Below are 57,671 nucleotides of genomic sequence, written 5' to 3'. Positions count from 1 at the left end.
CTCTGCATAGTGCTGCACGCTCTCCCATCCCGGAGAGCCGGTGGTGGTCGCCGAGTCGTTGTTGCCGACGATCAGGTGCTTGCGGCCATTCAGCCTGGTCAGCAGCTCCGTGCAATCGCCGGCTCTTGCCGACATGAAGTCTCCCAGATGCCAGACCTCATCTTCAGGACGCACGGTCTCGTTCCAGTTCCGGACGAGCGCGACATCATGTTCGAGCGTGTTGGGGAATGGTCTTCGATCGAGGCGGAGGACGCGCGGATCGCCGAAATGGGTATCGCCGGTGAAATAGATCATCTGCGGTATTTGGCGCTTTGCGCTCGAACGTCCACGGCAGGCCGCTCCCCGAAGCCGAGTTGCTATACGACTTCGAGAGGAAGCAGGGGTGGTGCGGGGAGGTCGACGGTTATCAAATCGCCGGGTGCGACGACGCCGCCCCTGATCACGACGATCATCACGCCGGTTTTCCTAACGGTTTCCCCCGTCGGAGTCTTGTCTAGAACCGCCTTCAGGAGGCCCGATTGAAACTTTTCGATCTAGGAGCAGGGATTGCGAAGTCCGGTGACTTGCAGTTCGACGTCGGCTTCCAACCTCAGGACGGTGCCACGAGGAAGCGCCAGAAGATCGACGCCGCGCGTCGTCACGTTCTCGCCGAGGTCGGCCGGGGCGACATCGAAACCCTTGTCGGCAAGCTCGTCCAGCAGCTCCGGTTGGATCAGATGGACCTGTCTGAGATTTGGCTGGCTCGGGTCGGCTCGTACTCGAGAACGGTGCTTGACCGTCACGCCCAGATGCGCGTCGCCCTCGACGCCGACCCGTCAGGATTCGGATTTTCCTTCACTGACCTCTTCGAGAACCGGTGCCGGTCGTCGGTTGCGACTGCGATAACTGTCCGCCTTCCGTAGGAGCCTCCGCGCGTATCATCGACGCGTCTCCATAGCGTCAAGCGCTCGCAAGAAGATATGAAAACCAGTTGCGGGCGACGAACGAGCGCCCAAACCTCGCCAGACGGAGCGATAGCCTGATCGGAAAGAATGACGGCTCTATCGGAACGAGACGGCCGGGCCGCCACTGGAAGAGAAGGGCGTCCGCCCTTAGGTCAGGGTGAAACCTTTTGCCGAACCACTGCAGGTTTTCGAGCACGCCGTCGAGCGGATGTCCGGACGGTATGCCTTCGCCGCGCCAGAGGCCGACCATTTCGGCTGGGAGCACGGGCGGCAGACCGTCGAACCAGGCGATCCTCGTCGATTGCTGATCGTCGGTCATCCTTACTCCAGATGAAAAAGGGGTTGAGGCGATACCGGACAGGTGGGGCGCTCGACTGCCGTTTCGTTGGCCGCAGGGAGAAACCGGAAAAATCGCGGCGTTCACCATCCCTGTCGCGTCCGGTTGACACGGCCCGCGTTCGGAAAAAGGAATGCCGATCAAACGAGATGGTTCCGATTGTCTCTTCCACTAACGAGGAACAAGCAGGGAGTTGCCGAGGTTACCTGTTATCCAACAGGGAGATTTAACGATGGGAATTGACAAACCACAGGACGGTGCTCCGGGCACCACCGACCAGTCGCCACGCTGGGAAGGTCCGCAGGAGAACACGCCGCGCGGCTACATGCCTGCAAAAGATGATCCCGACAGAACGAAGGACGCCAACGGCGAAACCAACGCCGACCCGCAGGTCAAGAAGATCTCAGACGGCCTGAAGCAGAAGGGCGAATGACATGTCAGACGTCGAAAAAGATGCCAAGGGCCAGTATGCCAGGTCGGTCGGGAACCGCAAATCAACGGGCGTCCATAGTGCGAAGCCGACCGTGATCACCGGCTCGGAGGACGCAACCGAACATAAGACGCCTCCGGGGAAGAAGCCCGTCAAGGACTGGGATATCAACTTCGATCCCACCGATGAGAACGAAGGCCGGATGCGGTAGTTGCGTCAGTGTCGAAGCCGCGTTTCAGCGCGCGGCTTCGACAGTAGTTGTTCGCCTAGCGGTTGCCCGGCAACACCTGGCTCTGCCGTACGTCGTCGATCGACTGGCTCTGCGACAGCCGATCATCGGCAGTGCGACCGCCTTCCGACACGTCCCGTTGATGACCCGTCGGAATCACGTCGTCTACGACGTCGTTCGGCAGATCTTCGGCGAGATCATATCCCCGCACGCGCGGAGACGTCGCCTGCGTGCTTCTGGTGTAGCGACCGACGCCCGCGGCGCTGCCGGCAGCCGCGTCCGCCTGGAAGACGTCTTCCTTCGACGCCGCGGACTGCTGCCCGCCGGCGGTCCAGCCTTCTTCCCGCCAAAGATCCGCCCGTTCGTCGAGGTCGATCGATCCTTCGTCGTCGAGGATGTCGTGCGCAGTGTCGTAGTTGCTCTCGTTAACGGAAACCGAGATGAGGAAGCCGCCGCGGCGAAGGCCCTCGGCATAGACGTCTCGATCCTCGTCAGGGAAGAACCAGTCTCCCAGTCGCGACCAGAATCCCGAGCCTTCTGCTGCGACTGCGGAACCTTCGCCATCGGCTTCATAGCCGGGCATGAGGCGAACGTCGGCGACGCCTGCCGACTTCAGCTTGTCGATGGCCGTCTCGGCGTCGCTTCTGCTGTCGAAGAATGCGGTCAACGTGCTCTTGGCGGGTCCGCCCGCAAAGTGGGGCGCGCCGTCGTTGTACAGGCTTGTCATTGAGTGCTCCTCCATCGTTGGTGGGGAGCGAACGAGTGTAACAGCCGAATGTTCCGTCAACGCCCCACGGTCGAGACACGGAAAGCGCGTCCAGCACAGATCGCCATCCGGATGGCACATTCAAGTCGCGATTCGAAGGTTGTCCTTGTTTCGCCGGGACTGAAGGAGGTCAAGCGTAGCCTCACGACGCGCGCGCTAAACGGTGCGGGAACACCAAGCCGACGGGTTTCATTCCAGACCATTTGCGTTCGAGGAGGTAGATATCGCCCGGCAACTCGATCCCCATACTAATAGGTGGCGGGTGTGCGACCGTCTGGGTTGTAATGAATCAGCATGAGGCCTCCTTTTGTGGAGAAAGGCCGTCCTACACGGCCTTTCGATAGTGAATGGATGTGAAGTCGTCATTGGCTCTGGATTGTGGCCACAGCCTTGCGGATCACGTCGATGACTACTTCGGGCTGGGAGAGCATAGGCACGTGGCTGCTTTCCACTTCGGTGATTGTCGCGTTCATGCGCTTGGAAACCCAGCGCTGGAGATCTGGATGCACTGTGTGATCCTGTGTGGCGAGCACGTACCAGCTCGGCTTAGACCTCCACGCAACTTGACCCGCGCTGAGCTTCTGCTGATGAAAGAGATCGGCGACAGGAGCATAGTGTGTCGCCCATACAAGCTTCTGATCGGCTTCAGAGAGATCTCCGGCAAAGAACTCGGTACTTTGCCCGGAGTCTCTCTGGCCGACGAACTTGCGTGTTGATCCTACTGCCGGGACAGGAGAAGTTTTGTGCCGAAGCCGATGAACACGGTCGCTACACCGACATCAATCTTTCGTTTTGCCCTGAGATAGCCGGCGGCCACCGCAGGATGAGTAATCAGGCTGATCAGGCAGGTGTAGTAGATGGCCGAGATCATCATCATCTCGGTAATTGCCGCCGCGCCGTAATAGAACGGCGTGCCCGCTGGCATTGTCGCGGCGAAAAGCGACGCGACGAAAAGCGCTGTTTTCGGATTGGCAAGGTTGGTCGCGAGACCCATGCGATAAGCTGTGGCTAATGATATTTCGACGCGCGTCGACGAAATGTCCGCATCGACGCCGTGTGTTTTCCGTAGGTCGAGGAAGAGTTTCAGCCCGAGCCAAACAAGATAGAGCCCGCCTGCGATTTTCAGGGCCAGATAGGCGAACGGGGCGGCCTGAAATAGCACGTTGATGCCCAACCATCCGGCCAGGCCCCAAATGAACGTCCCGGTGACCGTGCCGAAAGCCGCGGTGACCGCAACCTTGCGCGTTGATGTCAGGCAATAGCGGATGGACAGCAGCGTGTTTGGTCCAGGCGTCATGGAGGCAATGGCCCAGATTGCCGCAACTGAAAGGAAAAACATGCGGTCCTCGAGTTCGCTTGTGGCAGTGTGCGCCTTGGTTGAGTCACAGGTAAGACAATTTAATGCGGCAGCTTCTGTTTTTGATTAATCCTACCTGCCCGGTCCCGCGAGCATCAGACGAGCCAAGTCACAAAATTGTCCTTGGGGATATTTGGCAAGGTAGGCTTCGATCATCGCGGCGTTCCCATCACTACGTACCGTTTCCCAGAAGGCAACTTCGACCGCCAGCTCTTCCGTCGAAGGCTTGCCGTTTTCAAGGCGAGCCTGCGCCAGATCGACAAACTTTCCGTTCGGATATCGCGTCAAATACTGTCGGTACTCATTGGGGTCATTGCTTTCCCGTACAGAGTCCCAGTAAGCGATCTCGACCTGCTGCATATCGTCCGGGGTTCGATAATCGGTTGATATCGGTTCGGCATGCTCTGCCCAAGTGCCTTTGTCGTTCCCCTCATCGAGATGCGGGAGGCGGGGCTCGGGTCCATCGATGAGCGGGTCTGCCTCTTGGTCGAACTGCACCCGGAACACCCTCAGCGGTCTTGCGATGTTTTTGAATGTCTGCTCACCAAGATCTTCGAACGTCGCATCGACCCGGTCCAGGAGATGATCTCTGACACCGCGGGTGACGCAGATGCCGCCGACATCCGCCATGCCTTCCAACCGAGCCGCGATATTGACGCCATCGCCAAAGATATCCCCGTTTTTGACTAGAACGTCGCCGACGTTGATGCCAATACGAAAATTCATCCGCTCTTCGTCAGGTAGAGCCTGGTTGGCGCGCCAGATGGATTGCTGCATCGCAACGGCGGCATTGAACGCGAGCAAGATCGACGGGAATTCAGCAAGAACGCTGTCACCAGCCGTCCCGAAAATTTCCCCTTTTGCCCGTTCGATGATGCCGTCGACGATCGTGCGATGCGATGTCAGAGTTGCCAGAGTCCGCTCCTCGTTTACATGCATGAGCCGGGAATAGCCCTCCACGTCGGCAGCAAGGATGGCGGCAAGCTTTCGATCAAGAGGAGGAGCTTCCATGCGCATGTCCAAAGTGGCCTCTGCGCAGAGAAAGGCCGGCGAGAGCTTTTGTTCCCTTCGCCTCAGCGATACTGATACCATACCTTCGATGCCTAGCCGAAAACACCATCGGCCAGGGTCGTCGTCGTTACGGGCGCCGCGACCGGATAAGGATACGCGCTGGCGAAGCAATTCTTGCGCGGCAGGCAAAGGTCGTCCTCGCGGCCTCGTCCGTGGTGTCGAAGAAATCGCTAGGTTGGAAGATCCCAGCATTGTTGATGAGGATGTCTACATGAGGCAACTTCGCCACGAGCGTTGCGCATCCATCGGCGGTGGCGAGGGCGGCGCCACTGCCGTGACGCCGCCCCCGGCGCCATCGCTTTCAGTCGTTCGACAGCCTTAGCGGTCTGTTCTTCGGATCTGCCGCTGACGACGACTTCCGCGCCTGGGCGCGCGTGGGACGGCCGCGCTCCTTTATCGGCAAGGACGGCTGCGGCATCTGCGAGGAGTATCTCGCGCCGCAGCTCATGGAACTTCTTGATTCGATGCCCGTTTTTCGTGGACCGAAACCCATCAGGAGGCAGACATGGCAACCACATCGAGAGGCCGCGCTCAGGATCGTGCGAAAGTCGCTGGCCGACAGGATCACGAAGTCCGTTACGAGGCGAAGAAGGAAAGCGTGTCGAAGGACACGGTGAAGAAGGCCGTGAAGAGCGCCGGAAACTCACGCAAGAAGGTCGAAACGGAAATCAGCCGGCACTAGGCGTGAAGCTGGCGACGTACAACGTAAACGGCGTGAACGGCCGGCTCGAAATCCTCCTCCGATGGCTGGAGGAGAGCGGGCCGGACGTCGTTTGCCTGCAGGAACTCAAGGCGCCGCAGGACAGGTTTCCGGTGAAGGCCGTCGAGGCTGCGGGCTTTGGTGCCGTGTGGTAGGGTCAGAAGTCCTGGAATGGCGTCGCCATCCTGGCGAAAGGGCAGGAGCCTCAACTTACGAGGAAGGGGCTGCCCGGCGAGCCGGAGGACGAGCACAGTCGATACATCGAGGCCATCGTCGACGGCGTCGTTATCGGCGGCCTGTATCTTCCGAACGGCAATCCGTATCCGGGCCCAAAGTTCGACTACAAGCTCCGCTGGTTCAAGCGGCTTCACGACTATGCGGGAGAACTGCTTAAGCTTGATCGGCCAGTCGTGCTTGCGGGCGACTTCAACGTCATGCCGACCGAGATGGACGTCTACAAGCCCGAGCGCTGGACGAACGACGCGCTGTTCCGCGTCGAGGTTCGGGAAGCGTTCAAGAACCTCGTGGATCAAGGCTGGACCGACGCGTTGCGCACGCTTCATCCCGATAAGCGGATCTACACCTTCTGGGACTACTTCCGAAATGCATACGCTCGCGACGCCGGCCTGAGGATCGACCACTTCCTTCTGAGCTCTGACGCGGCCAAGCGTCTGTCGAAGGCGGAAGTCGACAAGCATGTCCGGGGGTGGGAACACACGAGCGACCACGCACCCGTCTGGATCGAGTTGAAGGAGGGGACGATAGGCAAGAGACAAAGTGATGAGTGAAGACGCGTGGAAAACACAGCTCCGTCTAATGCTGGAAGACTTAATCGACACCTTCGTCGTCATCGGCGTGAAAGCAGTCGGAGTTCTTCGGCCCAATCGTCGAATAACTCGGCATGGTTCGGGCCGCGTTCGACGTCGATATTCCGTTCCGGCTGACCAGAACACTGTGCGCGTGATCGATGAGCCAGCGAACGACTGGCGGTCCCAATAGTTCACGACGATGTCCTGGAAGCGCGATCTTACCCTAGACAATATGAGACAGTCCACCTATTGGTCTGATCAGTCCAATTTCTGGCGCGGTATGTCGATGATCGACTGGATGCTCTCGGAGCGACAGCAAAGGATTCTCGCCGCGCTTTTTCTACATCCCGACCGCTTGTACGGGACAAACGAACTAGTATCGGGAACCGGTACCGGTCATCGGGACATCGCAGCGTTCGAGCGATCAGGGGCCGTGGTGAAGAGCACCCGCGGCAATCAGGTTCTCTATTCAATCAACCCCGGCAATCCTATCTACGGCGAGGCGACGTCGTCGCCCGCGAGCTTGAACCATTTCGCGACCGGATTGAGATGGCCTTCGTCTTCGGGTCGGTTGCGGTCGGCAACGATCGGCCGGACAGCGACGTCGATCTGATGATCGTCGCGGATATCGACGTGTTCGATCTCGGCGAGGCAGTGCAGCGTCTCGAGAAGGCTCTGGGCAGGACGATCGACCTGAACATTCATACTCCAGAGGAATGGGCGCGCCTGGCGGATGATCGCGTCGTCAGGTCCCGTCGCAAAAGGCCCGAAGATCATTCTGATGGGCCGTTGTCCATAAGGCGTCCGTCTGAAAGGCCCCCTACGAAGGTTCCTCGGCGGCTGATGATTTTTAATCTGCCCGTTGACTCTTCAAATTTTGTTCGTATTTTGTTCACCATGATCGGGTTCCTTCGAATATCGCGAATACGTTGAACGGCAGGCCGCTCCGAGGCGGCCCAGGCATCGTTTTGGTATTCGAGGATGTTCATGATGAGCCATTCGCACATCGAAATGCCCGCGGCGTTGTATGCCGCCTATACAGAAGCCTCCACCCAACATTTCTACCCCAAGGGAACGGTCCGTTGCTCTGGCGATCCCATGTTCCGCTCGCAGCTCGCCCGTAACCTGGCCTGCCTCCTCGACGTCGATCGGCAGGTCGTCGCGTGGCTCTGCCTCCCCGTCGAACTAAAGGCCGAAATCGGTCCGCATGTTCCCGACTTCATGATCGACTACGAAGACGGCACCAGGGTGTTCATGGACGCCGTCGAGGAGGGGGGTAGCCCGGATGTCACAGAGGCTGCTGCGATCGCCGGCATCCGTCACCGTTACATGTCCCGCCAACAAATTGAAGCAGGCTTCCGTCTCCAAAACGCTCGCGATCTTCTTCGCTACGCGAGCTACCGTACTCCACTCAACGACAGGATCAGGCTCCTAACCGCCCTGGACGAGGGCGGTTCGCTGACTATCGGCGAATGCCTGCATGTCTTCAGGGAAGCTCAGCCGATGACCGCGATCGCTTGGATGATCCTGAACAGGATGATCGATGCCGACCTCGACCAGACGATGCTCGGGCCAGAGACGGTCCTGCGCCGCTACCAGCGCTGAGGGCGATCCATCATGAACACGCTGAAGAGATATCGCGCTCCCGTCGAGGAGACCGTGGAACGCGTCGCCTATGCCCAGGCCATCCACCTCACGTTGGAGCGCATCCTGCCGCTACCGAGCCTCCGGCCGCCCGTATTCATCTTTCGCCTTCCGAAGGGGGCGAAGGAGGATGAGTACATCTCGGCCGCGGCATTGCTCATGCTCGGTCTTGCCGAGGACGAGCGATTGAACGTCTATGGGCCGTTCCGGAATCGCCGGGGCCGGGTCGACTTCGACAGCGTCGTCGACGCCATTGCAGATAAGGCCAGTCTAGTCCTTGTCGGACGTGACGCCCCGCTGCCGCCGACCTTGGTGGTCGCGAGCGACGGGGTGTTCGATCTGCCTTCGCTCGGCGCCGAGCACCTGCAGGTCGCAGCGCAGGACGTGCTGGGTCTCACGCTTTCGCTCGAAGAAGCTGAGAGGCTCCTGGCTCTTCCACGCGATCTCGTCTTCGCCGCAATGAGACCTGGTCGATCGTTCGAAGAAATCGTTCAGCGGGTTGGGGCGGCGACGACGCGGCCGAGTCGGAAGGAACCCGTTCTGGAAGACCTGGGTGGATATGGTGATGCGAAGCGTTGGGGCCTCGAGCTTGTCGAGGACATCCGCGCCTGGGGAGCAGGACACCTGCCATGGGATGATTTGGAAACTGGTCTGCTATTGAGCGGACCACCCGGAACCGGCAAGACGCTATATGCCGCCGCGCTTGCGCGTTCGTGTGGAATGCACTTCGTGGCAACGTCCGTCGCCAAGTGGCAGTCCACCGGACATCTCGGAGATCTCCTAGGGGCCATGCGGAACTCGTTCAAGGAAGCGGTTGATCAGTCTCCCTCCCTTCTGTTCATCGATGAGTTCGACAGTATCGGCGATAGGTCACGGTTCGCTCATCGTGACACCAATTACAGCACGCAAGTGGTGAACGGCTTGCTTGAAGCGATCGACGGCAGCGAGAGCAGGGAAGGCGTCGTCATCGTGGCGGCCACAAACTTCCCCGACACTGTCGATCCCGCATTCAAGAGGCCGGGTAGACTCGGGCGACACATCCGCATCCCACCCCCAGATTTTGAGGGGCGAAAGGACATCGCGAAGACGTATTTCGGCACCCTGTCGGAGGTCGACGCGGTAGCCATCGCCGGGGCGACGACGGGAATGACCGGAGCTGATTTCTTTGGAATTGCGAAAGACGTCCGCCGCAAGGCGAGGAAGGCCGGAAGCCCGATCGACGCCAAAGTGGTCCTTTCGTGTCTTCCTCCGGCCGTTCCATTGGTCGGTCCCGAGCGTCGCGTAGTCTGCGTTCACGAGGCGGGGCATGCCATCGTCGGCCTCGCCGTCGGATATGGTTCCTTGCAAACTGTCGTTGTTGCCGACGAGATGCGAGATCAAACTGGGGCGGCCGGGGGCGCAATCTTTGAAACAAGGAGGAGGCTGGTCAGGTCCCGACAGTTCTACCTCGATGAAATCTGCCTGCGCCTCGCAGGAATCGCCGCGGAACGTGTTCTCCTCCATACGACAACAGACGGCGCGGGAGGAAGCGATGAAGCTGATCTCGCGGCGGCGTCCGATACCGCCACGTTGATGGTCGTTCAATACGGCATGGGCGAGACTCTCTGCTATTTGCGCGCGTCGACCGCCCTCGAACGGGATCGCCTGCGGCGGTCACGGCCGGAGGTCGCCAACGAGGTCAGTAGCATCCTTGCCCAGCAGCACGCTCGAGCCTGCGCGATCGTTCGGGAGAACGCCGCCCTCATCGAGGAGCTGGCTGCAAGGCTCGACCAGCATGGAATCGTCGAAGGCATCGAGGTCGAGGAGATCATGAAGCCGTCGGACGATCGGCGGAGGGGCGACGCACATGAAGGGTAACTGGAAGCTCGTCGTGCGAACCCACAAGGCATCCCGATTTCCTGAGGGCCGCGTCCTGGTAGAGAAAGCGATACTCGAAGCTGCCCACCTCCCGTGGAAGCTACGTGAGGCTCGTCGACGTCTTTTCATCCTGACGAATGGCGCCTCACAGGGGCAGCCTGCTCTCATCGAGACGGAAGGCGGATTCGTGTGTTTGATTTCTCTGGACGACCTCATCGACATCGTCATGGATCCCCCGCCAACCCTATCTGAAATCATGCTGGAGGCTCGAGCTCATGGCAAGGAGTAGGCATCGCTCGAGGTCGAATTCGCCGTCGCGGAATGCCGACCTAGAAGTTGTATTTGGAAAAAATGGCTGCGCGGGTTGTACGCTCGAATCCCACCTCGATGCCTTATAGCATAGCCGTTTCGAGTGATTTCAATTTCTACCAGAACGCGATATCGTCGTCGGCATCTTTTACTCTGGCAACCTTCAGGTGGGTACCATGTCCGCCCAGCAAACGGCAGTAAGTGCTAGCGCATGTGTTGCACTAACTACACAATTCTCCGAAAACGAGCGTGAATCTGAAAAAAGCAAACACTACCTATCGATGTATCGCGCCGAGATCTGCTATCAAGCGCTCGAGCCGATGATTGGCCTCGCTCTCTGAGCTTTCTCGATGACGTCGGTAATTTGCCCGTGTGCGACAAGCACAGGCGAAATCAATTATAGCGATATGGCTTTCCACCTGATTGAAACCTTTGCATTTTCAATGAGACGCTTTTTGAAAAGCGGCATGAAACGGAGCGGCCGGACTGCCGTCGCCGTTCTGATGGCTATTGCTTGTGCCAATCCGTCTCTTTCGCAATCTCCTGTCCCGGCCGATAAGACACCGGAGCAGGTGCAGGAAGCGGTTCAACCGGCGACAGCCATCAAGTCTCAGAAATTCGACGACTGGTATTATCGCTGCACTGGCGCTGCAGGCGCCGAGGCGTGCGAAGTCGCGCAGGTTGCGCAAGTCGCCAAAGACGGTAAGAGCGTCAATGTGCTGACGCTGGCGATATCAACTGCGCCGACCAATTCTCAGAGCAAGGGCAAGTCGCGGCTGATGCTGACCGCCCTTCTGCCGCTCAACGTCTTCCTGCCTTCCGGCCTGTCGATCAAGGCCGACGGCAAGCCGGTAGCCAAGCTCGATTACCGCAACTGCAACGAGGCCGGATGCTGGGCGCAGCAGGCACTGGATACGAAGACGGCCGCGGCGCTGAAGAAAGGCACGGCCGCCGAAGGGCTGGTGCGGCTGATGAACGGCCAGGACGTCAATATCCGCTTTTCGCTGAAAGGGCTGAAGCCGGCCCTCGATGAACTTCAGTCCACTACGAAGTAGCCGAATTTCACATGACGTTAGAAATTCGACACTTCCTGGCCGCTGGCATCCTGATGATGGGTGTCGCCTCCGCCTACGCGCAGTCACCCACGGATGATTTCACTCGTCGCCAGGAGGCGCAGTCGCAGGCCCAGCGGCTGGATGCCCTTCGCCGCGCGACGCCGGGTGGCGGCGCGGATGCGCAAAACGGGCCTCTGGCCGCAAGCGAGGGGAATGGGGCCTGTTTCGACATCACGCACGTCGAGATCGACGGTGCAACCCTGCTGTCGCCCGAGGAGCTCGGCAAGGTGACGACGCCTTACGGCAACCGCTGCGTCGGCCTTGCCGAGATCAACGCGGTCCTCAAGGATATCACGCACCTCTATATCGATCATGGTTATGTGACCTCGCGGGTCTACGTGCCGCAGCAGGATATCCGCGAGACAAGGGTCCTCCGTCTGCTCGTCGTCGAAGGCACGCTTTCGGACATCTATCTCAACGGGCAAAAAGTTGCCGGCAGCGCTTCGCTGGCGACAGCCTTTCCCGGCCTGATCGGCCGCGTCGTCAATATCCGCGACATCGAGCAGGGGCTCGACCAGATGAACCGGCTGCAGGCCAACGACGCCAAATCGTCCATGCTGCCGGGTCCAAAGGATGGAACGTCCATCCTGAACATCGAAAACCGTCAGGGCAGGCCCTGGCATGTGTCCCTCGGCAATAACAATCTGGGGCAGGAGAGCACCGGCTTTTCCAGATCTTCGGCTTCGCTCGGTTTCGATGATCTGCTCGATATCAACGATCAGTGGAATTTCTCCTACGAACATAGCGGTCCCGATTATCCCTGGAGCAATGATGGCAGGGGATTTGGCAACGGCTATTCCGGTAGCGTCAGCGTCCCCTACGGTTATTCCACCGTTTCGCTGAACGGCTCCTGGTACCAGTATGAAAGTGCCGTCGAAGGAAACTTCAGCACGCTCGAAACCTCCGGCAATTCGGGGCAGGCGGGTCTCGGCATCGATCGCGTCGTCTTCCGCGACAAGGATTCGATCACCACCGTCCGCAGCGGCCTGACCTACAAGCAGACCAACAACTTCCTGCTCGGCAATCTGATCGAGGTCGGCAGCCGCCGCTATACGGTCGGCGACATCGGCATTTCCCATTCCCGCAGCATGTTCGGCGGCGTCTGGATGTTCGACGCCAGCTACGACAAGGGGCTGGGCCTGTTCGATGCGGTGGAACCGGGGGAACCCGGCGCAGGCAACGCCGACCCGCGATTTTCGAAGTTCAATGCCACGATCAGCGTGACGCAGCCATTTCAGGCAGCCGGCCGGCAGTTCGAGCTGACCTCGCTCATCAGCGGTCAATATTCCCCCGACAATCTTCTCGGGGCCGAGCAGATCTCGCTCGGCAGCTACAGCAATGTCCGCGGCACGCGCGAAAGCGTGCTCTTCGGCAATAACGGCATGTTCAGCCACAACGAGATCGTCTGGAGAACCGGCTCCAACCAAAGCGGCGGCGCGGCGGCGAAGGCGTTCGGCGAACTGCGCCCCTATCTCGGCTTCGATTACGGCCATGTCTATGCGCAAAAACGCTTCGACATGACAGGCGGTGATCTCGCCAGTTGGACGGTCGGCACTCGAATCGTTGGCGGCAATCTCAGCGCCGATCTCGGCTACTCCGACATCATTACAAGCAGCGTCGACGGTGTCGACGGCGGGCTCTTTTATTTCAGTGCATCCGCCCATTGGTAGTGAAGCAAGAAGTGAAGATGCCCCTCTCCATCAGGATGGTTGGGAGTAATGGCTAGCATGATTGCTGCACCGCGATAAATGACGATGTTTTCTTCGGATTGCATTTACCTCAAGTGCAGGCGGAAGTTGACCGCGACCAATGGCTGTGGTCTCGGTCCTGCTGAAAAATTACAACTGAGGCGGGATTTATCCGCCGTGCAGACTTTAGGGCGCGGAAGACAGTGATGAACGAAGAGCGGTTTGGGCGGACGGCGGCAATAAGGGGAGTCGCCGGCGCAAATGGAAGAGCTGGTCTCAAGCCGGCACGGCTTTTCAGGCAATCGCTGGCGCTCCTGCTCAGCAGTTTGCTCGTGCTGCAGCCGATGCTTGCCAATGCCCAGTCGGTCTCGGCAAGCACCACTGCGCCCGCAGCCAACCAGCCGGGCGTCGGCACCGCGCCGAACGGCGTGCCGCTCATCGACATCGTCACGCCGAACAGCAAGGGACTGTCGCATAACAAATACGACAGTTTCAACGTCGGCACGCCGGGCCTCATCCTCAACAACTTCAAGGGCGAGATCGGCACCTCCAATCTTGGCGGCGTCACGCCGGGCAATCCCAATCTCAACACGTCGGGGCCGGCATCGGTCATCCTCAACGAAGTCACCAGCGCCAACCGCTCGGCATTGAACGGCGCGATCGAGGTGTTCGGCGGGAAAGCCGACGTCATCATCGCCAACCCGAACGGCATCACCTGCGACGGCTGCGGCTTCATCAACACGCCGCATGCGACGCTGACGACAGGCGTTCCCGATATCGGCGTGGACGGCGCGCTGAAGGGGTTCACGGTCAACGGCGGCGATGTCACGATCGGACCGAATGGCGGCAACTTCGCTGCCGGACCTGGTGCGGTGGACCTTTTCGATATCGTTTCGCGCGCAGTCACCGTCAACGGCCCGGTTTACGGCAAGGACCTTCGCGTCACGGCCGGCCGCAATCAGTTCGATTATGCGACCGGCAACGCCACGCCGCTTGCCGCGACGTCCGGCACGCCGGAATATGCGATCGACGGTTCCGCACTCGGCGCCATGCAGGCCGACCGTATCAAGGTGGTCGTGACCGAAAAGGGCGCCGGCGTGCGCATGCGCGGCGACATGGCCGCGAATGCTGGCGAGCTGTCTCTGTCTGCCGACGGCAAGATCTCGCTCGGCAACGTCTCCGGCCAGCAGGGCGTTTCGATCTCCTCGAAGGCGAAGGTGACGGCCGCCAAAGTCACGTCGAAGGCAAAGGCCGCCATTACCGCAGATCAAGGCATCACCCTCGATACGGTCGCCGCCGATGGCGACATCGTGCTGTCGAGCGGCAGCGGCCTGTTGAGTGTCGGCGGCGAGGTCAACAGCGCCGCCAGCGTGCTGATGTCGTCTTCGGCCGGCATTGCTGCCGGCAGCGTCATGGCCGGGGATACGCTCGCCCTGTACGCCACCTCGGGCGACATCCAGATTGCCAGTGCGGCAAAGAGCAGCGATGCGCTGGCGATCACCGCGACATCAGGCTCGATCGCCGCGGCCTCGCTTGTCAGCGGCAACAATCTTACTCTATCCGCCGGCGCCGACATCGCTATATCGGGTGATGTCCTGGCTGAGGGCAACGTCACGGCTTCAGGCGGTTCGATCGCGGCCGGTAGCGTTGTCTCCGGCCTCGATGCGGCTGCGACGAATGCTGCGGCAAACGGCAGCACCGTTCTCGGCAGCGTTGGCGACATCCGGCTCGTTGCCGGCAGCGGCGCGATCGCTGTCGACGGGCTCCTGTCGGCCGGCGACACGTCGGTCACGGCGGCCGCCCTGACGGCCGACTCGGTCACCGCGCACGGCACCGTTGCCATCGACGCCGCCACGGATGTCAGCGGCCAGATTCTCAGCGCCGGCAACGTGTCGATCACCGGTGGCGCGATTTCGGCCGAGGCGATCGTTTCAGGTCTCGACTTTGCCGCTACCGCCGTTTCGCCGGGCGGCGCTGCCGTCGTCGGCCCGTCGGGGGATCTCACGCTGGATGCGGGCAACAGCGGCAGCGTCGATGTCGACACGCTCATTGCCGCAGGCGCTCTTCTCGTCGATGCCGGCCGCTTCCAGGCGGACAATGTCAGCGGCCATGGAAGCGTTTCCATCAACGCGGAGACGTCGATTGCCGGCCAGCTCCTTGCCGCCGGCGACGTTTCGATCACGGGTCCGGCGATACGAGCTGGAGGCATCGCCTCAGGCGTCGATTTCGCCGCCACCCAATCGGCCAATGGCACGTTGGTGCTGCAGCAGGCGGGGGGCATGATCCTTACCGCGACCAGTGGTTCGATCACCGTCGACGCCGCGCTGATGAGCAGTGGCAACCTTTCGGCCGATGCGAGCCAGAATATCGCCTATAACAAGCTTCAGACCCTCAGCAGCGCCAATCTCGCCGCCTCCGGCCAGATCAGCTACGGCAATCCCACCCGCGCCGCCGGGGACCTGACGCTCACCACCACCAACATCGACCTCTCCAACGGCGGGGCCAGCAACATCGCCGCGGGCGGCACACTGACCCTCAATGCCGATAGCGCCAACCTTAGCAACAACAGCATCACCCTCGGGGGCCTCGCCCTCAATCTGACCGGCGCGGCCGATCTCAGCGGCACTCGGATCAACGCCGTCACCAATGCCGGCGGTTCGGGCGATATTGCCATCGATGCCACCGGTCTTGCCACGACGGCCGGCACCGCGCTGCTCGCCGCCAACGACTTGACACTGACGCTGCCGTCGCTGACCAATGCCGGGCTATTGGCGGCCGGCAACGACCTGACGCTCAATGTTTCCGGCAATCTTACCAACAGCGCCACGGGCCTCGCCTATGCCGGCCACGACGCCAGCCTCTTCGTCGGCGGCGTGCTCACCAACAACCAGGGCGGCATCATAGCTGGCCACGATCTTGAGATTGCCGGGACGCCATCAGGGCAGAGAAACGGGGCGGTCACCAATGTTTCCGGGCTGATCCAGGCTGGAAACGACATGTCCATCCTGACCAGCAATCTGACCAACCAGCGCGCCGCCACGCCGCAATGGACGACCGGGACGCTGGTTTCGTCAGGTGTCGTCAGCGGCTTCACGCTGAATCCCGTCGCCGCCGGCCTGCCGTTCGGTTATCTCGAGACCGCAGACCAGAACATGTTCCAGCTCTATGCCGGCGTCGATCCGGGGTTGTGGCAGGACTATCAGCCGCTGCTCTGGTCGAAGGCGACGCTTGCCGACGGCACCACCTACCGCGCGTGGACCTGGATCTCGGCCGATGGACCGGAGAAGGTCACGCCGATCATCGACTGGATCAGGGATCGAGTCACCAAGGACGCAAACGGCAACCCCATCTACGACGCCAACAATCCGTCGCGGTATTTCATCGTCGATGAGGTGAATTTCAGCGGCTCGGACGAAAGCACCACCTACACTTGGGATTGGTCGTCCCACCTCAGCCAGTCAGTCTACGAAGACCGGTTGGTCGGCACGCTCAGCCCCGAAGCGACGATCCGGGCGAGCCGCAACCTCAACATCGACGCCACGAATCTGACCAATGCCTACAGCTCGATCGAGGCCGGCGGCAACGCGACGCTGAAGGGCTCGACGCTGACCAACACCGGCGTCACGCTGTTCCGGACGACGACGACGACCTGCCAGGCGCAGGGCACTTGCACAGCCTATGACGCCAATGGCAATGCCACTCCCTCGAAGAACATCGCCAACGGCACGACGATCGTCAGCTCCGTCCAGGCGATCGGCGGCGTATCGGCCAACATCAAGGCGGGTGGTGCCCTCTCGGTCGATTTCGGCAGCGTCGCCAACACCTCCGCGGCCGGTTCGATGGCCGGCGGCGCCAGCGTGGCGGCAGCAGGCAATCCCGGCGACCCGCTTTCGGCGCTCTCCGGCCTGACCGCCGGCGGCGCGCTGTTCACCGTCAACGCCGGGCTCGGCGGCGGCAACCCGCTTTCCGGCCTCGGCGACATTGCCGAACGTATTCGCCTCGACGGCAAAGCCCTTGAGGCCGCCGCCAAACCGCAATCGGGCGGCGTCGACGGGAACATACCCCACCAGATATTCCTGTTCGAAACCCGCGGCGACTTCCTCGACGTCAGCAAGTTCTACGGCTCCGGCTATTTCATGAACCGCATCGGCTACGTGCCGGAGACGACGGTTCCGTTCCTGGGAGACGCCTATTTCGAGAACCAGCTAATCGACACGCAGTTGCGGCAGCTTGTCGGCGAGGGATTGGGACGCAGCACCTTCATCGCCGGCAGTGATGCGATCGCGCAGATGAAGACGCTGCTCGACGACGGTGTCGCTTATGCCAAGAAACACGGTCTGGCTGTCGGCCAAGGTCTCACGCCTGAGCAGGCGGCGGCGCTGACCACGTCGATTGTCCTCTATCAGTGGCAGACCGTCAACGGCGTCCAGGTGTTGGCACCCGTCGTTTATGTCGCCGCTGCCGACCGGCAGAAGCTTTCCGGCGCCGGCGCGGCCATGGCGGGCGGCTCGGTCAATATGAATGTCGGCAATCTCGACAATGCCGGCCTGATCGCATCCGCCGGCGGCCTTACCGTCTCCGGCAGCTCCATCCAGGGTAGCGGCACGTTCCTGTCGCGCGGCGACACGACGCTCAATGCCACCAACGGCATCACGCTGGCGGCTCAGACGATGACGATCGGCGGCCAGAACGTCGTCAACACCAATGCAGGCGTGGCGGCAGGCGGCGCTCTACAACTTGCCGGCGGCAGTGGCGATCTGGCGCTCATGGGCGTCAAGGTCAATGCCACAGGCGACGCCACGCTCTCCGGCAAAAACGTGACGTTGGCTGCCGCCAAGGTCGAAAACGCAGGCCAGCAGAATGCCACCGGTAGCCAGGTTGCCAGCGGCAAGGCCCTGACGATCAAGGCAACCGACAACGTCAACGTCATCGGCAGCTCCGCCAAGGCGGGCACGACGCTCGAGGTGACCGCCGACAAGGGTTCGGTGGCCGTGGTGTCGACCGATGTCGCCCGCAACAACCAATCCGGCTACACCAGGACCCTCTCCACCGACCAGCAGCAATCGCAGCTTTCCGCCGGCACGAATGCGACGATCAAATCAGGCGACGACATCCTGCTCTCCGGCTCCTCCGTCAAGGCTGATGGAAATGTCGCGCTGACCGCCGGCGGCGATATCAACATCACGGCCGCCCAGGAGCAGTCCGCATCCACCTTCGGCAAGAAGTCCTCCTCGTCGATCACCCATGTCGGCTCGGATATATCCGCCGGCGGCGACCTCTCGGTCACCGCAGGCAACGGCAGCGGCGACCACGACCTCAACATCGTCGGCAGCCAGCTTGCCGCCGACGGCAAGGTCGCTCTCAAGGCCGACGGCGACGTGACGATCGCCGAAGCCACCGACACCGCGACCCTCGACACCAAGCTTAGCACCAAGGGCGGATTCCTCGGCACGAGCGAGAAGACGACCACTCATCTGGAAACGACGACAGCCGTCGGCTCCGCCATATCAGGCGGTGGCGGTGTCGACATCACGTCGGGCAAGGACACGGTCATCTCCGCCTCGAAGATCACATCCGGCAATGAGACCAGCGCCGCAGACCTGAACATCACCAGCGCCGGCGACCTCGTCATCGCCTCAGGCAAGGACACCAGCGCCAAGGACGACGAGGGTTCGCGCCGCGGCTTCCTGTCCAAGGGATCGTCAAACTACAAGAGCTATGACGAGACGACGGTTGCTTCGGAGCTCGGGGCATCCGGTAATATCAATCTGGATGCCGGCGGCGCGGCGGTGATCGCTGGCTCACAAGCGTATGCGGATGGTTCGATTTCCGTCAAGGGCGACAGCGTGTCGGTCATCGGTGCGGCCGAGCAGCACGAGCTTGAGGTCACGCGCAAGAAATCCGGCCTCTTCGTCGGCTCCGGTGACAGCTTCATATCTCTCTGGGGCAAGGAGCAGAAGAGCGGTAAGCAGGCCTCCGAGCTCAACGTGGCCTCGGTGCTGTCTGCCGGAACGGATGTTGCACTCAAGTCGCGCGACACCGACATCAACATCCTCGGCTCGCAGGTCTCTGCGGATCTTAACATCACGCTCGACGCCGCCCGCGACGTCAACATAACGCCAGGCGCCGAAAGCGTGTCGTCCGAGGAAAAGGAAAAACGCTCCGGCTTTGGCATTTCCTTCGGCTCGAGCAGCGGCGGCTTCTCCGTTGGTATCGGCCTGTCGTCGGTTTCTGACGCGACGAAGCAAGGCTCGCAGACCAACGCGATGGCCACGCTTTCTGCCGGCAACGACCTGACGATCACTGCCGGCCGCGACGCCAACCTGCAGGCCGCCAACGTCTCGGCCGAGCGCGATGTTGGGATCACTGCTGAACGCGACGTCAATCTGTTCTCGGCGCAAGATCAGACAAACTACGAACACCTGCATGAAGAGTTCTTCGCGGGTATCAGCCTGTCGGTCTCAACCTCCCTGGTGAGCGCGGCTGACAGCGTGAGCGTTGCGGCGCAGAAGCTTGCAAATATCTCTGATGGGTATTCCGCAGCTAACGCCGCCTTTGCCTCGCTCAAGGCGTATGATGCGCTCGACAAAATTGCAAAGGGTGGCAACGTCGGGTCGGCGTCGCTCACGGTAGGCTTCACTTATCAGAAGGAAAAGGAGGCGGCGCAAACCTCTGTTCCGGTCCTGACAGACATACGCGGAGGGCGGTCTGTGACGATCGAGGCGGTCTCCGGGGATCTCACGAGTCATGGAGCACAAATCGCTGCAGGTTACGATGCTGACGGCAATGTCGTCATCTCTGATAATGACAACGCGGGTGATATTACGCTGAAGGCCGGCAAGGATATCATCCTCGAAAGCGCACAGGCGACTGATAGCTCGTCGACGAGCAGCGCGTCAGGGGGCGCAAGCTTCGGCGTTTCCGCCGGCATCGGCATCAATGGTGTTAGTGGGGGACTGACGGGTGGCGCCGATGCATCGGTTGGCAAGTCCAACGCCAATGGAACCACTCAGGTCAATACTCACGTCAACGGCACTGGTGACATCATCCTTGAATCAGGAAACGATACCCGTCTCGCGGGCGCGGTGGTTTCCGGTGACACGGTAACTGCCAATGTTGGCGGCGATCTAACCATCCTCTCCGTTCCCGACACCGGGGCAAGCTCCAACCACTCTGCCTCCGGTGGCTTCAGCTTGGGCGGAGGCCAACTCCTTTCCGGCGTGCAGATCGGCGGCGGCAGCGGCTCCGGCGAAACGAACTGGATCACCGAGCAGTCTGGCCTCGTTTCCACTGGCGCGATGGACGTCACGGTCGCCGGCAATACCCATCTGGGTGCCGGCAAGATCGTCTCCGAATCCGGCGACCTCATCCTCGATACCGGCACGCTGACCTATGACAACTTCGATGGCCGGATGAACTATGAAGGCTTCAGTGTCGACCTCGGCATCGATCTTTCCAGTGGCAAGGACGAGAACGGCAATTCCACCACCAACCACACGCTGGAGGGCTCCTACCAACTTGACGATACTCGCCAGACGGTTCGCGCCACGGTCGGCTCAGGTGACATTGTAATTCGCGATCAGGAACAGCAGGACTCGCTCGAACATGACGGTACATCCTCGCGTCCTCTTGATGAACTCAACCGCGATCCCGACAAAGCTTACGAGATCACAAAAGATAAGCATGTGGATCTCGATTTTTATATATCCAGCAACAGCTTGCAGGCCGTCGGGAACGGGATCAAGGAGGCGATCGAGCCAGGTGGCTTCATCGACAAGTACCTCCTGGACAAGGAACTGACTCCGGAAGAAGTTGCAAACATCAAGTCAGGCCTGGATGCGCTGGCGAATGGAGGATCTCTCGGAGGCTGCACCCAGCAACAGGGATTCAATCTGTTCGACCTGATTGTGACCCCGGCATATGCGGGCGATTTTTCCACAGATTGCACTATTCGTCAGCGGGACGGTCAACTCATTCATCTTGGCATCAAGTCTTATCAGGACTGCCAGGATGCCATCTACGCTTATCTGAATACGATGGACGCTGAAAAGCGTTCGGATATTCTAAGAAATGCCGGCTTTGCCTTCGTCGTCGACCACCCCCTCGACGTGGAAAGCTGGGTGAAGGGCGACTGGCTCCTTGATGCGATCAAAAAACTCGATGGTGACGACCCGGATGGCGCGAATGCCGAGGCTTATGCCGAGGGCCAGAATGCGGCCGCACTGGTCGGCGAACAGCTAATCGGCGAGCGCTCGAAGATCTGGCAGGACACCTCGATTTCCTGGAGCGTCAGGATCGATCGGTTGGAGGCCACAGGGCTTGACATCAATGCGATCATTGCAATCGCGATGCTGGGTGGCGCTGCAGGAAAAGGACCCGTTTACAAGACCAACAGTGAGGCAAAAATTGCGGCTAATGCACTCGGATTTGTAAAGATTAACGACACAACACATGGCGGGCAGCCCGTGTTTAAAAAAGGGAACCTATATATTACACGAGACTTGGATGGCCATAACGGGGGCGCTTGGAAGATGGCAACGTCTATCAAGAATCTCGGCAGCAAAGCCACCCGACTTGGGACTTACGACACGAATCTAAACCGCATAGGTGATTGAAATGATCTCAAACGGCGTCGACGCTCAAAACTGGACGGAGAGAGGAAAAACTATTCGCGATTTAATAAAAGAGCTGCAGTCTTTCGAGGATCCAGAACTACTCGCGGAAATATCTATTGACGGAGGCAAAACCACCCGTCCCATCAGTTTCGTTGGGAAGGAAAATGGGAAATGTCTAATTGTCTATACGAAATGATCGAGCAGCCTACCCTTCTTGTCGCGACGTCGTGCGACTTCGTCCGGATGAACCCTTTTGGCAAGGTCATCGGCAGTTATGTTGATCCGGTTGCCGGTGAGAGAAACCGACGACAAAAGGAATCATTCTATGGCTTCAAGAGAGTGCAAATTGTATCGTCGAGGCCACGACCCTGTCAGAAAAAGCTGAATTACGCGTCCGGGTTTTGCTGGCTGTACAGCAGTCACTCCTAGGAAGCGTTAGCCCTAATTTACGAGCGGTAACGTGCTCTTGGAGCAGTTCAGATATTCAAGTACGCGCGATATTTGACTTGGCTATAAGTGAAATCGACAAGGAAAACATGGGTGAGGTTGAGACAGAGATCATATCTCATTTTCCTGACCGGGTCGTGGCTGTAAGCTGCACAAGAGTGGATGCCCCTGCAATAATTAGTGCCAATCAAAACGAGGTATTTGTCTTTAAGCGGCGCGAAGGTTAGGGGCCCCACGCCCGAACAGGCCGCAGCGCTTGCCAGCCGATCGGAACTTAAAGATGAGGCCAAAACCGTTTTGCCGCATGCGTCGTCTTACATCGCCACCGTGCTCTGTTTTCTGGGGGTCCAGAACGTCCGTCTCATCAGCGCCGACAGCTTGGCATTCGGAGAAGAGGCCGCGAAAGCTCGATCGGGGCCGTCCGCGCCGCACCATCGACATCTCTTCAGTGGGGAAGGATTTCTTCAGCCTGAACCATAGCACGTTCTCGGAATCGATGCTTGCCGTGGAGGAGATCGCGTCTCTCCTGTCCGGGGGCGTTCGGCCGCCCGATAGGCGTACCCACATTCTGATCGGGATGCCTGATGCCTCGGCGCCGACTTATTGGAAGTTTCCAGATTAGGACGTCTTCCTTCACTCAACGGTGTGTGCCCCCAGCGGATTGCCTGTGGCCGAACCCAGAAAGCAGGTCTCGGAGCCGATCCGAAAAATTCGGGTGTAAAACCGTGCGCTACTGCTTGGCGGATAAGCTCCGACGAGGTATTCGAGTTCTTTCTAAACTAAAAGTTGATTGATTCGCCGTGAAAGCCTTCTTCGCGTACCCATCGGTCGAAAAAGAAGTTGTCGCTGCAATTCGCGCAGCGTGTGAAGACTTGTCAAAGTCCAAGCGGCCTCGATCTTCATCTCTGGGAACAGAACGAAATCTGCGGGTTACCGCTGACCGATCCAATCTTCGAGCACATAAGAAACGCGGACTTCCTGGTCGCCGACGTCTCTGTTTTGAACTTCAATGTGACGTTCGAGATCGGATACGCTATCGGCCAGGGCAAGCGTGTCCACCTGACGCGAAACAGCAACATCAAGCGGGATGCAACCACGATCGACAAGATCGGCATCTTCGACACCCTGGGATTCGAAAGCTATTCGGACGCGGACGGTTTGGCACGGCACCTGCGGTCATTCGGAGCAGGTAGCCCCATCGCGGTACGAAGGCAGCTCAATACCAAAGCGCCCGTTTACCTGCTGCGGACCCCGCAGTCCAATCAGGCGATGCTCAACATCGTCGGCCGCATTAAGAAGTCAAGGCTAGGCTTCAAGGGATACATTCCAGACGACGAACCTCGCCTTTCCGCGCCTAAGGCGGTCGACGACATTGCTGCGTCGCTTGGAGCTGTCATCCCGCTTCTCCCCAGTCACTTCACCGACGCCGAAATCCACAACATCAGGGCGGCATTCACCTCTGGACTTGCGCTCGGGATGGAGAAGCCGACTGTGATCCTGCAGCCGCGGGGAGGCCCGGCGCCGCTCGACGTCCGGGACATTGTGAAGACTTATGATCGCGCCGACGACATTGCCGACATCATTGGAGAGCTTGCGCTCGATGTCACCGCGAGGCTTCAGGCGGACGATCCACTCCCGCTTCCTAAGGGAACGTTCCTTGCGGATCTCTATCTCGGCGACGCCGTCGCCGAGAACGAGTTCCAAACATTGGGCAGCTACTATCTGCGGACCGACCAGTACCAACGTGCGTCGCGCGGTGAGGTAAATCTTGTGGTCGGTCGAAAGGGAGCGGGCAAGACCGCACTGTTTTCGCAGGTGCGCAATCAGAAGAGGTCAAATAGCGCGAACGTCGTGGTCGATCTCAAGCCTGAGGGCTATCAGCTCATTCGGCTCAAGGAGGACGTCCTCGACTATCTTGCGGAAGGCGCGAAGACGCACCTGATCACGGCTCTCTTCGAATACGTCTTCTACCTCGAAATCTGCTACAAGTTACTCGAGAAGGACGCCGAACGTCACCTGCGCGACAATAGTCTGTACGCACCGTATCTGCGACTCCAGTCTGCGTACCGTACGGAGGACGGCACCGAGGGCGACTTTTCCGAGCGGCTCGTGGGCATTGCGCAGAACCTTGTCGACGCATTCAAGGCGAAGTACGACGAGACCGCCTCCCAGAGACTGAACGCGGCCCAGGTCACGGAGCTGGGCTACAAGCATAACATCCGCGACGTGCGCGACGCTCTGTCGGAATACCTGAAGTTCAAGGACAGCATATGGCTGCTTTTCGACAACCTCGACAAGGGCTGGTCCTCGCATGGTTTGACTGATAGCGACATCCTCATCCTCCGGGGCTTGATCGACGCCGCCCGGAAAGTCCAGCATCAGATGCAGAGGGAAAAGCACGACTTCCACAGCATCGTCTTCGTCCGAAACGACGTCTACCAACTCCTTGTCGAGGCATCAGCCGACTATGGTAAGGAAAGCCGGGCAACATTGGACTGGACCGATTCCGATCTGCTGAGAGAGGTCGTGCGGCGACGGCTTGTCGCCAACTCTCTCCCTGAGAACACGCCTTTCGAAAAGGTGTGGCTGGAAATCTGCGTATCTCATTTCCGGGGCGAGGAAACTTCCCAATTCATGATTGACCGCTCCCTAATGCGGCCGAGAAATCTGATCAAGCTGATTGGCCACTGCCGCGGTTTTGCAGTCAGCATGGGTCGTTCCAAGATTGAGGAAGCCGACATTGAAAAGGGCCTCAAGGCCTATTCGCTCGACCTGATCACCGAGGCGGACCAGGAACTCACTGACATCCTTGGAATGGACACCAATCTTATCTACCACTTCATCGGGGAGGGGAGAGAGTTCAACCGCGACAGGCTTGCCGAGATATTCAAGGGTGCAGGGGTCGCGGAGGAGACGACAGACGGCGTTGTCCGCTTTATGATCTACTACGGTTTCCTTGGAGTCGTCTCTCAGGGGAACCTGAAGTACATCTTCGACGTCGCCTACGACATGAAGCTTATGGACGTGCTGGTCAAGAAGGCTGGATCGGAGGCCGTCTATGTACTTAGCCCGGCCTTCGACGCCGCCCTTAACCTATGAAGCTGTTATCGAACCTCGTTGAGGTCTGTCGACGTCTCCCTCAGGCGTCTGACAGCTTCGATGCGATCACGATACCCGGCGCCGACGAACCGGCGGTCCCCGCGCCCAGCAATGCCAACCAGTCCAAGGCGTCGGTGGGGCTTGTCTCAGCGAAGATGCGGATTCAGAACAAGGACTACAAGCGCCAGATATTCAGCGACCGGGTGGAACTCGTGCCGACATTCAAGAACACGTCCAAGAAGACCGTGGTCGCAATTGCCCACACTTTGTCGGTCACCGACGCCTTTGGCGACAAGATCGTCGACGGAGTAAGCAAGCTAGACACTAAGATTCCGCCGGGAAGAACGGTCGAAAGGGAGACGTACTATATGTGGGAAGACAACCAGTTCATCCAGGGCGAGCCCTACGACAAGTTTGATCCTGCGATGAATCGTTCGCCACAGGTAGCAGCGGTAAATCTTTTAGATCTGTAACGCTTTCAGCATCGCCGCGATAATGACGGCGATGTAATTCTGTCGCTACGCAACGAGACCTTGTGCTCGTCGGCGATAACTGCGTCTCCACCCGGACAATTTGCGAGTGCGAACGGCGCATCCGCAAAGATGCCTCACGCACAATCAACGCAGTCCTTGGGTAAAATAATGTGGAATGACCTTCTAGCTCGGCCTTTGGCGCTTGGAAGAGTTCACGTGCTTTCGACCACTCACCCAAAAAGGGTTTTGTGGAAATCGCGGACAGAGATCGCTTGTAAGTTGCGAATCACCCAGAGTCGCTTTCCAAGTTGACGGGAAGCATGGCTATGGACCACGGCGACATTCGTCACTCCGCCAGCTACTCGACGGTAAAGTTCGTTGCTGCTGGCACGTCCGCCTTGCGAGCAATCAGAGATTGTAAACTGAGAATCCGACAATGGCCCGAAAGACATTCTTTTCATTTCACTACGCCGCCGACGTCTGGCGCGCCTGGAACGTTCGCAACTCATGGGTAGGCAAGCCCGACCATGTCGACGTCGGCTTCTTCGACAGCAGCGTATTCGAGGCCTCGAGGCGGGTTAACGAGGATTCGCTGAAGACATTTCTGCGCAAAGGGTTGGAGAACACTTCGGTAACATGCCTCCTGACAGGAACGGACACCTGGCAAAGGCGGTGGGTTCGATACGAGATCGCACGGAGCATCATCAAGGGCAATGGCCTTCTTACCGTCTACATCGATGGGGTCAAAAACCGGGAGGGGTATACTTCCAAGCGAGGCCACGACCCACTCGCTCAGATGGGGCTTTATCGGACAAACGGATCGATCTACCTCGCCGAATGGAAGAGCGGCAACTGGGTCAGGTATTCAGACTACGGTCTCGCTATTCCTGAAAGCGATCTTTGGTTCGCCGCGCCTAAGACCAACAATGTCGTCCAGTTATCGAACCACTGCATGGCGTACGACTACGCGCAGCAGAAGGGGCATGCCAATATCGGAGGGTGGATTGAAACGGCAGCGGGGCTCGCGGGGCGATGACGGTCTACGACCTTGCGATCCTCGGATCGCCTAGCGACCATGAGCGCGCAACTCTCGCCGATACGATCGGAGAGATGATCGCCGACTTCGGCTTGACGGTCGGATCGGAAGTACGCATTCACGACGGTCAGTCGGTTCGGAGCAGAGATCGTCGTAACGCGTTCGCAGCCGTCTATTTCGGCGGCGATACTGAGATTGACGTCGAGGTCGCGAACGAGCTGAAGGAGGCCAGCCTACCGATCATCCCGACAGTAGATCAGTCTGGCGATTTTGGCGTTCTCATACCCGGATCACTGCAGTTCGCAAACGGTCTTCGCCGTCGATCTGACGACACGGCGTTGGCGGAATTGTCCACGGCGGCATTGGAATGCGTCGGCCTACTACGTGCGCAGCGCCGCGTTTTCGTCAGCTATAGGCGAACCGAGTCCCGCGCGGCAGCGCTGCAATTGCACGACCTTCTCAACTCGCGGGGGTTCGACGTGTTCCTCGACACTCATGACATACGGCCCGGCGAACCTTTTCAGGAGGTCTTGTGGCACCGACTGGTGGATTCCGACGTCGTGGTGATGCTGGATACACCGAGTTACTTCGCAAGCCGATGGACGCGGCAGGAAATTGGTCGCGCACGCGCCAAGGAGATTCAGATAATTCGGGTGATTTGGCCCGAGCACACCCCGACTCGCCTCACGGACATGGCGGAGACGGTCTACCTGGATCCAGAAGAGCTGTTGGGCGCGGATGGCCCCATAGTCGACGCTACTGTCGAATCCATCGCGCTACGCGTCGAGCGGCTCCGCAGCATGAGCATCGCCGCGCGGTACATGTCCATCACGGGGAAGCTCAGAGCGGACGTCGAGAAGATCGGCTGCGCGGTCGAGGCAGTCGGCGCACATCGGGCGATCGCCGTGCGGCTGCTGAACGAGCGGTTGATCTGGGCGTATCCTATCGTAGGCATACCCTCCGCGGAAACACTCAACGACGTCGCGACCAAGGCGAAGAAGGCGGAGCAGGGCGAAATACCGGTTTTGGTTTACGATCACATCGGGATCCGCGATAGTTGGATCGCCCATTTGGCATGGCTCGACGAACAGATCAAAGCGGTGAAGACCATCCGGGTATCCGAGGCAGGATGGGCTCTAGCAGGAATGGACGAGTAAATGGCTGAAGCGATCTTCCTATCGGCGGGTGTTCCCGACCCACGGCGTGGCCCGGAGTTCGCCGCGACAGCAGACACTGTCGCCATAAACGCGGCGGTATCTGCCCTCGCTTACGTGGCACTAGGACGCAGGCGTCTCATCTGGGGAGGTCACCCCGCAATCACACCGATGATCCTCGTCATGTCCGAGGGGATGGGCGTCGACTACGCCGAGTGGGTCACCCTGTACCAATCCGAATTCTTTCAGGACGAGTTTCCCGAGGACAATGAACGCTTTCGAAACGTCGTCCTAACAGAGAAGTTGGAGCACGGCCGGGACGCCAGCCTCCAGCTTATGCGGGAACGCATGTTCAAGGAAAACGACTTCGCCGCTGCCGTCTTCATTGGCGGAATGGGCGGCATCGTCGCCGAATATGAAATGTTTTCGAAGCTTCAACCTAGCGCCAAAGTGCTTCCGGTAACCTCGACTGGCGGAGCGGCTCTCGATGTCGCTGCTAAGCTGAGCAACCTGCCGCCGGACTTCCAGGATCAGCGCGATTATGTGGCGCTGTTCCACGAGCATTTGAACATCTCAGTGAAGGAAGAGCGCTTCCGTGTGCCCGGTGACCAGCCCGTCGTGGTCGAAGAAAGATTCTGGCGTCCCACGCAATGATGTAAAACGCGCTCGTAGATCACGATGCCCACGTGCGTATCGGCGTCGGAGACGCCCCGGCCTACTTTAGAATCGAATTCCCACGGCATGTGACCTACGAGTGTGATGGCGCATACGCTTCCGCTTGCGTCGACATATGGCTACCGCGTTTCGTTCGCTGTCATCGACGCAGATCCCTCGACGTTGCAGACCTCTAATGCTGGTCGCGTGAACGTCGTTGGAACTTCACGACGGGCATGAGCTTTCCTTCGCCCGGCTCGTTCATTTACGAACAGCTCTACCCCGACATCTGTCGACTACCGGCTCAAGTGAACATCCCCATCCCGTCGCAGTAAGTGCGAAACGAGCTCGACGGATCTTGAAGCCGGCATGCCCGCGGTGAACGCAGGTTCATACCTAACGCGAAGAATTTTCCAAACCAAGTCTTTTAGGTGCAAACCATCGCGGGCTTACCAACCGTAACCTGCGCGTCCAGAACGGACCCTAAGTAAAATGGCGCACCCGACAGGATTCGAACCTGTGACCTTTGGAATCGGAATCCAACACTCTATCCAGCTGAGCTACGGGTGCATGCCTGAGGCGGTTTGAATCGCCTGTCCGATGGGTGGTTCTTAGCCTAGCTTGCGGCAGGCTTCAATCGCGAAATTCTCGGAAATACCGATGCTTGCGATTTGGCGGGTGTTTTTATCCGTCAGCCCGGTGAATGCATATGAAAACTCCGCCGGCCTTGCGGGCGGCGGAGCGGGTTGTCGTTGGCGGGGCGCCCGCGGCGCTCAGATCTGCATGGCGCCGGGGCCGGGGATCGCCTTGGGCGGCACCTTGCCGAGGATGATCATCCCCAGCACCTCGTCCTTGGTCACATCTTCGGTGCGGGCGTGGCCCACCACCTGGCCGTTCTTCATCACCGAGACGCGGTCGGCGAGGTCGAAGACGTCGTGGATGTCGTGGCTGATGAGGAAGATACCGATACCTTCCTTCTTCAGCTGCTTGATCAGTTCGCCCACCTGCGCCGTCTCCTGGGGGCCGAGCGCTGCCGTCGGCTCGTCCATGATGAGGATGCGGGCGTTGAAGAGGATGGCGCGGGCAATCGCCACCGATTGCCGCTGGCCGCCCGAAAGCGCCTTTACCGGCTCCTTGAAGCGCTTGAAGTTGGGGTTGAGCCGCCCCATCACCTCGCGCGCCGAGGCCTCCATCGCCACGTCGTCGAGCGTGCCCCAGCGGGTCTTCAGCTCGCGGCCAAGATAAAGGTTGGCGGCGGCGTCGACATTGTCGGCGACGGCGAGCGTCTGGTAGATCGTCTCGATGCCGTATTTCTTGGCATCGCGCGGATTGCGGATATCGGCCGGCTCGCCGTTGATCAGGATATCGCCGCTGTCGCGCTTGTAGGCGCCGGAGAGGATCTTGATCAGCGTCGATTTGCCGGCGCCGTTGTGGCCGAGAAGGGCCACGACTTCGCCGGGGTAGAGATCGACCGAGGCATTGTCCACGGCATGGATGCCGCCGAAGGAGATCGAGATGTTTTTCAGTTCCACGAGGGGAGTGCGTTGATCAGCCATGTTTAGGGCTCCTCTCACTTGGCACGGGAGCGATAGACGGTGTCGAGCCAGACCGCCACGACGAGGACGGTGCCGACGACGACGCTCTGCAGCGGTGTGTCGACATGCGCGAGAACCATGCCGGATTGCAGCGATTGCATGACGAGCGCGCCGAGCATGGCGCCGGCAATCGTGCCGGTGCCGCCCGCCAGCGACGTCCCGCCGATAACGGCGGCGGCGATGGTGTAAAGCTCGTCGAGCGTGCCCTGCGAGTTGGTTGCGGCGTTGAGGCGGGCGGTGGAAATCGCGGCTGCGATTGCCGCCAAAATGCCCATCAGCGCGAAGATGCGCACGGTCACCCAGCGGGTCTTGATGCCGGCGAGCTCCGCCGCCTCGGGGTTGCCGCCGATCGCAAAGACATAGCGGCCGAAGCGCAGCCGTGTGGCGATGAAGGTCATGATGATGCCGACGACGATGGCGATCAGCACCGGCACGGCGATGCCGTAGGGAATATCCAGGCCGGTTTCGGGCCAGGGAATATTGTTGGCCTCGGCATATTTCTTGGCGATGTTGATCGGCCAGTAATAGCTGTTGGCGATAGAGACGGCGCCGAGGATCAGCACGCAGCTGAGGGTGGCGAGGAAATATTCAGCCCATATCGGCCGGCGCGGAAAGCCGAAGCGGCGGCGCTGCCGGCGCGAGCCGATAATGCTGGCCACGACGAAGAGGCAGGCGGCGATGCCGACGATCCAGCTCCAGGTGGCGCCGATCGAGCCCTCTGCGCCGCCGCCCATGATGCGGAAGGTCTGGTCCATCGGCGCAACCGTCTGGCCGCTGGTCACAAGCCAGGTCGCGCCGCGCCAGACGAGCAGGCCGCCGAGGGTGACGATGAAGGAGGGAACGTTCAGGAAGGCGATGATGATGCCCTGGAAGGCGCCGATCAGGCAGCCTGCCGCAATGCCGACCAGCAGCGTGATCGCCCAGGTGAAGGGGCTGTCGAAACCGATATACTCCGGCAGGATTTTCGCCTGGGTCACGCCCATGATCATGCCGCAGAGGCCGAGCACGGAACCGACCGACAGGTCGATGTTGCGGGTGACGATGATCAGCACCATGCCGGTGGTCATGACGGCGATGTCGGTCGTCTGGACCGAAAGGTTCCAGAGATTGCGCGGGGTCAGGAACAGGCCGCCGGTGATGATGTGGAAACCGATCCAGATGATAACAAGCGCGCCGATCATGCCGAGCAGGCGTGTGTCGATCTCGGTCGCCCGGAAGAAGCGGGTCACCGGACTGGCTTCCGCCGCTCGCGGTCCGCTCGATGTCGTTGATTTTACCATTTCGGCCATGGGTTTGCCGTTCCCCCATTATGTTTGGACGGTGCGCCGGCGTGCCCAAAACTGTTGGCGGCGTCATTCGTCTGTTCTTCAACTGACCATCGCGATGCTTCCGGAAACCGTGGCGTGGCGTCGCGACACCCTTCCGGCAGGGAATGCAAGTCCGCGATGGTGCGGCGGGCGGAGAAAACTTCGTGGTTGGAGCTCTCATCCGCATCCGGCGCCGCAACGGTGTCTCCGCTGCGGCGCCGGCATTTCGTTCGAAGCGTGCTTACTTGCAGGCAGCGACAGCGCCGGCCTTGACGCCCTGGCAGGCTTCAGCCTTGGAAATCCAGCCGGCGTCGATGACGACGTTGAGGTTTTCCTTGGTGATTGCCTGCGGCTTCAGGAAGACAGAGTGCATTTCCACGCCCTTCGGGCCGCCCTTGAAGGTCTGGGCGCCGTCGATCTTGCTCATGTCCTTGCCGCCGGCGAGGTCGAGAGCGATTTCGGCAGCGCGGGTGCCGAGTTCGCGGCTGTCCTTCCAGACGGAAACCGTCTGCGTGCCGAGAGCGATGCGGTTCAGCGCTGCCTTGTCGCCATCCTGGCCGGAAACCGGAACGGAGCCGGCAAGGCCCTGGGCGTCGAGAGCTGCGATCGCGCCGCCGGCGGTGCCGTCGTTCGAAGCAACAACGGCGTCAACCTTGTTGTTGTTGGCGGTCAGGAACTGCTCCATGTTGCGCTGAGCATTCTCAGGCAGCCAGCCGTCGGTATAGGCTTCGCCGACATTCTTGATCTTGCCGGCGTCGATCGCGGCCTTCAGCACTTCCTGCTGGCCCGAGAACAGGAAGTCAGCATTCGGGTCGGAAGACGAGCCCTTGATGAAGACGTAATTGCCTTCCGGCTTGGCCTTGAAGACGCCCTGGGCCTGCAGGCGGCCGACTTCCTTGTTGTCGAAGGTGATGTAGAAGGCAGCCGGGTTTTCGATCAGACGGTCATAGCCGACAACCGGGATGCCTTCAGCAGCGGCCTTTTCGATCGCCGGGCCGATGGCGTCGGAATCCTGGGCGAGAATGATCAGCGCGTTGGCGCCCTGCGAGATCAGCGATTCGACGTCAGTCAGCTGCTTTGCGGCTGAGGACTGCGCGTCAGCGGAAATGTACTTGGCGCCCTTGGCTTCGAGAGCCTTCTTGATCGCGGCTTCGTCGGTCTTCCAGCGCTCTTCCTGGAAATTCGACCAGGAAACGCCGACGACGAGATCGGCAGCCATGGCAACGGTATGCACGGAAACGAGAATGGCCGCCCCGGCCATCAGCTTCAAAATAGACTTCATAATATCCTCCCGAGTGAGTTGCGACCGGCCCAGCCCATGCTTCCTCCGGCCACCGCGAAAAGCTGTCCAGAAAAATTCGGATTATTTTCTCGACAGTCGAGAAATTTAGTGTCAGAGATTTTTTCAACTGTCAACACTGCACTGCCGGCTTAATTTCCCTTGCGGAACGGCGGCCGGAGATGCAGTGAGAACCACGGGCGGAACTAGCAGGGGGAGAGGGCGGCATTCATGCTGACCAAGTCGAGCACGGAGCTGGTCCGGCAGAGAAACAGCGTGCTCGTGCTGTCCGTGCTGCGTCGCCACGGCGCGCTCGCCCATACAGAAATAGCTGATTCCACCGGACTTTCCTCGGCCACCATCTCGGCGATCACCGCCGATCTGGAACGCGCCCAGATTATCGAAAAATCCGAGCAGCAGGCAGCCAGCGGCCGCGGCCGGCCGCGCGTGCTTTTGCGCCAGCGGCGCGATTGCGGCTATCTCATCGTCGTCATCATCTCATCGGATGCGGTGCAATATTCGCTTGTCGATTATGCGGGCAAGCTGATCGATCGTTTCAGCGAGGAACGCTCGCATGATCCCTCGGGCGCGGCCCGCTTCGTTCAGGCGGTGCGCGCCGGGCTGTTGCGAATTCTCGATCGTTCGAGGATCACGCAGGAAAAGGTGCTGTTGATCTCGATCAGCAGCAAGGGGCTGGTCAATTCCACAGAGCCGGTGCTCGTCTGGTCGCCGATCTTCGGCAGCGAGCAGATCGATTTCGAATCAGCGCTGCGGCCGGAATGGCAGGCCAAGGTGATCCTCGACAACGAGACGCTGCTGGTCGCCGCCGCCCTCGGCGCGCGCGAGGAGATCGTCAAGGGCGCCGATTTCCGCTCGCTCGCCGCCCTCTCGCTCGGCCACAGCGTCGGGCTCGGCATCGTCCGGCGCGGCAACCAGACACAGGAGATCTCGGCGCCCAATTTCGGGCACATGCTGCACATGGCGGGTGGCGGCCTCTGCCGTTGCGGCACACGCGGCTGCATCGAGGCCTATGCCGGCTTCTACGCCATCCTGCGCGGCGCCTTCGAAGTGCCGCTCGATACCATTCCCGCAAAATTCGTGCCCGTCGCCGAACTCGACAAAATCGCCGCCAAGGCCCGCCAAGGCCACCGCATCCCCGCCTTCGCCTTCCGCCAGGCGGGCCTAGCGCTCGGCAACGGCCTGTCGCGCATGCTTAGCCTGACCGAGCGCATGCCCATCGCCATCACCGGCCCCGGTACGCGCTATTACGACCTTCTGCGCCAGGGGATCGAAGAGGGTCTCGGCCAGTCGCATATCGTGCGCATGGAGGGCATGCCGGAAATCCGGGTGGTCGCCGATGAGCAGATCCTCGTCTTCGAAGGCCATCTCAACCGGGCACTGTCGGTGATCGACCAGGATATTGTAATTTCGGGGGGACAGGGTGGAGATTAGTGAGAGATCCTGCTGGCGCTTCGGCTGCGGCCGTGGATTGGAATGACGGAGGTTGAGGAGAGGGAACGGCAGGAGGCGCGGACTGGCAGGAGCGCCGCTGCATTCGTATCTGGCCATCCATCGCTGTTCTGCTGCGGAGGTCACCCCACCCAACCTCACCGCACCCGCACGCTGCTGAATTGCCTCAGCATCTCGCCTCCTGCCAGTCGCGTCCTCCCACTCTCCGTCATCCTCGGCCTTGAGCCGAGGACCCATGCCGCAGCCTCCGGCGAGGATGGGCAGGGTCGCATTTCCTCTTGTTCCCTCATTCCTGTGCTTGTCACAGGAATCCAGTGCGCCCAAGTCTTTGGGCGCGGGAGACGCTCTTCAAGGCCGATGGGTTCATTCACCGCGCAGACGCGCGGTGAATGAATTCCTGTGACGAGCACAGGAATGAGGGAGGGAGAGGTCGCGGCTCGATCCCGGTGCGTTGTGGCAGTCGGGATGACAGGCCGGTCTAGGCGCATTTACCCCCAAACGCAAAACGGCCGGGCAAACACCCGGCCATCCCACACATATCACCCGATCGAACGACAGCCGTCAGCCAACCTTGACCAGCTTGCCTTCCTTGACCGACTGCACCGCCGCATCGGCGAGCACCAGCGCCGCCAGGCCATCGGCGCCGGAAGGCGAGATCTTGGTGCCTTTTTCGATCGCGGCGATGAAGGCTGCGATTTCGTTGGCATAGGCTTCGGTGTAGCGGGTCATGAAGAAATCATGCAGCGGCGGGCGGGTATAGCCGTCGCCGTTCGCCACCTCGATCGAAACGGGGCGCTGGTTTTCGGCGGCCGCCATGCCCTTGGCGCCGTGCGCTTCGATGCGCTGGTCGTAGCCATAGGTGGCGCGGCGGGAATTGGAGATGACGGCCTGCTTGCCGGACTTGGTCTGCAGGATCACCGAGACGCTGTCATAGTCGCCGGCCTCGCCGATCGCCTTGTCGACCAGCACGGCGGCGGTCGCCAGCACCGAGACCGGCTCTTCGCCGAGCAGGAAGCGGGCCATGTCGAAATCGTGGATGGTCATGTCGCGGAAGATGCCGCCCGAGCGCTTGATATAATCCACCGGCGGGGCGCCGGGGTCGCGTGAGGTGATCGTCACCATCTCGACATCGCCGATCTTGCCCTCGTCGATGACCTTGCGCACGGCCATGAAATGCGGATCGAAGCGGCGGTTGAAGCCGACCATCAGCTTGGCGCCGGTCTCTTCCACCACCTTCATGCAGGCCTTGACGCGGGCAACGTCGAGATCGATCGGCTTTTCGCAGAAGATCGCCTTGCCGGCGCGGGCGAAGCGCTCGATCAGGTCGGCATGGGTGTCGGTCGGCGTGCAGATGACGACGGCGTCGATATCCTTGGCGGCCTCGATCGCCTCGATGGTGCGGACCTCGCAGCCATAGGCCGAAGCAATGGCGTCGGCCGCCTGCGGAAAGGCGTCGGCGACGGCGACGAGCTTTGCATTGGCGTCGCCGCTGACGGCTTTCGCATGAACCTTGCCGATGCGGCCGGCGCCGAGAAGACCAAATCTCACTGTCATAGCAACCTCCCTTGAATTCGGAACAAACAAACCGAATTGCCAAAAATCTGGAATTTTCATTCCATTATCTATGCGCGGCGTCAAGCCCGCGGCTCTTTCACATTTGCAAGATTCAAACTAAAGACAAGCGCCACACATGCCACCGGCAGTGTGACACATGCAAAGAGCAGTGCGACACATGCTAAGCGCAGTGTGACATATGCGACCGCGGGGTAGAGATGCAACTGATTGATCCGAACCATCCGGCATACCGGCGCCTTTGGGTGCGTGTTGCCATCGTTGCCGTCTGCTTCGGCTGGGCGGCGTTCGAGATTGTCGGCGGTGATCCCTTCTGGGCGGTGCTCTCGGCTGCGGCCGGCGCCTATTCCTTCTATATGCTATTCTGGACCTTCAAGCCGCAGCCAGAGGTCGCCGAGACGACCGCGGAGCCTGACGTTGGTGAAGAGGAGGAGCCGGCGGAGATATCCACCGAAAATCCTTCGAAGGACGGTAAGGCCGAGTAATCAGCGCAATCGCCGCAGCGCCTCGTCGATCAGCAGATTGGCGAGCATCATCCGCTTCGTCGCATTGTCGCGAAAGGGCAGGGCGACGCCGTCGGGGTGATTGGCGCGGGCGAAGGCGCGGCGCTTCTCGCTGAGCGTCAGCGGCGTGTCGGCAGCCGAGATCGCCAGCTCGGCGGCAACCTCCTGCGGTGTTGTCCGAGTCAGATGATCCGGCATGACGGGCTCAGGTTCCGGCAAAGGCGTTGGTTTGTCCACGATCTCAGCGGCCGCTTCGTGTTCCAGATTGTCGAAATAGGCCTGGCCGACGCGCTGCGAGGCGACCGAGACGCCCTCCATGACATCGAAGGCAAGCCCGGTGCCGAGGCCGGCCACGCGATGGGCAGCGGGCGCCTCAGCGTCTTCATCCGTCTCGTCCTCCGCCTTCAGCCGCTCGAGGACTGATTGAAATACTGATTGTCCGAACAGCATCCGCCTTCCTTAAGTGCCCTCCGTTTTTCTACGAAACACGGAAGTGCTCTATCTTTTCAAACGCAATTCCGGACGCAAAAACCGCCGTCCACTTTTGCTGGAATTGCTCCAGCACCCATTAAAGGCGGGCAAGATGGCGCAGGGCTTGCGGGCCGCGTCAGCCCGCCTGCTTCAGGCTCTCCTCGAGGATGATGTCGTAGAGCAGCCTTGCGCTCGGCGGCAGCGCCCGTTCCCTCGCCGTGATCAGGCTATAGGGTTTGACGTTGATATCGAAGTCGATTGGCAGCATGCGCACGTCCGAGGCCTTGGCGCTTTGGCTCGCCAGGAACTGGGCGACGTCGGTGGCAACAGGAGCGATCGCGTCGGTTCCGCAGACGATGGCGCAGGTCAAAAGCAGCGAAGAGGTGTTGACGATATTTTCCGGCAGCGCCACGCCGCGCGACAGGAAAATGTCCTCAATCGTCCGGCGCAGCAGCGTGCCCGGCGGCTGGAACACCCAGTCGTAATCCCTGATGTCGGAAAGGCTGCTGGTCTTTTTCTTTTTCAGCAGCGGATGGCGGTTGCGCACGATCAGGCAGGCCCGCTCGATGCCGATCTCGGTCACCTCGAAAAGGCGCGGATTGAGATCGTCGGGAATGCGGCTGATGATGAAGTCGTGGCGGGCGGCGAGCAGCTCGCGGGCCAGCACGTTGCTGGTCTCCACCTGGATATTGATCTCGATGCCGGGATAGGCCTTGCGCACCCTGTTGATCGCTGGCACGACGAGGCTCATGGCCGGCGCCGTCACCGCGCCGATGAACACTGGGCCGCCCTTGCCGCTCTTCAATTCGCCGATCTCGCGGCTTGCCTCGCGCAGCTCCAAGAGGATCTTTCGCGCCCGTCTGGCAAGGGCTGCGCCAAAGGTCGTCAGCACCACGCCGCGGGCGACGCGCTCATAGAGCGGCGTCTTGATGATTGATTCCATTTCGGACAACATGCGCGATGCGGCGGGCTGCGAGATGTTTAAGACTTCCGCAGCTGCGGAAATCTGTCCGCTATCTTCGATTGCGACGATCATGCGCAGGTGATTCAGCTTAAGTCCTGCACGTAAAAGGTTGTCATCGCCGAAACTATCGCTGTGGATATCGACGTGATCCATCAAAATGGGCTCTGAAATAATCGTCATGGTTGCAGCCTCCTCGCTGCGCTCCATCAAAAGTAATACTTTTTAACGATATACCAAAATTGTTATGCACGTTACCACTTATTCTATTTGACAGTTATAGGAATCCATACCAGTTTGCCGCCGTGTGCTGGTTGGCACTCAACACGTGTGAGATCGTGGAGGAGACCTACTTCGTTTCTCACCATCTGAAGTAACTATCCAATACGGAACCTGCCACAGTTTCGGGGCGGGCGATTTTTCGTCCGCTGCTTATTAACAAAGGGAGAGAGAAATGAAGTCCATTATCTCATTGATGGCTGCGGCTGCCTTCGGCGTCGCTTCGTTCGTTGCACCGGCAATGGCTGCCGACAAGGGCACCGTCGGCATTGCCATGCCGACCAAGGCTTCGGCTCGCTGGATCGACGACGGCAATAACATCGTCAAGCAGCTCCAGGCTGCCGGCTACCAGACCGACCTGCAGTATGGCGACGACGATATTCCGAACCAGCTTTCGCAGATCGAAAACATGGTCACCAAGGGTGCCAAGGTTCTCGTCATTGCTTCGATCGATGGCACGACGCTTTCCGACGTTCTCCAGAAGGCTCATGACGCCGGCATCAAGGTCATCGCTTATGACCGCCTGATCCGCGATTCGGGCAACGTCGACTACTACGCGACCTTCGACAACTTCCAGGTCGGCGTTCTGCAGGCTGGCTCCATCGTTGACGGCCTCGGCCTCAAGGATGGCAAGGGCCCGTTCAACATCGAACTGTTCGGCGGTTCGCCGGATGATAACAACGCCTTCTTCTTCTATGATGGCGCAATGTCCGTCCTGCAGCCTTACATCGACAGCGGCAAGCTCGTCGTGAAGTCCGGCCAGACCGGCATGGATAAGGTCGGCACGCTGCGTTGGGATCCGGCAACGGCCCAGGCCCGCATGGACAACCTGCTCTCGGCCAACTACACCGACGCCAAGGTCGACGCCGTTCTGTCGCCTTACGACGGTCTGTCGATCGGTATCATCTCCTCGCTGAAGGGCGTTGGTTATGGTACGGCTGCCCAGCCGCTGCCGATCGTCACCGGTCAGGACGCTGAAATCCCGTCGGTCAAGTCGATCATCGCTGGCGAACAGCATTCGACGATCTTCAAGGACACCCGCGAACTCGCCAAGGTCACTGTTGCCATGGTCGATGCCGTCATGTCCGGCAAGGAGCCTGAGGTCAACGACACGAAGACCTACGACAACGGCGTCAAGGTCGTTCCGTCCTATCTGCTGAAGCCGGTTGCCGTCGACAAGGCCAACTACAAGCAGATCCTCGTCGACAGCGGTTATTACTCTGAAGACAAGCTGAAGTAATCAGTTAAGCAGGAGACCGGAGCCCGCGCTTGCGGGTTCCGGTCTTCGATTTTATGATCGCCAAACCGCTTGGCGGCTCAAGACGCTGGAACTTTGACTATGGACAATACCATCCTCGAAATGCGGAGCATCACCAAGACGTTCCCAGGCGTCAAGGCGCTGGAGAACGTGAACCTCAAGGTTCGCAAGGGTGAAATTCACGCGTTGGTAGGCGAAAACGGGGCCGGCAAATCGACCCTGATGAAAGTGCTATCAGGCGTCTATCCGACAGGAAGCTATGAAGGCGACATCGTCTATGAAGGCGAGACGCGCAACTTCAAGGTCCTGAAGAATTCCGAAGAAATCGGCATCGTCATCATCCACCAGGAACTGGCGCTCGTGCCGTTGCTGTCGATCGGCGAGAACATCTTCCTCGGCAACGAGAATGCCAAGAGCGGCGTCATCAGCTGGGACGAGACGTTCAACCGCACCAAGCAGCTGCTCAAGAAGGTAGGCCTCTCGGAATCTCCGAACACGCTGGTCACCGACATCGGCGTCGGCAAGCAGCAGCTCGTCGAGATCGCCAAGGCGCTGTCGAAGAGCGTCAAGCTGCTCATCCTCGACGAACCCACCGCCTCGCTCAATGAAAGCGATTCCGACGCGCTGCTCACGCTGCTGATGGAATTCCGCAATCAGGGCATCACGTCGATCATCATTTCCCACAAGCTGAACGAAATCCGCAAGGTCGCCGACCAGATCACCGTGCTCCGCGACGGCATGACGGTCAAGACGCTTGACTGTCATGCGGACGAAATCAGCGAAGACATCATCATTCGCAACATGGTCGGCCGCGATCTCGAGGATCGCTATCCCCCGCGTTCGGTGCCGATCGGCGAAACCATTCTCGAAGTAAAGAACTGGAACTGCTATCATCAGCAGCACCGCGACCGTCAGGTCCTGCACGATATCAACGTCACCGTCCGCAAGGGCGAAGTCGTCGGTATCGCCGGTTTGATGGGTGCCGGGCGCACCGAATTCGCCATGAGCCTGTTCGGCAAGGCCTATGGGCACAAAGTTTCGGGCGACGTGCTGATGCACGGCAAGCCGGTCGACGTCAGCACCGTGCGCAAGGCGATCGACGCAGGTCTTGCCTATGTCACCGAAGACCGCAAACAGCTCGGCCTCGTGCTCAACGACACGATCCTGCACAACACGACGCTGGTCAATCTGAAGGCGGTGTCGAATGCGTCGGTCATCGACAGCGTCAAGGAATCCAAAGTCGCGTCCGACTATCGCTCGAAGTTGCGCATCCGCTCTTCCAGCATCTTCCAGGAAGCGGTCAATCTGTCCGGCGGCAACCAGCAGAAGGTGGTGCTGTCGAAGTGGCTGTTCTCCAATCCCGATGTTTTGATCCTCGACGAGCCGACACGCGGCATCGATGTGGGTGCAAAATACGAAATCTATACTATCATCAATCAGCTCGCGGCTGACGGCAAAGCCGTTCTGATGATCTCGTCGGAAATGCCGGAACTTCTTGGCACCTGCGACCGCATCTACGTCATGAATGAAGGGCGTATCGTTGCGGAACTGCCGAAGGGAGAAGCGAGCCAGGAAACCATCATGCGCGCCATCATGCGCTCAGGAGAGAAGAAACAATGACGCCGATCAACCAACCCATCGCTGAGCAAGGGCGTGTCGTCTCGATCGGAGACTACGTTCGCGGCAACATCCGGGAATACGGCATGTTCATCGCGCTGATCGCGATCATGGTGTTCTTCCAGATTTCGACCGGCGGCGTTCTCTTCAGGCCGCTCAACCTGACCAACATCATTCTGCAGAACTCGTTCATCGTCATCATGGCGCTCGGCATGCTGCTCATCATCGTCGCCGGCCATATCGATCTTTCGGTCGGCTCCGTCGTCGGTTTCATCGGCGCCATCGCCGGCGTGATGACGGTGCAATGGCACGTCAACTATGTCGTCGCGGCGATCGTCTGTCTTGCCATGGGCGCGCTTGTCGGCGGCATCCAGGGCTATTTCGTCGCTTATCACAAGATCCCGGCCTTCATCGTCACGCTCGCCGGCATGCTGGTCTTCCGCGGCCTGACGCTGTTCGTAATGACGGCTTCGGGGACCGGCACCAGCATCGGTCCTTTCCCGCCGGAGTTCCAGTTGATCAGCATCGGCTTCCTGCCGAACCTTGTCGCACTGGGCGGCATCAATTCGACCTCGATCATTCTGACCGTCGTCGGCGCCGTCGCGCTGTTCTATCTGGCGTGGCGCAAGCGGCTGTCGAACGAGAAGCACGGCAATGACGTCGAACCTTTGGGCTTCTTCCTCGCCCAGAACGCCCTCGTCAGTCTTGCCATTCTCGGGCTCGGCTGGCAGTTGTCGATCTATCGCGGCTTCCCGAACGTGCTGGTCATCATGCTCGCGCTGGTTGTCGCCTACGCCTTCATTACCCGTCGCACGACGATCGGCCGCCGCATCTACGCCATGGGCGGCAATGAGAAGGCGACCAAGCTTTCCGGTATCAACACCGAGCGGCTGACCTTCCTGACCTTCGCTAACATGGGCCTGCTTGCCGGCCTCGCCGGGCTGATCGTCGCGCTGCGCCTCAATTCGGCGACGGCCAAGGGCGGCTTCGGCCTTGAGTTGGACGTGATCGCCGCCTGCTTCATCGGCGGTGCATCGGCCCAGGGCGGCGTCGGCAAGGTGACCGGTGCGGTCATCGGCGCCTTGATCATGGGCATCATGAACAATGGCATGTCGATCCACGGCCTCGGCACCGACTCGCAGCAGATGGTCAAGGGCGCGGTGCTTCTCGCTGCCGTGTTCTTCGACGTCTACAACAAGAACAAGGGCTGAGCGCCAGAGCGCAGCCCAGGCATTCGCAGTCATAAGAAAGATGGATTCCGGCTCCTGATGGAGCCGGACAGGCGGAGCTTTTCTTAGTCTTCGCCGGAACGAGAAGGATCGAAGTCGTGCTTATTTCCCAGATCAAGGGTGCCAACGGAGAGATCGTCGTCGCCGTGCGCGAGCAGGGCGGCGCAGCCAAGTCCGTCAACAATGCCGGCAGCGTCTATGCGCTGGCGATGGAAGCCGCCGACGGCGGCAAGTCGCTTGCCGCGGTTATCGAGGCCCATGGTTACGGCGATGCCGTCGATCTTGAAAAGGCCTATGTGGACGGCCGCTTCCTGCCGCCGATCACCCATCCCGACGCCGCCCATCTGCATCTGACCGGCACCGGCCTAACGCATCTCGGATCGGCGGCCACCCGCGATTCCATGCACAAGAAGACCACCGAGGCGGCCGAGGAAACGCTGACCGACTCGATGAAGATGTTCAAGATGGGCCTCGAGAATGGCAAGCCGAAATCCGGCGAAAAGGGCGTGCAGCCGGAATGGTTCTATAAGGGCAACGGCTACGGCGCTGCTGCCCCCGGCGCGCCGCTGATCTCGCCGTCCTTCGCGCTCGACGGTGGTGAAGAGCCTGAAATGGCTGGCATTTACGTCATCGCCACCGACGGCTCGCCGTTCCGCATCGGCTTTGCCCTGTCGAACGAGTTTTCGGACCACGTCACCGAACGGATCAACTATCTCTATCTGGCCCACTCCAAACTGCGCCCGGCCGCCTATGGTCCGGAAATCCGCATCGGGCCCGCACCCGACGATATCCGCGGCACCTCGCGCATCAAGCGCGGCGACAAGGTGATCTTCGAAAAGCCCTTCCTGTCGGGTGAAGCGAACATGTCGCACACCTTCGCCAATCTGGAATATCACCACTTCAAATACGGCCTCTTCCGTGCACCGGGCGATGTCCATGTCCATATGTTCGGCACGGCGACGCTGTCTTTTGCCGACGGCATCAAGGCGGAAGAGGGCGATGTCTTCGAAATCGAAGTCGCCGAATTCGGTCTGCCGCTGCGCAATCCGCTGAAGGTGGCCGCCGAAGAAGAGATCGCCGTCAAGCAACTCTGATTTCTCATAGACGGTAAAGGAGGCTTGTTAAGCCCATGACCATTTATCAAAACCTGATCGCCGGCGAATGGGTCGGCTCGAACGCGACGAAGAACATCAACCCGTCGGATACCAACGAAGTCGTCGGCCTTTATGCCGACGGCAGCGCCGAAGACACCAAGAACGCCATCGCCGCCGCCAAGGCCGCTTTCCCGGCTTGGTCGCGCTCCGGCATCTGGGAACGCCACGTCATCCTGAAGAAGGCCGGCGACGAGATCATGGCGCGCAAGGACGAGCTGGGCGCGCTGCTTGCCCGCGAGGAAGGCAAGACGCTGCCGGAAGCCACCGGCGAAGTCATCCGCGCTTCGCAGATCTTCGAATTCTTCGCAGGCGAAGCCCTGCGGCTGGCCGGCGAGGTCATCCCGTCGGTGCGCCCGAACATCGGTGTCGAGATCACCCGCGAGGCGCTCGGGGTCATCGGCATCATCACGCCGTGGAACTTCCCGATCGCCATTCCCGCCTGGAAGATCGCGCCGGCACTCTGCTACGGCAACACCGTCGTCTTCAAGCCGGCCGAACTGGTGCCCGCCTGTTCCTGGGCGATCGTCGACATCCTCAACCGCGCCGGCCTGCCGAAGGGCGTCCTGAACCTCGTCATGGGCAAGGGCTCGGTCGTCGGCCAGGCCATGCTCGAAAGCCCTGACGTTCACGGTATCACCTTCACCGGTTCTACCGGCACCGGCCGCCGCGTCGCCGCCGCTTCCATCGAGCATAAGCGCAAGTTCCAGCTGGAGATGGGCGGCAAGAACCCGATGGTCGTGCTCGATGATGCCGATCTTTCCGTCGCCGTCGAGGCCGCCGCCAATTCCGGCTTCTTCTCCACTGGCCAGCGCTGCACGGCATCCTCGCGCCTGATAGTCACCGAAGGCATCCACGACAAGTTCGTTGCTGCTTTGACCGACAAGCTGAAGACGCTGGTCGTCGACAATGCGCTGAAGGCAGGCACTCATATCGGCCCAGTCGTCGATGAGCGGCAGCTGAAGACCGATACCGACTATATCGAGATCGGCAAGAAGGAAGGCGCCAAACTCGCCTTCGGCGGTGAAGTGGTTTCCCGCGACACGCCCGGCTTCTACCTGCAGCCGACGCTGTTTACCGAAGCGACCAACCAGATGCGCATTTCGCGCGAAGAGATCTTCGGACCTGTGGTCTCGGTGATCCGGGTCAAGGATTACGATGAGGCCCTGGCAACATCGAACGACACGCCGTTCGGCCTTTCGGCCGGCATCGCCACGACCAGCCTGAAACATGCGACGCACTTCAAGCGCAATGCCGAGGCCGGCATGGTGATGGTCAACCTGCCGACGGCGGGTGTCGATTTCCATGTGCCGTTCGGCGGCCGCAAGGGCTCGTCCTATGGCCCGCGTGAGCAGGGCAAGTACGCGAGCGAATTCTACACAACCGTCAAAACCGCCTACACGCTGGCTTAAAACAAAGCGCGATGATCCGGGCCGTACGAGGCGGCCCGGCAATCACCTGAAGGACAGAGACAATGAAGAAGAAAGCCGAATGGCCGCGCAGGCTGAGGTCGCAGGAATGGTACGGCGGCACGAGCCGCGACGTGATTTACCACCGCGGCTGGCTTAAGAACCAGGGTTACCCGCACGACCTGTTCGACGGCCGGCCGGTGATCGGCATCCTCAACACATGGTCGGATATGACCCCGTGCAACGGCCATCTGAGAGAGCTCGCCGAGAAGGTGAAGGCGGGCGTCTGGGAGGCCGGCGGCTTCCCGCTCGAGGTGCCGGTGTTCTCGGCATCCGAAAATACCTTCCGCCCGACCGCGATGATGTACCGCAACCTTGCCGCGCTGGCGGTGGAGGAGGCAATCCGCGGTCAGCCGATGGATGGCTGCGTGTTGCTGGTCGGCTGCGACAAGACCACACCGTCGCTTATCATGGGGGCTGCGTCCTGCGACCTGCCTTCGATCGTCGTCACCGGCGGGCCGATGCTGAACGGCTATTTCCGCGGTGAACGCGTCGGCTCCGGCACGCATCTGTGGAAATTTTCCGAAATGGTGAAGGCCGGCGAGATGACGCAGGCCGAATTCCTTGAGGCGGAAGCCTCGATGAGCCGTTCGTCGGGCACTTGCAACACGATGGGTACCGCCTCCACCATGGCTTCCATGGCCGAGGCGCTCGGCATGGCGCTGTCCGGAAATGCCGCGATCCCGGGTGTCGATTCCCGCCGCAAGGTCATGGCGCAGCTGACCGGCCGTCGGATCGTGCAGATGGTCAAGGATGACCTGAAGCCTTCCGAGATCATGACGAAAGAAGCTTTCGAGAATGCCATCCGCACCAATGCGGCGATCGGCGGATCGACCAACGCCGTCATCCACTTGCTCGCCATTGCCGGCCGTGTCGGCATCGATCTTTCGCTCGACGACTGGGACCGCTGCGGCCGCGGCGTCCCGACCATCGTCAACCTGATGCCGTCGGGCAAGTACCTGATGGAAGAGTTCTTCTATGCCGGCGGCCTGCCGGTGGTGCTGAAGCGGCTCGGCGAGGCGGGCCTGCTGCACAAGGATGCGCTGACGGTCTCCGGCGAAACCGTCTGGGACGAGGTCAAGGACGTCGTCAACTGGAACGAGGACGTCATCCTGCCGGCTGAGAAGGCGCTGACCTCTTCGGGCGGCATCGTTGTGCTGCGCGGCAATCTGGCACCGAAGGGCGCCGTGTTGAAGCCTTCGGCCGCTTCGCCGCATCTGTTAGTGCATCGCGGCAGGGCTGTGGTGTTCGAGGATATCGACGACTACAAGGCGAAGATCAACGACGACAACCTCGACATCGACGAGACCTGCATCATGGTCATGAAGAACTGTGGGCCGAAGGGCTATCCAGGCATGGCCGAGGTCGGCAACATGGGGCTGCCGCCCAAGGTGCTGAAGAAGGGCATCCTCGACATGGTGCGCATTTCCGACGCCCGCATGTCCGGAACGGCCTATGGTACCGTGGTGCTGCACACCTCGCCGGAAGCGGCGGTCGGCGGGCCGCTCGCGGTCGTGCAAAACGGTGACATGATCGAGCTCGATGTGCCGAACCGTCGTCTGCATCTCGACATTTCCGACGAGGAATTGGCGCGGCGGCTGGCCGAATGGCAGCCGAACCATGATCTGCCCACATCAGGCTATGCCTTCCTGCATCAGCAGCATGTCGAAGGGGCCGATACCGGCGCCGACCTCGACTTTCTCAAGGGATGTCGCGGAAACGCTGTCGGCAAGGACAGCCACTAACAAGGCGAATTTCAAGATTGAAAGGCGGGGCATTACCCCGCCTTTTTCTTGCCCTTACACGATGAAGAGATGGCCCGATATTCCTACAAGTGTTGAGGATATGTGGTCATGCCAAGACGGTTGGCGCAGCCGAGTTCGAGGCAAGGTCCCTGAACCTTATCGATCAAATGCAGAGCGACAATGGATCCATCGTGATCACCAAGCGCGGCAGAGCAGTTACCGTGCTTTCGCCGACACTCGGGACAAACGAACGCAAGAGTATTCTCGGTGCGATGAAGGGCAATGCCCTGCGTTATGACGATCCGCTGTCGCCGGCATAGAGCATCGCTCTTTTGTTCGGCCGCGCTCGCATCATGGTTTCCAAAGTCGGGAATGTGTTCTCGATGGTATTAAAGTAAGGGCTACCTGGCGGCAGGACCATCGGGTAGGCGCCTACACGCTCGATGGCATCTCGCATCCCTGCTGCCTTGTGGGTCGGTAGGTTGTCGATGACCACGGCATCACCCGCTTGAAGGCTAGGCGACATCATCCACCTCTTCGCTGTGAATGATGTTGAATCAGCTTCGAGCCGTGTCGTCTTCACGATCGATGCATCGCTCACGGGAGCATGGATTTGCTACTTATTAGTCACACTACTTCGAAAATACACCGAGCACAAAAATCCCGATGGTGCCAAACTTCTGCGTGAGCTACATCTCGGCAAACGGCCGGAACGAGTTCGGCAATTGCGACAATCCGCAACTTGAGGGGGAAAGTTCCCGCGCATGGATGGCACCCTTTCGCAGCATCTGGACTCCGGTCTTCGTGCGCTGTGCGGCATTGCTGGGTTCTATCGAATTGCCGCCGACCCGGCCCAGTTGCAGCACGACTTGGCGTTGAAAGGACGGACCTCCCAGGCCGCCGATATTCAGCGAGCAGCCAAAATCATCGGCCTGAAGGCGCGTGTTGTGGAGAACGTCACGGAGCAACGCCTTCGTGTCATGCCCGTCCCCGCCATAGTCAAGGTGCGCAGCGGCTCCTTTCAAGTGCTCGGCGGGTTGAATCCATCCGGTAAGTACAGACTTGTCGATCCGATAACGCGCGTCGATCGGGAAATCACGCCTTCAGATATATTAGAAGAAATCGACGCGCGTGTTATTCTCGTGGGACGGCGTATAAGAGGTGAAGGATCCGACCCGCGAGACTTCGGCTTCAAGTGGTTTCTGCCATCAATCTGGCGCTATCGAAAGCCGCTTGCTCATGTATTGCTTGCTTCGCTGTTTTTGCAGATTTTTGCGCTCATCACACCTTTGTTCTTTCAGGTCGTGGTAGACAAGGTCCTGACGCACAAAGCTTATTCGACCCTGTTCGTACTTGTCGCCGGCATCGCCATTATTGGCTTCTTCGATGTTATGCTCCAATACCTGAGAGCATACGCATTGGCTCATACGACCAACCGGATCGATGTCGAACTCGGTCAGCGGTTGTTCCACCATCTCCTGCGGCTGCCGCTGGCGTACTTCGAGACGCGGTCGGCCGGCCAGACTGTCGCCCGCGTTCGAGAACTTGAAACGATCCGAGCATTTCTGACAGGGCAGGGCCTGTTTTCGGCACTCGATGTCATTTTCACTTTTGTATTCATCGCAGTTCTTTTCGCTTATTCCTGGAGCTTGACGCTGATTGTCATTGCCGCCATCCCGATCTACATCCTGATTGGATTTGTGGTTCGACGGCCGCTGCGCGAATTCGTGAAAGAGAAGTTCAATCGAGGGGCGGCCAGTCAGCAGTTCCTAGTCGAAGCGGTCGTCGGCGTTCACACGGTTAAATCCGCCGCGGTGGAGCCGGTGATGCAGGCGCAGTGGGAGGAGAAGCTCGCAGCTTACGTGCGAACGGCTTTCGATACGACACTGCTTAGCATTGGCGGACAAAACGCCATTCAATATGTGAGCAAGCTTTCCACGGCTGCCCTTCTTCTTTTCGGTGCCAAGGCCGTTATCGACGGGGAGCTTTCCGTTGGCTCACTTGTCGCCTTCAACATGATTGCCGGGCAGGTGACCCAACCGGTTTTAAGGCTGTCCCAACTCTGGCAGGATTTCCAGCAGGTGCAAATCTCGGTCGACCGGCTCGGTGACATTCTGAACACGCCGATGGAACGTCAGCCAGGCTCACGTTTGTCGTTACCTGCCCCGAGCGGGAATATTGAACTTCGAAATGTCACCTTCCGTTACCGGCCCGGCTCTCCGGAGGTCTTGAAAAGTGTATCGCTAGAAATCAAACCCGGAGAGGTCATCGGTATCGTCGGCGCCTCTGGCTCCGGAAAGTCTACGCTCGCCAAGCTGGTTCAGCGTCTTTATATCCCCGAAGAGGGGCAGGTCCTTCTTGATGGGATGGATCTATCACAACTCGATCCCGCTTGGCTTCGAAGCCACATAGGAGTCGTTCTTCAAGAGAACCTGCTGTTCAACCGCACGATCCACGACAATATCGCTTTCTCAAACCCGGCTATGAATCGTGCGCAGGTTATTGCCGTTGCCAAGCTCGCTGGGGCGGAAGAATTCATTTTGCGATTGCCGCAAGGCTACGACACGATGATCGAAGAGCGCGGCGCCAACCTCTCCGGCGGCCAACGTCAGAGGATCGCCATTGCCCGCGCCCTTGCCACCAGCCCCCGGATCCTGATTTTCGATGAGGCGACCAGCGCTCTCGACTATGAAAGCGAACGCGTTGTGCAGACCAATATGCACCAGATCGCCGCTGGCCGAACGGTTATTATCATCGCCCATCGGCTCGCAGCTGTGCGGCCCTGCAATCGGATCATCGGCATGGCTGACGGCCGCATAGCGGAAGTTGGCAGCCATGACGCGCTGCTTAAGCGCCCCGATGGGCTCTATGCGCGGCTATGGGCTTTGCAGAATGACAGGGGCGTCGCATGAAAAGCGAGTCTGCCCAAGCCGTTCGATATGCCGGCCTTCCGCCGCGCCCGCTAAAGCGATCCGATCACGAGTTTCTGGCGCCGGCGATCGAAATCCTGGACACCCCACCCTCACCGGTGCGGCTGGCGCTGATCTTGATCATCTGCGCCTTCGTCACAACGGCTTTAATCTGGTCCTATGTCGGCCACATCGACATTATCGCAGCCGCGCAAGGCAAGATTCAGCCGACCGGCAGGGTCAAGGTTGTTCAGCCCCTGCTGACCGGGAAAGTGAAGGCGCTTCCGCCAGCAAATGGCGCGCACGTCGAAAGCGGCGATATCCTCCTTGAACTTGATCCGACAGATGCCATTGCCGATGAGACGGATGCGGCAAAGGGCCTCGCGTCGGTGAGGGCCGAGGTCCGGCGCCGAAGAACTGCAGTGGACTATGTTCGCTCACAGGAGACGGACCAGACGCTGCCAACGATCTCATGGGATGCAGGCGTGCCCAATGAATTGCGTGGCCGTGAAGAGGGTATCCTCCGGGGCGACCTTGAACAGCGCCAAGCTGCAGTTGCCGCGCTTGATGCTCAGAAGCACCAGAAGGAGGTGGAGCGCGACCGCCTGACGGTGACGGTCGCGGCTCAGAACTCCCTGGTCGAAACCCTGAAAGAGCGAGTGACGATGCGTAATATGCTGGCTTCGAAAGAGGCCGGCACGATGGCGAGCGTGATCGATGCGACGCAAACCTTGAAAGAGCAGGCGACGCAGCTCGCCATGCAGGAAGGCCAGCTGGCAGATGCCGCGGCCGGCATCGAGGTCTTTATCAGGGAAAAGGACAAGGTCACGCGGACATTCCTGAGCGATCAACTGGTGCGGCTCGGCGATGCGGAACGTCGGGTCGAAGAGTTGGAGCAGCGGCTGGCGAAAGCGAGAAATTTTCGTGAGCAGATGACATTGCGCAGTCCAATAGACGGCACGGTGCAAGCATCCTCGATTACCAGCGTGGGCCAAGTGGTGACGGTCGGGCAGGACGTTATGCGCGTTGTGCCCGAGGGCAGTACGCTGGAGCTCGAAGTTTACGCTTTGAACAAGGACATCGGCTTCATCAAGGTCGGGCAAGAAGCTGTCGTAAAGCTCGAAGCTTTTCCTTTTACCCGCTATGGAACGATCGCGGCCCAAGTCACCAAAATTGCGGCAGATGCAATCCCGGAACCCGATGCCGCACGCCGTGAAGGCGATCCTGCAACAAGACAGGCACAGACGCCATTCGGCGGCGCCGAAAGGATGCAGAACCTGGTCTTTCCGGTCACCTTGAGTCTGGAGGTCGATCAGATTTCAGCCGATGGCCGTAACGTTAAGTTAAGTGCGGGCATGGCAGCAATTGCCGAGGTTCGAACGGGAGAGCGCAGGATTCTGGAATACGTGTTTTCGCCTTTGGTCGAGGTCTCGGAGGAAGCGCTTCATGAGCGCTAGCGACTCCTTCAAACCTTCCTGAATATAAATGAAGCTTTTAGTTGAAGTTTCCCCTTTTATGGAGCAATGGGAAACTGGCAGTAGACGCGGCCGAATGGAATAGGCAAACGGGGATTTTATGACGGATCTTGTTACTTCGATAAAGGTCGTCAGCACGACTGGCGATGATAAAGTTGACGGACTTTTTGACGTCTTTGCCTGGGACGGAACGATAACCTATGCGTTTCCCACGACTTCGTCATCGTATAGCTATGGCCCCGAAAAATACTATTCGTTCACTCCAATTTCGTCGCAGCAGCAGTCTCTCGCCTTGTACTTTATGGAGCAGTCTTACGGGAGTGCGGCAAACGACGGCTTTTCCGTCGAGGGCTTCACTAACGCCAACTTTGAGGCCGGAAGCGCCGATACCGCAACGGTGCGGTTCGCTCAATCGTCGGATCCCTCTCTTCCGACGGCAGGGGCCTATTTACCGGGTGCCGATGGGCGGGGTGGCGATGTCTGGTTCGGGACGCGATATGCTGGCACCGAAGATGATTATCGTTTCCCGAGGTTCGGCAACTATGCGGGTCATACCCTGGCGCATGAGCTGGGTCACGCTCTCGGACTGAAGCATGCCCATGAAGCGGGTGATTTCAATGGAATAGTCGTTCCGGACGCCTACGATTCGCTCGAATATACGGTCATGACCTACCACACATTCATCGGAGACGATGAGAGTGGGGCCAAGTATGAGCATGATGGCGCGCCACAAAGCTTCATGATGCTCGACATCGCCGCCCTACAGGAAATGTATGGTGCGGACTACACAACGAACAGTGACAATACCGTCTATAAGTGGAATCCCAACCAGGGCATCACCTATGTCAACGGCGTTGCGGCCATCACGCCCGCTGCCAACCGCATCTTCGCGACAATCTGGGACGGCGGCGGTATCGACACCTATGATCTGAGTGCCTATACGACCGGCCTCAGGATCGACTTGCGAGCAGGGGGGTACTCGGTTTTTTCACAGGGCCAGTTGTCCTATCTGGGAGGTGGTCCGAATAACGGTTATGCCCGCGGCAACATTTTCAACGCTCTTCTTTATCACGACAATGTCGCGTCGTTGATTGAGAACGTTCAGGCCGGCTCCGGCAACGATACGATTATCGGCAACGAGGCGGATAATACGCTCTGGGGCAATGCCGGAAATGATTCGCTTTCCGGCGGTTCCGGCAATGACACACTGATCGGCGGAACAGGCAACGACACCTATAATGTCGACAGTCTGGCCGACGTGGTGACTGAGGCGCTGAATCAAGGGACCGATCTGATCAGGACGTCGCTCTCTTCCTACGCCTTGACCAACATCGCCAATGTCGAAAACCTGACCTTCATCGGCACCGGCGATTTTAGCGGAACCGGAAGCGGTCTCGCCAACACGATCACCGGCGGTGCCGGCAACGACACGCTGGACGGCGGTGCAGGCTCCGACATTCTGATTGGCGGTGCCGGCAACGACATCTATGTGGTCGACGATAGCTTCGATTTTGTGATCGAGAGTGCGAACAAGGGGACGGACACAGTCCGGACGGCGCTTGCAAGCTATACGCTCAGCAACAATGTTGAGATCCTGACCTATACGGGATCCGCCAGCTTCACCGGCACCGGCAATGCGCTCGCCAACACGATCACCGGCGGCGCCTTCAACGACACGCTGGATGGCGGGGCAGGTGCGGACACCTTGATCGGTGGGGTGGGCGACGACATCTATATCGTCGACAATGCCGGCGACAGCGTTGCCGAGAACACCGGCGCGGGAACCGATACGGTTCGCACGACACTGGCAAGCTATACCCTTGGCAGTAATGTCGAGAACCTGAGCTTTGTCGGCACGGGAACTTTTATCGGAACAGGCAATAGCCTCGCCAACACGATCAAGGGCGGGGCAGGTGCCGACACCCTGGACGGGAAGGCAGGAGTAGACATACTGATCGGCGGAGCGGGCAACGACACCTATATTGTCGATGTCGTTGCCGACGTGGTCACCGAAGGGCTGAATGAAGGTACCGATCTGATCAGGACGGCGCTTTCTTCCTATGCCTTGACCAATATTGCCAATGTCGAGAACCTGACCTTCATCGGCACCGGCGCTTTTGCTGGGACTGGAAACAGCCTTGCCAACACGATCACCGGCGGCACCGGCAACGACACGCTTGACGGTGGCGCCGGCAACGACACGTTGATCGGGGGGGCTGGCAACGACATCTACATCGTCGACAGTGCGAGCGACGTGATCAACGAGGCGGTCAGTGCCGGCACCGACGAAATCCGCACGGCCCTTGCAGCCTACTCGATCGCCGCATTGGCCAATGTCGAGAACTTGACCTATACGGGATCTGCCAACTTCACCGGCACCGGCAATACGCTTGCCAACAAGATCACCGGCGGCGCCTTCAACGACACGCTGGATGGCGGGGCAGGTTCGGACACCTTGATCGGTGGGGTGGGCGACGACATCTATATCGTCGACAATGCCGGCGACAGCGTTGCCGAGAACACCGGCGCGGGAACCGATACGGTTCGCACGACACTGGCAAGCTATACCCTTGGCAGTAATGTCGAGAACCTGAGCTTTGTCGGCACGGGAACTTTTATCGGAACAGGCAATAGCCTCGCCAACACGATCAAGGGCGGGGCAGGTGCCGACACCCTGGACGGGAAGGCAGGAGCAGACATACTGATCGGCGGAGCGGGCAACGACACCTATATTGTCGATGTCGTTGCCGACGTGGTCACCGAAGGGCTGAATGAAGGTACCGATCTGATCAGGACGGCGCTTTCTTCCTATGCCTTGACCAATATTGCCAATGTCGAGAACCTGACCTTCATCGGCACCGGCGCTTTTGCTGGGACTGGAAACAGCCTTGCCAACACGATCACCGGCGGCACCGGCAACGACACGCTTGACGGTGGCGCCGGCAACGACACGTTGATCGGGGGGGCTGGCAACGACATCTACATCGTCGACAGTGCGAGCGACGTGATCAACGAGGCGGTCAGTGCCGGCACCGACGAAATCCGCACGGCCCTTGCAGCCTACTCGATCGCCGCATTGGCCAATGTCGAGAACTTGACCTATACGGGATCTGCCAACTTCACCGGCACCGGCAATACGCTTGCCAACAAGATCACCGGCGGCGCCTTCAACGACACGCTGGATGGCGGGGCAGGTTCGGACACCTTGATCGGTGGGGTGGGCGACGACATCTATATCGTCGACAATGCCGGCGACAGCGTTGCCGAGAACACCGGCGCGGGAACCGATACGGTTCGCACGACACTGGCAAGGCTAACCCTTGGCAGTAATGTCGAGAACCTGAGCTTTGTCGGCACGGGAACTTTTATCGGAACAGGCAATAGCCTCGCCAACACGATCAAGGGCGGGGCAGGTGCCGACACCCTGGACGGGAAGGCAGGAGCAGACATACTAATCGGCGGAGCGGGCAACGACACCTATATTGTCGATGTTTCCGACGTGGTCACCGAAGGGCTGAATGAAGGGATCGATCTGATCAGGACGGTGCTTTCTTCCTATGCCTTGACCAATATTGCCAATGTCGAGAACCTGACCTTCATCGGCACCGGTGCTTTTGCTGGGACTGGAAACAGCCTTGCCAACACGATCACCGGCGGCGCCGGCAATGACACGCTTGACGGTGGCGCCGGCAACGACACGCTGATCGGCGGTGCTGGCAACGACATCTATGTGGTCGACAGTGCGAGCGACGTGATCATCGAGGCGGTCAGCGCCGGCACCGACGAAATCCGCACGGCGCTTGCAGCCTACTCGATCGCCGCATTGGCCAATGTCGAGAACCTGACCTATACGGGATCCGCCAGCTTCACCGGTACCGGCAATGCGCTGGCCAACACGATCACCGGCGGTGTCGGCAACGATACGCTGAATGGCGGAACTGGCGCTGACGCCCTAATTGGCGGTGCAGGCGACGACACCTACATCGTCGACAATGCCGGTGACATCGTCACCGACGCGGCGGGGACCGACACGGTTCGCACGACGCTGGCGAGCTACACGCTTGGCAGCGACCTCGAGAACCTCACCTATATCGGCACGGCAGCCTTTGTCGGAACAGGCAATGATCTCGACAACACGATCATGGGCGGCGCTGCCAACGATACGCTTTCCGGCGGTGTCGGCAACGATACGCTGAATGGCGGGGCTGGCGCCGACAGCTTGATCGGCGGTGAGGGCAACGACACTTATATCGTCGACAATGCCGGCGACCTCGTCACCGAAGCCGCCGATAATGGGATCGACACGGTTCGCACGACACTGGCCGCCTACACACTGGCGGCCAATGTCGAGAACCTCACCTACATCGGAACGGCAGCCTTTGCCGGGACAGGGAATCTGCTCGACAACATTATCATAGGCGGTGTTGCTGCCGACAAGCTCATGGGGGCTGGCGGCAACGACACTTTGATCGGCGGGTCTGGTGCCGACACGATGTTGGGCGGGACGGGTGACGACATCTATGTGGTCGATATTGCGACCGACATCGTGATCGAGAATGTGAACGAAGGGACGGACACGGTCCAGACGGCGCTTGCAAGCTATACGCTCGGCAACAATGTCGAGAACCTGACCTATACGGGATCTGCCAGCTTCACCGGCACCGGCAATGCGCTCGCCAACACGATCACCGGCGGCGCCGGCACTGACACGCTGAATGGCGGGGCAGGTGCTGACACCTTGATCGGTGGTGCGGGCAACGACACTTATATCGTCGACAATGCCGGCGACCTCGTCACCGAAGCCGCCGATAATGGGATCGACACGGTTCGCACGAACCTGGCGAGCTATACGCTTGCCGACAATGTCGAGAACCTGAGCTTTGCCGGCACTGGGACTTTCGCTGGTACCGGCAACAATCTCGACAACACGATCACGGGTGGCGCTGCCACCGATACGCTTTCAGGCGGCGCCGGCAATGATGTGCTGAACGGCGCGGCAGGTGCGGATACCTTGATCGGTGGTGAGGGCAGCGACACCTACATCGTCGACAATGCCGGCGACACCGTCACCGAAGCCGCCGATGAGGGGATCGACACGGTTCGCACGACGCTGGCAAGCTATACGCTTGGCAGCGATGTCGAGAACCTCACCTACATCGGCACGGTATCCTTTGTCGGGACAGGGAATCTGCTCGACAACACGATCACCGGGGGCGCCGGCAACGACACGCTTGACGGCGGCGCCGGCAACGACACGCTGATCGGGGGTGCTGGCAACGACATCTATGTGGTCGACAGTGCGAGCGACGTGATCACCGAGGCGGTCAGTGCCGGCACCGACGAAATCCGCACGGCGCTTGCGACCTACTCGATCGCTGCATTGGTCAATGTCGAGAACCTGACCTATACGGGATCCGCCAGCTTCACCGGCACCGGCAATGCGCTCGCCAACACGATCACCGGCGGCGCCGGCAACGATCTTCTGGACGGCGGCGCCGGCAACGACACGCTGATCGGCGGTGCTGGCAACGACATCTATGTGGTCGACAGTGCGAGCGACGTGATCACCGAGGCGATCAGTGCCGGCACCGACGAAATCCGCACGGCGCTTGCAGCCTACTCGCTTGCCGCATTGGCCAATGTCGAGAACCTGACCTATACGGGATCCGCCAGCTTCACCGGTACCGGCAATGCGCTGGCCAACACCATCACCGGCGGCGCCGGCAATGATGTGCTGAACGGTGGGGCAGGTGCTGACACCTTGATCGGCGGTGCAGGCGACGACACCTATATCGTCGACAATGCCGGCGACATCGTCACCGAAGCGGCGGGGATCGACACGGTTCGCACGACACTGGCGAGCTATACGCTTGGCAGCGATGTCGAGAACCTCACCTACATCGGCACGGTGGCCTTTACCGGGACAGGGAATGCGCTGAACAACATCCTCACCGGAGGGGCGGGCGTGGACACGCTCAAGGGCGGTGCGGGCGACGATACCTATGTCATCTCCACCGGTGATATCGTCGTCGAAAATGCCGACGAGGGTATCGACACAGTGCTGACGAATCTGGCCGCCTACACGCTGGGGGCCAATGTCGAGAACTTGACCTATACGGGATCCGCCAGCTTTACCGGTGCCGGCAATGCGCTCGACAACGTCCTCAAGGGCGGTGTTGCTGCCGACAAGCTCATGGGGGCTGGCGGCAACGACACTTTGATCGGCGGGTCTGGTGCCGACACGATGTTGGGCGGGACGGGTGACGACATCTATGTGGTCGATATTGCGACCGACATCGTGATCGAGAATGTGAACGAAGGGACGGACACGGTCCAGACGGCGCTTGCAAGCTATACGCTCGGCAACAATGTCGAGAACCTGACCTATACGGGATCTGCCAGCTTCACCGGCACCGGCAATGCGCTCGCCAACACGATCACCGGCGGCGCCGGCACTGACACGCTGAATGGCGGGGCAGGTGCTGACACCTTGATCGGTGGTGCGGGCAACGACACTTATATCGTCGACAATGCCGGCGACCTCGTCACCGAAGCCGCCGATAATGGGATCGACACGGTTCGCACGAACCTGGCGAGCTATACGCTTGCCGACAATGTCGAGAACCTGAGCTTTGCCGGCACTGGGG

Annotated in this window: 39 protein-coding genes, 1 tRNA gene and 5 pseudogenes (1 of these 45 cut by a window edge); 28 read left to right on the top strand and 17 right to left on the bottom strand. The window is 59.8% G+C overall.

The features are described 5' to 3' along the window. From HJB82_RS23525 to HJB82_RS23515, 3 genes and pseudogenes are all read right to left on the bottom strand, one after another. Positions 1 to 294, bottom strand: the 5' portion of a protein-coding gene (locus HJB82_RS23525) for a metallophosphoesterase family protein (protein WP_221141640.1). It extends 231 nt beyond the left edge of the window; the window shows 294 of its 525 coding nt (coding positions 1-294); the start codon lies at positions 292 to 294; the stop codon falls past the left edge of the window. Positions 295 to 533: 239 nt separating this feature from the next. Further along, on the bottom strand, positions 534 to 782 hold the full coding sequence (locus HJB82_RS32065; RefSeq protein WP_405048978.1) for an MOSC domain-containing protein: 249 nt from the start codon (positions 780 to 782) through the stop codon (positions 534 to 536). A gap of 172 nt (positions 783 to 954) precedes the next feature. Then, positions 955 to 1,263: pseudogene (locus tag HJB82_RS23515) on the bottom strand (GXWXG domain-containing protein); the annotation flags it as partial. Between the two features lie 250 nt (positions 1,264 to 1,513). On the opposite strand from HJB82_RS23515, the gene HJB82_RS23510 reads away from it, so the two are divergent. After that, complete coding sequence (locus HJB82_RS23510; protein ID WP_221115882.1) at positions 1,514 to 1,714, top strand: hypothetical protein; 201 nt, start codon at positions 1,514 to 1,516, stop codon at positions 1,712 to 1,714. Position 1,715: 1 nt separating this feature from the next. Further along, positions 1,716 to 1,922, top strand: coding sequence for a hypothetical protein (locus HJB82_RS23505; RefSeq protein ID WP_221141636.1), 207 nt, complete (start codon positions 1,716 to 1,718; stop codon positions 1,920 to 1,922). A gap of 55 nt (positions 1,923 to 1,977) precedes the next feature. On the opposite strand, the gene HJB82_RS23500 is transcribed toward HJB82_RS23505, so the two are convergent. The 5 genes and pseudogenes from HJB82_RS23500 to HJB82_RS31935 all read right to left on the bottom strand — a co-directional run. Further along, the gene (locus HJB82_RS23500; RefSeq protein WP_221141633.1) at positions 1,978 to 2,667 is read right to left on the bottom strand and encodes a hypothetical protein; all 690 of its coding nucleotides are present in this window, start codon (positions 2,665 to 2,667) and stop codon (positions 1,978 to 1,980) included. A 401-nt stretch (positions 2,668 to 3,068) separates the two neighbouring features. After that, a pseudogene (locus HJB82_RS23495) lies at positions 3,069 to 3,380 on the bottom strand (alpha/beta hydrolase); the annotation flags it as partial. Positions 3,381 to 3,424: 44 nt separating this feature from the next. After that, positions 3,425 to 4,045: a LysE family translocator gene (locus HJB82_RS23490; RefSeq protein WP_221141631.1), complete on the bottom strand. Its 621-nt coding sequence runs from the start codon at positions 4,043 to 4,045 to the stop codon at positions 3,425 to 3,427. A gap of 90 nt (positions 4,046 to 4,135) precedes the next feature. Then, positions 4,136 to 5,074 carry an adenylate/guanylate cyclase domain-containing protein gene (locus tag HJB82_RS23485; RefSeq protein WP_221141629.1) on the bottom strand — a complete coding sequence of 313 codons (939 nt, stop codon included), beginning with the start codon at positions 5,072 to 5,074 and terminating at the stop codon, positions 4,136 to 4,138. Between the two features lie 205 nt (positions 5,075 to 5,279). Beyond that, positions 5,280 to 5,508, bottom strand: a pseudogene (locus tag HJB82_RS31935) (SDR family NAD(P)-dependent oxidoreductase); the annotation flags it as partial. A gap of 131 nt (positions 5,509 to 5,639) precedes the next feature. Here HJB82_RS31935 and HJB82_RS23480 point away from each other — a divergent pair. From HJB82_RS23480 to HJB82_RS32060, 3 genes and pseudogenes are all read left to right on the top strand, one after another. Continuing rightward, positions 5,640 to 5,816, top strand: coding sequence for a DUF3606 domain-containing protein (locus HJB82_RS23480; RefSeq protein ID WP_221141626.1), 177 nt, complete (start codon positions 5,640 to 5,642; stop codon positions 5,814 to 5,816). A gap of 2 nt (positions 5,817 to 5,818) precedes the next feature. Then, positions 5,819 to 6,622, top strand: a pseudogene (gene xth, locus HJB82_RS23475) (exodeoxyribonuclease III). A 570-nt stretch (positions 6,623 to 7,192) separates the two neighbouring features. Continuing rightward, positions 7,193 to 7,309 (top strand): annotated as a pseudogene (locus HJB82_RS32060) (nucleotidyltransferase domain-containing protein); the annotation flags it as partial. A gap of 107 nt (positions 7,310 to 7,416) precedes the next feature. On the opposite strand, the gene HJB82_RS31720 reads toward HJB82_RS32060, so the two are convergent. Then, entirely contained in the window at positions 7,417 to 7,632 is a 216-nt protein-coding gene (locus HJB82_RS31720; protein WP_259669537.1) for a hypothetical protein, read from the bottom strand. A 1-nt stretch (position 7,633) separates the two neighbouring features. On the opposite strand from HJB82_RS31720, the gene HJB82_RS23465 reads away from it, so the two are divergent. From HJB82_RS23465 to HJB82_RS23415, 11 genes are all read left to right on the top strand, one after another. Then, positions 7,634 to 8,248, top strand: a complete 615-nt coding sequence (locus tag HJB82_RS23465) for a hypothetical protein (RefSeq protein ID WP_259673996.1) — start codon at positions 7,634 to 7,636, stop codon at positions 8,246 to 8,248. Positions 8,249 to 8,260: 12 nt separating this feature from the next. Beyond that, entirely contained in the window at positions 8,261 to 10,144 is a 1,884-nt protein-coding gene (locus HJB82_RS23460) for an AAA family ATPase (protein WP_221141623.1), read from the top strand. Further along, a complete protein-coding gene (locus HJB82_RS23455) occupies positions 10,134 to 10,433 on the top strand; it encodes a hypothetical protein (RefSeq protein ID WP_221141621.1) in 300 nt (99 codons plus the stop codon). The genes HJB82_RS23460 and HJB82_RS23455 overlap by 11 nt, the downstream gene beginning before the upstream one ends. 463 nt (positions 10,434 to 10,896) lie before the next feature. Further along, a complete protein-coding gene (locus HJB82_RS23450) occupies positions 10,897 to 11,508 on the top strand; it encodes an invasion associated locus B family protein (RefSeq protein ID WP_221141619.1) in 612 nt (203 codons plus the stop codon). Positions 11,509 to 11,519: 11 nt separating this feature from the next. Next, positions 11,520 to 13,238 carry a ShlB/FhaC/HecB family hemolysin secretion/activation protein gene (locus HJB82_RS23445; protein ID WP_221141617.1) on the top strand — a complete coding sequence of 573 codons (1,719 nt, stop codon included), beginning with the start codon at positions 11,520 to 11,522 and terminating at the stop codon, positions 13,236 to 13,238. 224 nt (positions 13,239 to 13,462) lie between these two features. Next, positions 13,463 to 21,871, top strand: a complete 8,409-nt coding sequence (locus HJB82_RS23440; RefSeq protein WP_221141615.1) for a hemagglutinin repeat-containing protein — start codon at positions 13,463 to 13,465, stop codon at positions 21,869 to 21,871. A gap of 1,287 nt (positions 21,872 to 23,158) precedes the next feature. Next, positions 23,159 to 25,417 (top strand): P-loop ATPase, Sll1717 family, encoded by a 2,259-nt coding sequence (locus HJB82_RS23435; protein ID WP_221141613.1) that lies wholly within the window; start codon positions 23,159 to 23,161, stop codon positions 25,415 to 25,417. Next, positions 25,414 to 25,890, top strand: coding sequence for a hypothetical protein (locus tag HJB82_RS23430; protein ID WP_221141610.1), 477 nt, complete (start codon positions 25,414 to 25,416; stop codon positions 25,888 to 25,890). Before HJB82_RS23435 ends, HJB82_RS23430 begins: the two co-directional genes overlap by 4 nt. 436 nt (positions 25,891 to 26,326) lie before the next feature. Next, the gene (locus HJB82_RS23425; protein ID WP_221141608.1) at positions 26,327 to 26,926 is read left to right on the top strand and encodes a TIR domain-containing protein; all 600 of its coding nucleotides are present in this window, start codon (positions 26,327 to 26,329) and stop codon (positions 26,924 to 26,926) included. Next, complete coding sequence (locus HJB82_RS23420; RefSeq protein WP_221141605.1) at positions 26,923 to 28,083, top strand: toll/interleukin-1 receptor domain-containing protein; 1,161 nt, start codon at positions 26,923 to 26,925, stop codon at positions 28,081 to 28,083. The genes HJB82_RS23425 and HJB82_RS23420 overlap by 4 nt, the downstream gene beginning before the upstream one ends. Beyond that, the gene (locus HJB82_RS23415) at positions 28,084 to 28,734 is read left to right on the top strand and encodes a hypothetical protein (protein ID WP_221141604.1); all 651 of its coding nucleotides are present in this window, start codon (positions 28,084 to 28,086) and stop codon (positions 28,732 to 28,734) included. 493 nt (positions 28,735 to 29,227) lie between these two features. Here the strand turns inward: HJB82_RS23415 and HJB82_RS23410 are convergent. The 4 genes from HJB82_RS23410 to xylF all read right to left on the bottom strand — a co-directional run bounded on the left by HJB82_RS23410 (position 29,228) and on the right by xylF (position 32,918). Further along, positions 29,228 to 29,304: transfer RNA gene (locus tag HJB82_RS23410), tRNA-Arg, on the bottom strand. 203 nt (positions 29,305 to 29,507) lie between these two features. Further along, positions 29,508 to 30,290 (bottom strand): ATP-binding cassette domain-containing protein, encoded by a 783-nt coding sequence (locus HJB82_RS23405; protein ID WP_088672941.1) that lies wholly within the window; start codon positions 30,288 to 30,290, stop codon positions 29,508 to 29,510. A gap of 14 nt (positions 30,291 to 30,304) precedes the next feature. Beyond that, entirely contained in the window at positions 30,305 to 31,618 is a 1,314-nt protein-coding gene (locus HJB82_RS23400) for a sugar ABC transporter permease (protein ID WP_221117694.1), read from the bottom strand. A 259-nt stretch (positions 31,619 to 31,877) separates the two neighbouring features. Continuing rightward, a complete protein-coding gene (xylF, locus tag HJB82_RS23395) occupies positions 31,878 to 32,918 on the bottom strand; it encodes a D-xylose ABC transporter substrate-binding protein (RefSeq protein WP_207581410.1) in 1,041 nt (346 codons plus the stop codon). 228 nt (positions 32,919 to 33,146) lie between these two features. Here xylF and HJB82_RS23390 point away from each other — a divergent pair, with 228 nt between their 5' ends. After that, complete coding sequence (locus HJB82_RS23390) at positions 33,147 to 34,367, top strand: ROK family protein (RefSeq protein ID WP_207581409.1); 1,221 nt, start codon at positions 33,147 to 33,149, stop codon at positions 34,365 to 34,367. A gap of 579 nt (positions 34,368 to 34,946) precedes the next feature. Here the strand turns inward: HJB82_RS23390 and iolG are convergent. Beyond that, a complete protein-coding gene (gene iolG / locus HJB82_RS23385; protein ID WP_221141602.1) occupies positions 34,947 to 35,939 on the bottom strand; it encodes an inositol 2-dehydrogenase in 993 nt (330 codons plus the stop codon). A gap of 218 nt (positions 35,940 to 36,157) precedes the next feature. Here iolG and HJB82_RS23380 point away from each other — a divergent pair, with 218 nt between their 5' ends. Next, positions 36,158 to 36,442, top strand: a complete 285-nt coding sequence (locus tag HJB82_RS23380) for a hypothetical protein (protein WP_221132465.1) — start codon at positions 36,158 to 36,160, stop codon at positions 36,440 to 36,442. Here HJB82_RS23380 and HJB82_RS23375 read toward each other — a convergent pair whose 3' ends face one another. Both HJB82_RS23375 and HJB82_RS23370 read right to left on the bottom strand, forming a co-directional pair. Beyond that, complete coding sequence (locus HJB82_RS23375; RefSeq protein WP_207581406.1) at positions 36,443 to 36,910, bottom strand: hypothetical protein; 468 nt, start codon at positions 36,908 to 36,910, stop codon at positions 36,443 to 36,445. A 157-nt stretch (positions 36,911 to 37,067) separates the two neighbouring features. Next, positions 37,068 to 38,075 carry a LysR family transcriptional regulator gene (locus HJB82_RS23370; RefSeq protein WP_207581405.1) on the bottom strand — a complete coding sequence of 336 codons (1,008 nt, stop codon included), beginning with the start codon at positions 38,073 to 38,075 and terminating at the stop codon, positions 37,068 to 37,070. 271 nt (positions 38,076 to 38,346) lie between these two features. Between HJB82_RS23370 and chvE the strand changes: the two genes are divergently transcribed. From chvE to HJB82_RS31715, 7 genes are all read left to right on the top strand, one after another. Next, entirely contained in the window at positions 38,347 to 39,411 is a 1,065-nt protein-coding gene (chvE, locus tag HJB82_RS23365) for a multiple monosaccharide ABC transporter substrate-binding protein (RefSeq protein WP_221117692.1), read from the top strand. Between the two features lie 99 nt (positions 39,412 to 39,510). Further along, positions 39,511 to 41,049: a multiple monosaccharide ABC transporter ATP-binding protein gene (mmsA, locus tag HJB82_RS23360; RefSeq protein ID WP_207581404.1), complete on the top strand. Its 1,539-nt coding sequence runs from the start codon at positions 39,511 to 39,513 to the stop codon at positions 41,047 to 41,049. After that, on the top strand, positions 41,046 to 42,257 hold the full coding sequence (gene mmsB, locus HJB82_RS23355; protein ID WP_207581403.1) for a multiple monosaccharide ABC transporter permease: 1,212 nt from the start codon (positions 41,046 to 41,048) through the stop codon (positions 42,255 to 42,257). Before mmsA ends, mmsB begins: the two co-directional genes overlap by 4 nt. Before the next feature lie 116 nt (positions 42,258 to 42,373). After that, a complete protein-coding gene (gene araD1, locus HJB82_RS23350; protein WP_207581402.1) occupies positions 42,374 to 43,369 on the top strand; it encodes an AraD1 family protein in 996 nt (331 codons plus the stop codon). A 35-nt stretch (positions 43,370 to 43,404) separates the two neighbouring features. Next, positions 43,405 to 44,838 (top strand): aldehyde dehydrogenase family protein, encoded by a 1,434-nt coding sequence (locus HJB82_RS23345; protein WP_221141600.1) that lies wholly within the window; start codon positions 43,405 to 43,407, stop codon positions 44,836 to 44,838. Between the two features lie 62 nt (positions 44,839 to 44,900). Next, a complete protein-coding gene (gene araD / locus HJB82_RS23340; RefSeq protein ID WP_221117688.1) occupies positions 44,901 to 46,640 on the top strand; it encodes an L-arabinonate dehydratase in 1,740 nt (579 codons plus the stop codon). A gap of 191 nt (positions 46,641 to 46,831) precedes the next feature. Further along, complete coding sequence (locus HJB82_RS31715) at positions 46,832 to 46,960, top strand: hypothetical protein (RefSeq protein WP_259671212.1); 129 nt, start codon at positions 46,832 to 46,834, stop codon at positions 46,958 to 46,960. On the opposite strand, the gene HJB82_RS32055 is transcribed toward HJB82_RS31715, so the two are convergent. Beyond that, entirely contained in the window at positions 46,933 to 47,166 is a 234-nt protein-coding gene (locus HJB82_RS32055) for a transposase (RefSeq protein ID WP_405049251.1), read from the bottom strand. The genes HJB82_RS31715 and HJB82_RS32055 overlap by 28 nt on opposite strands. A gap of 238 nt (positions 47,167 to 47,404) precedes the next feature. Between HJB82_RS32055 and HJB82_RS23330 the strand changes: the two genes are divergently transcribed. The 3 genes from HJB82_RS23330 to HJB82_RS23320 form a co-directional block, all read left to right on the top strand. Continuing rightward, complete coding sequence (locus tag HJB82_RS23330) at positions 47,405 to 49,552, top strand: type I secretion system permease/ATPase (protein ID WP_221141598.1); 2,148 nt, start codon at positions 47,405 to 47,407, stop codon at positions 49,550 to 49,552. Beyond that, positions 49,549 to 51,006, top strand: coding sequence for an HlyD family type I secretion periplasmic adaptor subunit (locus HJB82_RS23325; protein ID WP_221141596.1), 1,458 nt, complete (start codon positions 49,549 to 49,551; stop codon positions 51,004 to 51,006). The genes HJB82_RS23330 and HJB82_RS23325 overlap by 4 nt, the downstream gene beginning before the upstream one ends. 118 nt (positions 51,007 to 51,124) lie before the next feature. Beyond that, on the top strand, positions 51,125 to 57,671 hold a 6,547-nt coding region (locus HJB82_RS23320; protein ID WP_221141594.1), incomplete at its 3' end, for a M10 family metallopeptidase.

The sequence above is a fragment of the Rhizobium sp. NZLR10 genome, assembly GCF_019685125.1.
Classification (GTDB): Bacteria; Pseudomonadota; Alphaproteobacteria; order Rhizobiales; family Rhizobiaceae; genus Rhizobium.
Note: the sequence above shows the minus strand (reverse complement) of the source record. Positions and strands in the feature narration are given on the sequence as shown.

Bases quoted from the DNA above. Each gene is read 5' to 3' on its own strand.
- mmsB (WP_207581403.1), top strand. From the start codon at position 41,046: ATGACGCCGATCAACCAACCCATCGCTGAGCAAGGGCGTGTCGTCTCG.
- HJB82_RS23455 (WP_221141621.1), top strand. From the start codon at position 10,134: ATGAAGGGTAACTGGAAGCTCGTCGTGCGAACCCACAAGGCATCCCGA.
- HJB82_RS23500 (WP_221141633.1), bottom strand. From the start codon at position 2,667: ATGACAAGCCTGTACAACGACGGCGCGCCCCACTTTGCGGGCGGACCC.
- chvE (WP_221117692.1), top strand. From the start codon at position 38,347: ATGAAGTCCATTATCTCATTGATGGCTGCGGCTGCCTTCGGCGTCGCT.
- HJB82_RS23415 (WP_221141604.1), top strand. From the start codon at position 28,084: ATGGCTGAAGCGATCTTCCTATCGGCGGGTGTTCCCGACCCACGGCGT.
- HJB82_RS23445 (WP_221141617.1), top strand. From the start codon at position 11,520: ATGACGTTAGAAATTCGACACTTCCTGGCCGCTGGCATCCTGATGATG.
- HJB82_RS23390 (WP_207581409.1), top strand. From the start codon at position 33,147: ATGCTGACCAAGTCGAGCACGGAGCTGGTCCGGCAGAGAAACAGCGTG.
- HJB82_RS23440 (WP_221141615.1), top strand. From the start codon at position 13,463: ATGAACGAAGAGCGGTTTGGGCGGACGGCGGCAATAAGGGGAGTCGCC.
- HJB82_RS23485 (WP_221141629.1), bottom strand. From the start codon at position 5,074: ATGGAAGCTCCTCCTCTTGATCGAAAGCTTGCCGCCATCCTTGCTGCC.
- mmsA (WP_207581404.1), top strand. From the start codon at position 39,511: ATGGACAATACCATCCTCGAAATGCGGAGCATCACCAAGACGTTCCCA.
- HJB82_RS23370 (WP_207581405.1), bottom strand. From the start codon at position 38,075: ATGACGATTATTTCAGAGCCCATTTTGATGGATCACGTCGATATCCAC.
- HJB82_RS23480 (WP_221141626.1), top strand. From the start codon at position 5,640: ATGGCAACCACATCGAGAGGCCGCGCTCAGGATCGTGCGAAAGTCGCT.
- HJB82_RS23465 (WP_259673996.1), top strand. From the start codon at position 7,634: ATGAGCCATTCGCACATCGAAATGCCCGCGGCGTTGTATGCCGCCTAT.
- HJB82_RS23330 (WP_221141598.1), top strand. From the start codon at position 47,405: ATGGATGGCACCCTTTCGCAGCATCTGGACTCCGGTCTTCGTGCGCTG.
- HJB82_RS31720 (WP_259669537.1), bottom strand. From the start codon at position 7,632: ATGAACATCCTCGAATACCAAAACGATGCCTGGGCCGCCTCGGAGCGG.
- HJB82_RS32055 (WP_405049251.1), bottom strand. From the start codon at position 47,166: ATGTCGCCTAGCCTTCAAGCGGGTGATGCCGTGGTCATCGACAACCTA.
- HJB82_RS23375 (WP_207581406.1), bottom strand. From the start codon at position 36,910: ATGCTGTTCGGACAATCAGTATTTCAATCAGTCCTCGAGCGGCTGAAG.
- araD (WP_221117688.1), top strand. From the start codon at position 44,901: ATGAAGAAGAAAGCCGAATGGCCGCGCAGGCTGAGGTCGCAGGAATGG.
- HJB82_RS23430 (WP_221141610.1), top strand. From the start codon at position 25,414: ATGAAGCTGTTATCGAACCTCGTTGAGGTCTGTCGACGTCTCCCTCAG.
- iolG (WP_221141602.1), bottom strand. From the start codon at position 35,939: ATGACAGTGAGATTTGGTCTTCTCGGCGCCGGCCGCATCGGCAAGGTT.
- HJB82_RS23345 (WP_221141600.1), top strand. From the start codon at position 43,405: ATGACCATTTATCAAAACCTGATCGCCGGCGAATGGGTCGGCTCGAAC.
- xylF (WP_207581410.1), bottom strand. From the start codon at position 32,918: ATGAAGTCTATTTTGAAGCTGATGGCCGGGGCGGCCATTCTCGTTTCC.
- HJB82_RS23460 (WP_221141623.1), top strand. From the start codon at position 8,261: ATGAACACGCTGAAGAGATATCGCGCTCCCGTCGAGGAGACCGTGGAA.
- HJB82_RS23380 (WP_221132465.1), top strand. From the start codon at position 36,158: ATGCAACTGATTGATCCGAACCATCCGGCATACCGGCGCCTTTGGGTG.
- HJB82_RS23505 (WP_221141636.1), top strand. From the start codon at position 1,716: ATGTCAGACGTCGAAAAAGATGCCAAGGGCCAGTATGCCAGGTCGGTC.
- HJB82_RS23420 (WP_221141605.1), top strand. From the start codon at position 26,923: ATGACGGTCTACGACCTTGCGATCCTCGGATCGCCTAGCGACCATGAG.
- HJB82_RS23510 (WP_221115882.1), top strand. From the start codon at position 1,514: ATGGGAATTGACAAACCACAGGACGGTGCTCCGGGCACCACCGACCAG.
- HJB82_RS23450 (WP_221141619.1), top strand. From the start codon at position 10,897: ATGAGACGCTTTTTGAAAAGCGGCATGAAACGGAGCGGCCGGACTGCC.
- HJB82_RS23405 (WP_088672941.1), bottom strand. From the start codon at position 30,290: ATGGCTGATCAACGCACTCCCCTCGTGGAACTGAAAAACATCTCGATC.
- HJB82_RS23490 (WP_221141631.1), bottom strand. From the start codon at position 4,045: ATGTTTTTCCTTTCAGTTGCGGCAATCTGGGCCATTGCCTCCATGACG.
- HJB82_RS23425 (WP_221141608.1), top strand. From the start codon at position 26,327: ATGGCCCGAAAGACATTCTTTTCATTTCACTACGCCGCCGACGTCTGG.
- HJB82_RS23325 (WP_221141596.1), top strand. From the start codon at position 49,549: ATGAAAAGCGAGTCTGCCCAAGCCGTTCGATATGCCGGCCTTCCGCCG.
- HJB82_RS23400 (WP_221117694.1), bottom strand. From the start codon at position 31,618: ATGGCCGAAATGGTAAAATCAACGACATCGAGCGGACCGCGAGCGGCG.